The 57,671-nt window shown below is 65.5% G+C and carries 50 protein-coding genes and 1 pseudogene (2 of these 51 running past the window's edge); 40 read left to right on the top strand and 11 right to left on the bottom strand.

Features of this window, described 5'->3' with window-relative positions:
* Positions 1–73, bottom strand: the start of a protein-coding gene (locus LJ760_RS10750) for a GNAT family N-acetyltransferase (RefSeq protein ID WP_227922652.1). The gene continues 506 nt to the left of window position 1, outside the view; only the first 73 of its 579 coding nucleotides appear in the window; it begins with the start codon at positions 71–73; the stop codon falls past the left edge of the window.
* Between the two features lie 158 nt (positions 74–231).
* Between LJ760_RS10750 and LJ760_RS10745 the strand changes: the two genes are divergently transcribed.
* The 9 genes from LJ760_RS10745 (at position 232) to LJ760_RS10705 (ending at position 6,747) form a co-directional block, all read left to right on the top strand.
* Complete coding sequence (locus tag LJ760_RS10745; RefSeq protein ID WP_227922651.1) at positions 232–417, top strand: hypothetical protein; 186 nt, start codon at positions 232–234, stop codon at positions 415–417.
* Positions 418–688: 271 nt separating this feature from the next.
* Positions 689–943 carry an MSCRAMM family adhesin SdrC gene (locus tag LJ760_RS10740; RefSeq protein ID WP_227922650.1) on the top strand — a complete coding sequence of 85 codons (255 nt, stop codon included), beginning with the start codon at positions 689–691 and terminating at the stop codon, positions 941–943.
* A gap of 199 nt (positions 944–1,142) precedes the next feature.
* Positions 1,143–1,271, top strand: coding sequence for an LPXTG cell wall anchor domain-containing protein (locus LJ760_RS10735; protein WP_227922649.1), 129 nt, complete (start codon positions 1,143–1,145; stop codon positions 1,269–1,271).
* Positions 1,272–1,588: 317 nt separating this feature from the next.
* A complete protein-coding gene (gene erm, locus LJ760_RS10730; RefSeq protein WP_227922647.1) occupies positions 1,589–2,368 on the top strand; it encodes a 23S ribosomal RNA methyltransferase Erm in 780 nt (259 codons plus the stop codon).
* Between the two features lie 215 nt (positions 2,369–2,583).
* Positions 2,584–3,966 carry a choice-of-anchor A family protein gene (locus tag LJ760_RS10725; RefSeq protein WP_227922645.1) on the top strand — a complete coding sequence of 461 codons (1,383 nt, stop codon included), beginning with the start codon at positions 2,584–2,586 and terminating at the stop codon, positions 3,964–3,966.
* A 248-nt stretch (positions 3,967–4,214) separates the two neighbouring features.
* A complete protein-coding gene (locus LJ760_RS10720; protein WP_227922644.1) occupies positions 4,215–4,685 on the top strand; it encodes an FHA domain-containing protein in 471 nt (156 codons plus the stop codon).
* A gap of 37 nt (positions 4,686–4,722) precedes the next feature.
* Positions 4,723–5,472: a transcriptional regulator FtsR gene (gene ftsR / locus LJ760_RS10715; RefSeq protein ID WP_227922641.1), complete on the top strand. Its 750-nt coding sequence runs from the start codon at positions 4,723–4,725 to the stop codon at positions 5,470–5,472.
* Between the two features lies 1 nt (position 5,473).
* On the top strand, positions 5,474–5,968 hold the full coding sequence (locus LJ760_RS10710) for a bifunctional nuclease family protein (protein WP_227922639.1): 495 nt from the start codon (positions 5,474–5,476) through the stop codon (positions 5,966–5,968).
* A gap of 191 nt (positions 5,969–6,159) precedes the next feature.
* On the top strand, positions 6,160–6,747 hold the full coding sequence (locus LJ760_RS10705) for a MerR family transcriptional regulator (RefSeq protein WP_308036365.1): 588 nt from the start codon (positions 6,160–6,162) through the stop codon (positions 6,745–6,747).
* 109 nt (positions 6,748–6,856) lie between these two features.
* Here LJ760_RS10705 and LJ760_RS10700 read toward each other — a convergent pair whose 3' ends face one another.
* A complete protein-coding gene (locus LJ760_RS10700) occupies positions 6,857–7,699 on the bottom strand; it encodes a ParA family protein (protein ID WP_227922637.1) in 843 nt (280 codons plus the stop codon).
* Between the two features lie 264 nt (positions 7,700–7,963).
* Here LJ760_RS10700 and LJ760_RS10695 point away from each other — a divergent pair, with 264 nt between their 5' ends.
* Together LJ760_RS10695 and LJ760_RS10690 are read left to right on the top strand one after the other, a co-directional pair.
* Complete coding sequence (locus LJ760_RS10695) at positions 7,964–11,362, top strand: pyruvate carboxylase (RefSeq protein ID WP_227922634.1); 3,399 nt, start codon at positions 7,964–7,966, stop codon at positions 11,360–11,362.
* 58 nt (positions 11,363–11,420) lie between these two features.
* The gene (locus tag LJ760_RS10690) at positions 11,421–12,848 is read left to right on the top strand and encodes a mycothione reductase (protein ID WP_227922632.1); all 1,428 of its coding nucleotides are present in this window, start codon (positions 11,421–11,423) and stop codon (positions 12,846–12,848) included.
* A gap of 30 nt (positions 12,849–12,878) precedes the next feature.
* Here LJ760_RS10690 and LJ760_RS10685 read toward each other — a convergent pair whose 3' ends face one another.
* Positions 12,879–14,687 (bottom strand): AMP-dependent synthetase/ligase, encoded by a 1,809-nt coding sequence (locus LJ760_RS10685; protein ID WP_227922631.1) that lies wholly within the window; start codon positions 14,685–14,687, stop codon positions 12,879–12,881.
* Positions 14,688–14,923: 236 nt separating this feature from the next.
* Here LJ760_RS10685 and LJ760_RS10680 point away from each other — a divergent pair, with 236 nt between their 5' ends.
* Positions 14,924–15,904 (top strand): ROK family glucokinase, encoded by a 981-nt coding sequence (locus LJ760_RS10680; RefSeq protein ID WP_227922630.1) that lies wholly within the window; start codon positions 14,924–14,926, stop codon positions 15,902–15,904.
* Positions 15,905–15,935: 31 nt separating this feature from the next.
* Here the strand turns inward: LJ760_RS10680 and LJ760_RS10675 are convergent, their stop codons facing one another.
* Together LJ760_RS10675 and LJ760_RS10670 are read right to left on the bottom strand one after the other, a co-directional pair.
* The gene (locus LJ760_RS10675) at positions 15,936–16,469 is read right to left on the bottom strand and encodes a hypothetical protein (RefSeq protein ID WP_227922629.1); all 534 of its coding nucleotides are present in this window, start codon (positions 16,467–16,469) and stop codon (positions 15,936–15,938) included.
* Positions 16,466–17,230 (bottom strand): alpha/beta hydrolase, encoded by a 765-nt coding sequence (locus LJ760_RS10670; RefSeq protein ID WP_227922627.1) that lies wholly within the window; start codon positions 17,228–17,230, stop codon positions 16,466–16,468. The genes LJ760_RS10675 and LJ760_RS10670 overlap by 4 nt, the downstream gene beginning before the upstream one ends.
* 169 nt (positions 17,231–17,399) lie before the next feature.
* Between LJ760_RS10670 and LJ760_RS10665 the strand changes: the two are divergent.
* Both LJ760_RS10665 and LJ760_RS10660 read left to right on the top strand, forming a co-directional pair.
* Positions 17,400–18,080: pseudogene (locus LJ760_RS10665) on the top strand (lysophospholipid acyltransferase family protein); the annotation flags it as partial.
* Positions 18,081–18,638: 558 nt separating this feature from the next.
* The gene (locus LJ760_RS10660; RefSeq protein WP_227922810.1) at positions 18,639–20,000 is read left to right on the top strand and encodes a class II 3-deoxy-7-phosphoheptulonate synthase; all 1,362 of its coding nucleotides are present in this window, start codon (positions 18,639–18,641) and stop codon (positions 19,998–20,000) included.
* 22 nt (positions 20,001–20,022) lie between these two features.
* On the opposite strand, the gene LJ760_RS10655 is transcribed toward LJ760_RS10660, so the two are convergent.
* Complete coding sequence (locus LJ760_RS10655; RefSeq protein WP_227922625.1) at positions 20,023–22,164, bottom strand: Stk1 family PASTA domain-containing Ser/Thr kinase; 2,142 nt, start codon at positions 22,162–22,164, stop codon at positions 20,023–20,025.
* Between the two features lie 92 nt (positions 22,165–22,256).
* Positions 22,257–23,543: a LysM peptidoglycan-binding domain-containing protein gene (locus LJ760_RS10650; RefSeq protein ID WP_331460716.1), complete on the bottom strand. Its 1,287-nt coding sequence runs from the start codon at positions 23,541–23,543 to the stop codon at positions 22,257–22,259.
* A gap of 335 nt (positions 23,544–23,878) precedes the next feature.
* Here LJ760_RS10650 and LJ760_RS10645 point away from each other — a divergent pair, with 335 nt between their 5' ends.
* The gene (locus LJ760_RS10645; RefSeq protein ID WP_227922624.1) at positions 23,879–24,232 is read left to right on the top strand and encodes an Rv2175c family DNA-binding protein; all 354 of its coding nucleotides are present in this window, start codon (positions 23,879–23,881) and stop codon (positions 24,230–24,232) included.
* Between the two features lie 127 nt (positions 24,233–24,359).
* On the opposite strand, the gene LJ760_RS10640 is transcribed toward LJ760_RS10645, so the two are convergent.
* A complete protein-coding gene (locus LJ760_RS10640) occupies positions 24,360–25,460 on the bottom strand; it encodes a polyprenyl synthetase family protein (protein ID WP_227922622.1) in 1,101 nt (366 codons plus the stop codon).
* A 2-nt stretch (positions 25,461–25,462) separates the two neighbouring features.
* Positions 25,463–25,942, bottom strand: coding sequence for a hypothetical protein (locus LJ760_RS10635; RefSeq protein ID WP_227922619.1), 480 nt, complete (start codon positions 25,940–25,942; stop codon positions 25,463–25,465).
* 193 nt (positions 25,943–26,135) lie between these two features.
* On the opposite strand from LJ760_RS10635, the gene dinB reads away from it, so the two are divergent.
* The 25 genes from dinB to nrdR all read left to right on the top strand — a co-directional run bounded on the left by dinB (position 26,136) and on the right by nrdR (position 55,825).
* The gene (gene dinB / locus LJ760_RS10630) at positions 26,136–27,323 is read left to right on the top strand and encodes a DNA polymerase IV (protein WP_227922808.1); all 1,188 of its coding nucleotides are present in this window, start codon (positions 26,136–26,138) and stop codon (positions 27,321–27,323) included.
* Between the two features lie 214 nt (positions 27,324–27,537).
* Positions 27,538–27,912 carry a DUF3040 domain-containing protein gene (locus LJ760_RS10625; RefSeq protein WP_227922616.1) on the top strand — a complete coding sequence of 125 codons (375 nt, stop codon included), beginning with the start codon at positions 27,538–27,540 and terminating at the stop codon, positions 27,910–27,912.
* 342 nt (positions 27,913–28,254) lie between these two features.
* Entirely contained in the window at positions 28,255–28,686 is a 432-nt protein-coding gene (gene mraZ, locus LJ760_RS10620) for a division/cell wall cluster transcriptional repressor MraZ (RefSeq protein ID WP_227922615.1), read from the top strand.
* A 185-nt stretch (positions 28,687–28,871) separates the two neighbouring features.
* Positions 28,872–29,870, top strand: coding sequence for a 16S rRNA (cytosine(1402)-N(4))-methyltransferase RsmH (gene rsmH / locus LJ760_RS10615; RefSeq protein ID WP_227922613.1), 999 nt, complete (start codon positions 28,872–28,874; stop codon positions 29,868–29,870).
* A complete protein-coding gene (locus LJ760_RS10610; protein WP_227922611.1) occupies positions 29,870–30,592 on the top strand; it encodes a hypothetical protein in 723 nt (240 codons plus the stop codon). Before rsmH ends, LJ760_RS10610 begins: the two co-directional genes overlap by 1 nt.
* A gap of 47 nt (positions 30,593–30,639) precedes the next feature.
* On the top strand, positions 30,640–32,421 hold the full coding sequence (locus LJ760_RS10605) for a peptidoglycan D,D-transpeptidase FtsI family protein (RefSeq protein ID WP_227922609.1): 1,782 nt from the start codon (positions 30,640–30,642) through the stop codon (positions 32,419–32,421).
* The gene (locus LJ760_RS10600; RefSeq protein WP_227922607.1) at positions 32,411–34,069 is read left to right on the top strand and encodes a UDP-N-acetylmuramoyl-L-alanyl-D-glutamate--2,6-diaminopimelate ligase; all 1,659 of its coding nucleotides are present in this window, start codon (positions 32,411–32,413) and stop codon (positions 34,067–34,069) included. The genes LJ760_RS10605 and LJ760_RS10600 overlap by 11 nt, the downstream gene beginning before the upstream one ends.
* 6 nt (positions 34,070–34,075) lie before the next feature.
* Positions 34,076–35,581, top strand: a complete 1,506-nt coding sequence (locus tag LJ760_RS10595; protein WP_227922605.1) for a UDP-N-acetylmuramoyl-tripeptide--D-alanyl-D-alanine ligase — start codon at positions 34,076–34,078, stop codon at positions 35,579–35,581.
* Positions 35,578–36,681, top strand: a complete 1,104-nt coding sequence (gene mraY / locus LJ760_RS10590) for a phospho-N-acetylmuramoyl-pentapeptide-transferase (RefSeq protein ID WP_227922603.1) — start codon at positions 35,578–35,580, stop codon at positions 36,679–36,681. Before LJ760_RS10595 ends, mraY begins: the two co-directional genes overlap by 4 nt.
* Positions 36,663–38,231 carry a UDP-N-acetylmuramoyl-L-alanine--D-glutamate ligase gene (murD, locus tag LJ760_RS10585; protein ID WP_227922600.1) on the top strand — a complete coding sequence of 523 codons (1,569 nt, stop codon included), beginning with the start codon at positions 36,663–36,665 and terminating at the stop codon, positions 38,229–38,231. The genes mraY and murD overlap by 19 nt, the downstream gene beginning before the upstream one ends.
* A 1-nt stretch (position 38,232) precedes the next feature.
* Positions 38,233–39,555, top strand: coding sequence for a putative lipid II flippase FtsW (gene ftsW / locus LJ760_RS10580; protein WP_227922599.1), 1,323 nt, complete (start codon positions 38,233–38,235; stop codon positions 39,553–39,555).
* Complete coding sequence (gene murG / locus LJ760_RS10575; RefSeq protein ID WP_227922598.1) at positions 39,552–40,661, top strand: undecaprenyldiphospho-muramoylpentapeptide beta-N-acetylglucosaminyltransferase; 1,110 nt, start codon at positions 39,552–39,554, stop codon at positions 40,659–40,661. The genes ftsW and murG overlap by 4 nt, the downstream gene beginning before the upstream one ends.
* Complete coding sequence (gene murC / locus LJ760_RS10570; protein WP_227922597.1) at positions 40,658–42,091, top strand: UDP-N-acetylmuramate--L-alanine ligase; 1,434 nt, start codon at positions 40,658–40,660, stop codon at positions 42,089–42,091. Before murG ends, murC begins: the two co-directional genes overlap by 4 nt.
* A complete protein-coding gene (locus LJ760_RS10565) occupies positions 42,081–43,076 on the top strand; it encodes a cell division protein FtsQ/DivIB (protein ID WP_227922594.1) in 996 nt (331 codons plus the stop codon). Before murC ends, LJ760_RS10565 begins: the two co-directional genes overlap by 11 nt.
* A gap of 398 nt (positions 43,077–43,474) precedes the next feature.
* Positions 43,475–44,674 carry a cell division protein FtsZ gene (ftsZ, locus tag LJ760_RS10560; RefSeq protein WP_227922592.1) on the top strand — a complete coding sequence of 400 codons (1,200 nt, stop codon included), beginning with the start codon at positions 43,475–43,477 and terminating at the stop codon, positions 44,672–44,674.
* A gap of 41 nt (positions 44,675–44,715) precedes the next feature.
* The gene (pgeF, locus tag LJ760_RS10555) at positions 44,716–45,438 is read left to right on the top strand and encodes a peptidoglycan editing factor PgeF (protein WP_227922589.1); all 723 of its coding nucleotides are present in this window, start codon (positions 44,716–44,718) and stop codon (positions 45,436–45,438) included.
* A gap of 50 nt (positions 45,439–45,488) precedes the next feature.
* The gene (locus LJ760_RS10550) at positions 45,489–46,247 is read left to right on the top strand and encodes a YggS family pyridoxal phosphate-dependent enzyme (protein WP_227922588.1); all 759 of its coding nucleotides are present in this window, start codon (positions 45,489–45,491) and stop codon (positions 46,245–46,247) included.
* A gap of 106 nt (positions 46,248–46,353) precedes the next feature.
* The gene (locus LJ760_RS10545) at positions 46,354–46,884 is read left to right on the top strand and encodes a cell division protein SepF (protein WP_227922587.1); all 531 of its coding nucleotides are present in this window, start codon (positions 46,354–46,356) and stop codon (positions 46,882–46,884) included.
* A gap of 63 nt (positions 46,885–46,947) precedes the next feature.
* Positions 46,948–47,238, top strand: coding sequence for a YggT family protein (locus tag LJ760_RS10540; protein ID WP_227922585.1), 291 nt, complete (start codon positions 46,948–46,950; stop codon positions 47,236–47,238).
* 156 nt (positions 47,239–47,394) lie between these two features.
* Positions 47,395–48,057 carry a DivIVA domain-containing protein gene (locus tag LJ760_RS10535; RefSeq protein ID WP_227922584.1) on the top strand — a complete coding sequence of 221 codons (663 nt, stop codon included), beginning with the start codon at positions 47,395–47,397 and terminating at the stop codon, positions 48,055–48,057.
* Positions 48,058–48,309: 252 nt separating this feature from the next.
* Positions 48,310–48,903, top strand: coding sequence for a signal peptidase II (lspA, locus tag LJ760_RS10530; RefSeq protein WP_227922582.1), 594 nt, complete (start codon positions 48,310–48,312; stop codon positions 48,901–48,903).
* The gene (locus LJ760_RS10525; RefSeq protein WP_227922579.1) at positions 48,900–49,835 is read left to right on the top strand and encodes an RluA family pseudouridine synthase; all 936 of its coding nucleotides are present in this window, start codon (positions 48,900–48,902) and stop codon (positions 49,833–49,835) included. The genes lspA and LJ760_RS10525 overlap by 4 nt, the downstream gene beginning before the upstream one ends.
* 85 nt (positions 49,836–49,920) lie before the next feature.
* Positions 49,921–53,460 carry a DNA polymerase III subunit alpha gene (gene dnaE, locus LJ760_RS10520; protein ID WP_227922578.1) on the top strand — a complete coding sequence of 1,180 codons (3,540 nt, stop codon included), beginning with the start codon at positions 49,921–49,923 and terminating at the stop codon, positions 53,458–53,460.
* A gap of 84 nt (positions 53,461–53,544) precedes the next feature.
* Entirely contained in the window at positions 53,545–54,894 is a 1,350-nt protein-coding gene (gene hisD, locus LJ760_RS10515; protein ID WP_227922577.1) for a histidinol dehydrogenase, read from the top strand.
* A gap of 430 nt (positions 54,895–55,324) precedes the next feature.
* Positions 55,325–55,825 carry a transcriptional regulator NrdR gene (nrdR, locus tag LJ760_RS10510; protein ID WP_227922574.1) on the top strand — a complete coding sequence of 167 codons (501 nt, stop codon included), beginning with the start codon at positions 55,325–55,327 and terminating at the stop codon, positions 55,823–55,825.
* A gap of 171 nt (positions 55,826–55,996) precedes the next feature.
* Here nrdR and ppgK read toward each other — a convergent pair whose 3' ends face one another.
* Entirely contained in the window at positions 55,997–56,800 is an 804-nt protein-coding gene (ppgK, locus tag LJ760_RS10505; RefSeq protein ID WP_227922572.1) for a polyphosphate--glucose phosphotransferase, read from the bottom strand.
* A 37-nt stretch (positions 56,801–56,837) separates the two neighbouring features.
* Positions 56,838–57,671, bottom strand: the 3' portion of a protein-coding gene (gene map, locus LJ760_RS10500; RefSeq protein ID WP_227922569.1) for a type I methionyl aminopeptidase. 45 nt of this gene lie beyond the right edge of the window; the window shows 834 of its 879 coding nt (coding positions 46–879); its start codon lies off the right edge, out of view; the stop codon is at positions 56,838–56,840.

Here is a 57,671-nt window from a genome sequence, read left to right as displayed (position 1 = left end):
CGGGGTTCTTCGGCGCCAGGACTGCGGCAACGTCGTCGAACCGGTCCGCGGTTGCAGGGTGGACCTCGATCATTTTCGCAGGCTCCTCGGTCCAGGGAACTGGCTACACTTTCGGCCCCAATCCCTCGTACCGTAGCCTGCGCGCCGACCCAACGGAAGCAGGCCCGGGGCGGCCCGGCAACAGTGACGAAGCCTGCCGCGAGGCACGCCACCCGGGGGAAAGGCAAAACCATGCGCGAAGAGTCGAGGGAAGTGATTATCGCCGGCGGCGGGCCGACCGGCGTTATGCTCGCCCGCGAACTGCGGCTGCACACGGCCGCAGATATCCGCTCGGCGGATTCTTCGCCGGCATCCTGCGGATGGCCGGCGAATGACCGGGATGGAGTCCCCCTGGCACTCGGCAGCCGGTACTACTGAGGACTCTGGGGCTGGCGTGACACTATGTCGCTTCATTACGCTTGTGGAGAACAAGGCAGGGTGTAAGCCTCATCCGCATGCACACAAAACGCCTCCCACATGCCCTTGCCACCACATCGATCTGCAGCCTTGCGGCTGCTTTCGCCCTCGTCGGTTCCCTGGCCACAGCCCCGACGGCTGCAGCACTGGATCCGGCCGCCTCCGTGCGGGTCAACGCTGCCGCGCCAATGGAATCCGGTGTACTGCTGGCCGTTTCCGACCCTACGCCTACGTGCCAAATGACGCCGACCCCGACCGGGACGCCGACACCCACGGTCACTCCGACACCCACGGTCACTCCGACGGGTACCCCAACACCGACGGGAACCCCAACAGGTACCCCAACACCGACGGGAACTCCGACGAAGACACCATCCCCGACAACTACACCGACGCCGACGGGAACTCCGACGAAGACACCATCCCCGACGAAGACACCATCCCCGACGACTACACCGACGCCGACGGGAACCCCGTCCCCGAGTGACACTCCGTCCCCGAGCGACACGCCGTCCCCGAGCGACACGCCGTCCCCGAGCGAGACGCCGTCCCCGAGCGAGACGCCGTCGGAAACCCCGTCGGAATCCTCGTCTCCGACAGAGTCGGAGACTGCTTCCGGGATAACCATGGTCCAGGTAGTGTCCATCACCCCGCCGTGCATGGGGGCCGGAGGAACGTCCACTGGTGTGAGCCCCGACTTGGCCGGCACCGGTGCGACCGGCACGCCGCTCGCCCTGCTCGGAGCCGGAGGCCTTCTTGCTGCCGGTGCTGCCGGCGTGTACTTCACGCGCCGCCGCGGAGTCCAGGAATCGTAGGGACAGCCGCGCTCAAGAACCCCGTAGCCGAACGGCAGCCGACCCAATCCCGGGGCCGGCTGCCGTTTATCCATGCGCCGAACACGTCGCTCCCTCTGGAACCGTCGAGCCGGTCGCCGTATCCTCCTTCCTATGACTTCCACCTGTAGGACTTCCTCCCGCGCATTCGGCTGCGGGTTCTTCGTACGCGACCGCCGCCGCTGACGGCGAGCGGCGCCTCCACTCGCGGTACCGCGCGCCGTCGTTCCGGATGCCAGGCACCCTTCAGGGCGTCGTCTGCCTGAAGGGTGCTCCATGTCGCGGCGATTGGAGCGCTCGTGGGAGCGAGAAGCCAGTATGGCGGCCGGGAGGAGCTCGGCCAGAATTTCCTGATCCACCAACCCACCATCCGTTTGGTCCTTGGCCTGGTCCGTTCCTCGGGCGGCGGAAGCATTCTGGAACTCGGCGCGGGCGACGGCGCCCTGACCCGTCCGCTTGCAGCCCTCGGCCGCGACCTGCTGGCCATCGACTTGGATTCAGGCTGCGTACGACGACTGCAACGGCGCTTGCCCGGAGTCCGGGTGCTGCAGGCTGATGCCTTGACCGTGCCCTTTGACCGCCCGGTGATTGTGGGCAACATTCCCTTCCACCTGACTACCCCGATCCTGCGCCGCCTGCTGGCAACGGGTACCTGGACCCAAGCGGTGCTGCTGACCCAGTGGGAGGTTGCCCGCAAGCGGGCGGGAGTAGGTGGCGGAACCCTGCTGACGGCCCAGACCTCTCCCTGGTTCGAATTCGACCTTCGCGGCCGGGTGCCGGCAGCCGGGTTCCGCCCCCGGCCAGCCGTCGACGGCGGCGTCCTGCGGGTCCGGCGTCGCCCGGTCGCGCTGCTGGAGCCGCAGGACCGGGCAGCCTACGAGCGGTTTGTGCGCGGCATCTACAACGGGCCCGGAGCAGGGCTGGGGGAGATCCTTGGCCGGTATCTTGGGTCGGCACGGAGCGCACGGACCGCATTGTCCGCTGCGGGAGTCCCGGTGCAGGCGCTGCCCAGGGATGTAGCTGCCGCGCAGTGGCAGCGTTTGTGGGGGGCCGCCCGGAACACCCGTGTCCAAGGGTAGGGCACAGTCGCCGCGCGCTTTTCCGCACCCGGAGCGACCTCAATGGGTCCGCCGTCGTCGTCCACCGGCACCGTTTTAGCATCGGCAGCCGTGGCAGTGACGGTACTGGGATATGGACGTCCCGTGGCTTCCTTTACGGGTGTTCTCGATGCGCTTCGCACCAGTTGCGGAGTCTTCGGTTGTCCTGTCCAAACCGCCGTGCCAGTATCCCCGGCATGATCACGAGACGATTCGCAACAGTCGGAGCCGTATCAGTCTGCCTGCTATCGGGCGGGCTGATACTGGCCGGGTCGATAACGGCGTCCGCACAGATAGCCGGAATCAATCCGGTGACCATCGATGCCGCGAATCCCGCCAATTCAGGGTTTCTCGTGGTGGTCGAGGGCGATACGACGCTCAACGCCGACGAGTCGGAGGGATCCATAGCAACCGGAGGAAACCTCGCCTTCAACGCGTCCTACAACGTGGGCGTCGCGGGACCGCTGCAGACTCCCACTCCGCCCGGCGACCCGGCACCGGTGGCCCTTTTGGTGGGTGGGGGAATTGTCTGGCCGGAGGCTGGATACATAGTCAGTGTGCAGCAGGGAACAACTAAGGTGGCGAACACGGCGACCTATACGGCATACGACACCGATAGCAACGGCGCAGCCGTGAACTACCGGCTGGTTGAACCCGGGCAGCCCTACGAAGCGACGCCCCATATAGCAGGCACACTCCAGCAGACACCCGCTTCGGTAGCTGCCGTCGAGGGCATTATTGACCTCGGAACTGCCTTCGCTTCGTACCGCACCCTGACACAGGAGATGGGTGCCTGCTCGGACACCGTAGTGCTCCGGGATGCGGCGGGCACGCCGATCCAGCGGCCCGTCACGCAGGGCACCACGGCCTATATCACCCTCGATGAAGGCGTGACCAACGTTTTGAACATTAGTGCAGATGAGTTCGCTGACCTCGCCGGAATCACGTTCACGAACCTCCCCTCGGCGCAGACACCGTTACTGGTGAACGTCACAGGCCCTACATTCTTCGGAACCACGCCGAACCTGGCCGGTATCAGCCGGGCCCAGGCGCCGTACATGCTCTGGAACTTCCCCGATGCCACCAGCGTGGTGGCCACGGGAGGAGCTGCCATACAGGGAACCATCTACGCCCCCAACGCAAGCCTCGAGTGGGGGACAACGCAGAACATTGAAGGGAACATCATTGCCGCTTCCTTCACCCACGGCCAACTGGGCCCGCGGATAAGCCCACGGGAAGTCCATAGCGAAGCCTTCGCCACCACTTTGAACTGCGAAGCCGAGCCGACTCCAACCCCAACCCCAACCCCGACCCCCACCCCGACCCCGACCCCGACCCCCACCCCAACCCCCACCGAAACCCCGACCCCCACCCCCACCGACACCTCTACGCCGGCTCCCACGCCTCCCGGTCCGGACGCAGGCCCGACGTTCAATCCTCCTGCCGGTGCATTCGGCGGAACCAGCCGCGGCGAGTTGGCCGACACCGGAGCCGACAGCGCGCCACTGCGCTGGCTCGCCGGCGTTCTCCTCGCGGCCGGAACGGTCATTCTGCTTCTATCCCGGCGGCACCGCGCCTAGTATGCCGCCGTGTACGCGGGGCCGCCGGCATCCGCCGTAAGGGCGGTTCAGGGTGACGGGCCAAGGCTGTCCGCCCCGCACACCCTGTTGATCGGCCCGCCCATGTTGAACGTAGTACCCGTAAACCAGTGCCGCGCAGGCACAGTTACAGGTAGGCTGATACAGCAGGTAAGGCAGAAACAGTCATCGGAACCGGGTCAGCCAGATATTTTGGCTGATCAGTTTTCTTTTTGGGGAGGAAATTGCACATGGCGGGCGAGCAGTACAGCGCCGAACGAGCGGGCGACCGACGGGCGCCCAGCGCGGAAGACACCACATCCATCAGTCTTCCCCCGATGTCCGATGCCACATCGGTTGAGCCCAAGCTGACTCCGGACGAGCGAGCCGCCGTCGCGGCCCTCCCTGCGCGCTCAGCCCTGCTAATTGCCCACAGCGGTCCGAACGCCGGTGCACGCTTCCTGCTGGACCAGGACGTCACTACTGCCGGACGGCACCCCAACGCGGATGTTTTCCTCGATGATGTAACTGTTTCGCGCAAGCATGTTGAGTTCCGCCGCACCCCCGAAGGGTTCCGCGTGGTGGATTCCATGAGCCTGAACGGCACGTACGTCAACCATGACCGGGTCGACAGTGTGCTGCTGCGTACCGGGAGCGAAGTGCAGATCGGTAAGTTCCGACTCACTTTTTACGCTGCCCGCCCCGCAACTGCCGGAAACTAGGCTCAGGCCCCGGCGTAGGGCAGATAAGGTAGTAGACATGTCAGCATCACAGTCCGTCAGGCGCACCACCGGACCGGAACGGCTGCGTGGCAGGGTGCTGAATATCGGCGAGGTCCTGGGCGAGCTAAGCACGGACTTCCCTGCCATCAGTGCGTCCAAGATCCGTTTCCTCGAGGAAAAAGGCCTGGTGACGCCGCAGCGCACGGCTGCCGGTTACCGCAAGTACAGTACGGCCGACGTCGAGCGTCTTCGGTTTGTGCTGGCATTGCAGCGCGACCAGTACCTGCCGCTGAAGGTCATCAAGGATTATCTGGACGCGATCGACCGGGGAGAGCGGCCCGAGTCGCTTCCCGGCGGTATGTCCCTGGCGCCGCGCGTGGTTTCGGACCAGTTGGCCGGAGAGCTTGCTGCCCGTGCCCATGCCCGCACCTTGACCTTCGAGGAACTGGTGAAGGAATCCGGCGCGAGCACGGAATTGGTGCACAGCCTGGTCAGCTACGGACTGATCACCAGCGGTGATGAAAACTATGACGAGCATGCCCTGAAAGTGGCCAAGGCCTGTGTCCAGCTCGAGGCGCACGGCATCGAACCGCGGCACCTGCGTCCCTTCCGGGCGGCAGCGGACCGCGAGATCGGACTGGTTGAGCGTGTGGTTGCCCCGGTAGCCTCCCGCCGGGACGTCGCCTCGAAGGCCCGCGCCGCTGAGACCGCCCGTGAGATCAGCGACCTGTGCCTGAGCCTGCACAGCGCTTTGGTGCATGGGCAAATAGCGCGGATGGAGGGCTGAGATGCAGGAAGTCGAAGTTGTCGGCGTGCGGATTGAACTCCCGTCCAATCAGCCGTTGGTCCTGCTTAAGGAAGTCAACGGTGAACGGCACCTTCCTATCTGGATCGGTGCTCCGGAAGCCAGCGCCATCGCCTTTGTGCAGCAGGGGATCGTGCCGCCGCGGCCGATGACGCATGACCTGCTGGTGAACCTGATCCACGCGTTGAAGCGCGAAGTGACACTCGTCCGGCTGATCTCCGTGGAAGACACCGTGTTCCACGCGGAGATCCTTTTCGAGGACGGCACAGCCGTGAATTCGCGGGCGTCCGACGCGATTGCCGTTGCCCTGCGGATCCCGTGCCCTATTTACTGCGCGGACGAAGTCCTCAATGAGGCCGGTGTCCGGATTGCCGACGCGGACCCCGAGGACGAAGAAGAGCAGGACAACGCGGAGCAGGAGATGCGCCAGTTCCGCGAATTCCTGGCCGACGTCGAGCCTGAAGACTTCGAACGCTGACCGGTTTTCCGTCTCTGCCTCCGACACGCCTGCGGAAAAGTTCCCGGCATCTTTGACCTTGGTGCCAGTCGGTTCTAACGTCGAAGAATAGAGTTCCCATTGCACCGGGGGAGTTCTCGGGGCACACTGAAGAAGCCCTGACAGCTCCGGCCTGTGCCGACCCCCAGGGGAACCGTTACTAGGAGGCACAAGTGAGTCCGAAAGGCGATGCCGGCGAACACGCCGCAGCACCGGGGGGCATCCCTTCCCAGAGCGCCCAGGGCTTGCTGTTCACCGAGGACCTGCCTCTTCTCGACGAGGACGCAGGGTACCGTGGGCCTACCGCCTGCAAGGCTGCAGGGATAACTTACCGCCAGTTGGATTACTGGGCGCGCACCGGACTCGTGGAACCTGCGGTACGAGGTGCCTCCGGTTCCGGCACGCAGCGCCTCTACGGTTTCCGCGACATCCTGGTCCTGAAAGTCGTCAAGCGGCTGCTGGACACCGGTGTATCGCTCCAGCAGATCCGAACTGCCGTGGAGCACCTGCGGGAACGTGGAGTCGAGGACCTGGCACAGATCACCCTGATGAGCGACGGTGCCAGCGTTTACGAGTGCACCTCCGCCGACGAGGTTATCGACCTGGTCCAGGGCGGCCAGGGTGTCTTCGGCATAGCCGTGGGCCGGGTCTGGCGTGAAGTCGAGGGCAGCCTCGCACAGCTGCCCAGCGAGCACGTCAACGAGCAGGACTTTCCCGGCGACGAACTGAGCCAGCGCCGCATCGCCCGCAAAATCAGTTAGGGCGCACAGCTCAGCTAGGCACCACACAATTTAGACAGACATTAACGTTGAAGGGCATCCCCGCGGGGATGCCCTTCAACGTTTGTTCAGCTGCTCTAGCCTGCCCGGACTAGGCCACCGGGCGGCGCATCACGCGGTTGCGCACACTGCCGGAATCCATCAGGTTCTTCATCAATGCGTCGAAGGTTCCGGCGGCCTGTTTGGCTGATTCGCCCGGCCAGTGATGCACCGAATGGGCGGCACCCTGGATCTGCTGCCAGTTCGCCTGTTCCGCAATGGTGGGAGTCAGGAGCAGGTCACCGAACATCTGCTTCATTTCGGCAAGCCGGAAAACGTGCTCGTTGGAGCTGGGCCGCACCCGGTTGGCGATGATTCCGGCGGGGGCCAGATTGGGAGCGAATTCCTCGCGGAACAGTTCGAGCGCACGCATGGTCCGCTCGGTGCCGGCCACCGAAAACAGTCCCGGCTCCGCAACCAGCAGCACCCGGTTGCTGGCGGTCCAGGCCATGCGGGTGAGGCCGTTCAGCGACGGTGGGCAGTCGATGAGGACCAAGCCGTATCCGGACACGCGGGACAGCAGGGTGGTCAGGCGTCGAAGATCGCGCTTGCCCAGGTCCGGACGGTCGTAAATACCCGAGTAGGCCGAGCCCATGGCAACATCCAGGACGGGCTTCCGGCCTTCTGAATTCTTCGCAAGGCGCTGGGCGTTCGCTACCCAGCCGCTGGGGATCACGTGGTCCGAAAGCTGAGCCCGACGGGCTGTCCGGAGCATCTCGCCGATTCCCAGCTGGTTGCCTGCGCTAACACCCAAACCGGTGGTGGCATCGGCGTGCGGGTCCAGGTCCACGACGAGCGTAGGAATGCCGGCGGCCAGCGCTGCGGATGCCAGGCCGAGGGTGACGGAGGTCTTGCCGACGCCGCCCTTCAGGCTGCTGATGCTCACTACTTGCACTTGATGAACCAAAACCTAACGTGTCTAGGGATCACTGGACGCTGCTGACTCATTCTATGTGACGCATACCCGTTACCTTGGCAGCGGGCTTTTGCAGGGGTGGCGCTTAGACTGGTGCCACTGTGATGTCGAACACGGCAGCTCCGGAGTCCGCCCGTCGGCGGGACCCCGGTCCGGCTTGAGGCTTTCCTCTCGCGCCGTGGGTAAAATCCGTTAATGGCGGTATCTGTCCGGGTGCCCCACCGCAATTGATCCAGGAGACCCATGTTCTCGAAGATTTTGGTAGCGAACCGGGGCGAGATCGCCATTCGCGCCTTCCGCGCCGCCTATGAGCTCGGCGCCAAGACCGTGGCCGTGTTTCCCCATGAGGACCGGAATTCCATTCACCGCCAGAAGGCCGACGAGGCCTACCTGATCGGGGAAGAGGGACACCCGGTCCGGGCGTATCTGGACGTTGACGAGATTATCCGGGTAGCCAAGGAGTCCGGTTGTGACGCCATCTACCCCGGTTACGGATTCCTTTCCGAAAATGCGCACCTGGCGCGGGCTGCCGCCGACGCCGGCATCACCTTCGTAGGTCCCGCAGCGGACATCCTGGAACTGGCAGGCCACAAGGTCCATGCCCTGAACGCGGCTCGGAAGGCAGGCATCCCGGTTCTGCGCTCCACCGAGCCGAGCGACGACGTCGAGAAGCTGCTCAGCGAGGCGGAGGACATCGGGTTCCCCATCTTCGTCAAGGCAGTGGCCGGCGGCGGCGGCCGCGGCATGCGCCGGGTTGACACCGCGGACAAGCTGCCCGAAGCCCTGCAGGCGGCCATGCGGGAGGCTGAAACAGCCTTCGGCGACGCCACCGTATTCCTGGAGCAGGCTGTCCTGCGTCCCCGGCACATCGAAGTGCAGATCCTGGCCGATGCGGACGGCAACATCGTGCACCTGTTCGAACGGGACTGCTCGCTGCAGCGCCGCCACCAGAAGGTGGTGGAGATAGCGCCGGCGCCCAACCTGGATGAGAACATCCGCCAGGCCTTGTACCGGGACGCGGTGAAGTTCGCCAAGGCCCTGAACTACGTCAACGCGGGAACCGTGGAGTTCCTCGTGGACACCGTCGGTGAACGCGCCGGCCAGCACGTCTTTATTGAAATGAACCCCCGGGTCCAGGTGGAACACACCGTTACGGAGGAAATCACCGACGTCGACATCGTCCAGTCCCAGCTGCGGATCGCCGCCGGTGAGTCGCTGGCCGATCTGGGCCTGCAGCAGGATGAACTGCAGATCCGCGGCGCCGCCCTCCAGTGCCGGATTACCACCGAGGACCCGGCAAACGGGTTCCGGCCCGACGTCGGCCGGATCACCGCGTACCGTTCCGCCGGCGGCGCCGGGGTCCGGCTCGACGGCGGCACCGTCTACGCGGGCGCTGAAATCAGCCCGCACTTCGATTCGATGCTGGTGAAGCTGACCTGCCGGGGACGGACCTATCCCATAGCGGTCAACCGGGCCCGCCGGGCGCTGGCCGAGTTCAGGATCCGCGGCGTCGCCACCAACATTTCCTTCCTGCAGGCGGTCCTGGACGACCCGGACTTCGTCGCCGGCGACGTAGCCACGTCGTTTATCGAGGAACGCCCCGAACTGCTTAACGCCCGCGGCTCGGCGGATCGGGGTACGAAGCTGCTCAACTGGCTCGCCGATGTCACCGTCAATAAGCCCTACGGCGATCCAGTGGCACACATCGACCCGTCGGAGAAGCTGCCCGCCGATCTGCCGGAGGCCGCGCCGGGCTCCCGGCAGCGGCTGCTGGAACTCGGCCCCGAGGGTTTCGCGGCGGACCTGCGGCAGCGGACCGAGCTGGCCGTCACCGACACCACTTTCCGCGACGCCCACCAGTCGCTGCTGGCCACCCGCGTGCGGACCAGGGACCTGACCGCTGCGGCACCGGCGGTAGCGGCCCTGACCCCGGAACTGCTGTCCGTGGAGGCCTGGGGCGGTGCCACGTACGACGTCGCCCTGCGCTTCCTGGGCGAGGACCCGTGGGAGCGGCTCGCCGCCCTGAGGCACCAGCTGCCCAACATCTGCATCCAGATGCTGCTGCGCGGACGGAACACGGTGGGCTACACGCCGTATCCGACCGAAGTCACCGAAGCCTTCGTGGAGGAAGCGGCGGCAACCGGCGTCGACATTTTCCGCATCTTCGACGCGCTGAATGATGTGTCCCAGATGGAGCCTGCCATCCGGGCCGTCCGCAAGACGGGCACCGCCGTCGCCGAAGTAGCCCTCTGCTACACCGGCGACATGCTGAACCCCAAGGAGGACCTCTACACGCTGGACTACTACCTGGACCTGGCGCAGAAAATGGTGGACGCAGGCGCCCACATCCTGGCCATCAAGGACATGGCAGGCCTGCTGCGGCCGGCTGCAGCCGCCAAGCTGGTCGCCGCGCTGCGGGAGCGTTTCGACCTGCCCGTCCACCTGCACACGCATGACACCGCCGGAGGCCAGCTGGCGACCCTGCTGGCCGCTGCCGAGGTGGGGGTGGACGCGGTGGACGTTGCCAGCGCGCCGCTGGCGGGCACCACCAGCCAGCCGTCCATGTCCTCGTTGGTCGCCGCGCTGACCAACACCGAACGGGACACCGGCATCAGCCTGGACGCGGTGGGCGCGCTCGAACCGTATTGGGAGGCCGTGCGGCGTGTCTACGCGCCGTTCGAATCCGGGTTGGCGGGTCCCACGGGTCGCGTGTACCGGCACGAGATTCCGGGCGGCCAGCTTTCCAACCTGCGCCAGCAGGCGATTGCCCTGGGGCTGGGGGAGCGGTTCGAAGCCATCGAGGACATGTACACCGCCGCCGACCGGATCCTGGGCCGCCTGGTGAAGGTCACGCCGTCGTCGAAGGTGGTGGGTGACCTGGCCCTCCAGCTGGTCGGCTCCAACGTCTCCCCGGAGGACTTCGAGGAGAACCCGCAGAACTACGACATTCCGGATTCCGTGATCGGCTTCCTCAGCGGTGAACTCGGCGATCCGCCCGGAGGATGGCCGGAGCCCTTCCGGACCAAGGCGCTGCAGGGCCGTAAGGTCAAGGCCCGCGACGTCGAACTGACCGAGGTGGACAAGGCGGGGCTGCACTCCGATTCCGCCACCCGGCAGGAAACCCTGAACCGGCTGCTCTTTGCCGGCCCGGCAAAGGAATTTGCGACCGTCCGTGAAACCTACGGAGACGTTTCCGTACTGGAGACCCGGGACTACCTGTACGGGCTGCGGCGCGGGGAAGAGCACGTCATCGAACTGGAAAAGGGCGTGCGGCTGATCGCCGCGCTGGATGCGGTGTCCGAGCCGGATGAAAAGGGCATGCGTACGGTCATGACCACCCTGAACGGGCAGATGCGGCCGGTCTCGGTCCGGGACCGCAGCATCGAAAGCACCACGAAATCGGCGGAACGGGCAGATCCGGCCGAAGCCGGCCACGTAGCGGCACCGTTTGCCGGTGCAGTCACGGTCACGGCAAAGGAGGGTGCAGAGGTCGCCGCAGGGGAAACCGTCGCCACCATCGAAGCAATGAAGATGGAGGCCTCCATCACGGCCCCGGTTGCCGGAACCGTGGAACGGGTCGCGATCTCCCGGGTGGAGCAGGTCCAGGGCGGGGACCTGCTGCTGGTCATCGCCCCGAAATAAGCACCGGCTCCACCGGTGCGAAATGAACGTTGGAGCGTGACTGCATAGACTGAAGAGCGTGACTCACTTCGATCTGGCCATCATTGGTTCCGGCTCCGGCAACTCGATCATCACCCCGGACTGGGACGGTAAAAAGGTAGCGATTATTGACGGAGGCACGTTCGGAGGAACGTGCCTCAACGTCGGGTGCATCCCCACGAAGATGTTCGTGTACCCCGCCCAGCTCGCGGCCGCCGCAGTGGACGGTGCGCGGCTGGGCGTGGACACGGTGTCCGCCGGGGTCCGGTGGCGGGACATCCGGGACCGGATCTTCACCCGCATCGACGCGATTTCCGACGGCGGGCGCCGCTACCGGGACGAGGAGCTGGACAACGTCACGCTGTTCAGTGAATACGTCCGCTTCGTCTCGCCGCACGCACTCGTCACGGCGTCGGGGCAGGAGATCACTGCCGACGAAATCGTGGTGGCCGCGGGTTCCCGTCCGGTCCTGCCGGATGTGCCGGGGATGGACCTTCCGCAGGTGCATACCTCGGACACGGCGATGCGTATCGATGAGCTGCCGGCCCGGGTGCTGATCATCGGCGGCGGGTATATCGCCGCGGAGTTCGGCTTCGTCTTCTCCGCCTTCGGGTCGGACGTCACCCTGGCCGTGCGGTCGGGGGCGCTGCTTCGTTCCCTGGACGAAACCGTGTCCGAACGCTTCACCGCGGAAGCCTCCAAGCAATGGAACGTGCAGTTCGAAACCACCGTGGACTCACTGGTGGAGAACGCTGACGGTTCCGTGCACGCCGTCCTCTCCGGTCCCGCCGGAGAGTCGGCCCTGGATGTGGACCTGGTGCTGGTGGCGACCGGCCGAACCCCCAACACCGACCGGCTGGACGTCAGTGCCGCCGGTTTTGACCTCACCTCGGACGGCCGGCTGGCTGTGGACAGCTACGGCCGGGTGCTGGCGTCCGGTGCTCCGGTGCAGGGAATCTGGGCGCTGGGCGACATCAGCAGCCCCTACCAGCTCAAGCACGTGGCCAACCACGAGGCGCGCGTGGTGGCGCACAACCTGGTGCACCCCGGGGACCTTCGCGCCATGGACCACCGCTTCGTGCCGGCTGCCGTCTTCAGCAGCCCGCAGATTGCAAGCGTCGGGATGACCGAGGACCAGGCCATCGCTGATACGGAAGCCCGCGGCGTCGAACTCGCCTTGGCCGTGCAGGAATACGGGTCGACGGCGTACGGCTGGGCAATGGAGGATTCCACCGGGTTCGTGAAACTGCTGGCGGAGAAGGAAAGCGGCCGGCTGCTTGGTGCCCACATTGTGGGACATGAGGCGTCCATGCTGATCCAGCCCCTGGTGCAGGCGATGGAGTTCGGGTTGGACGCCGCCACGATGGCCCGCGGGCAGTACTGGATCCACCCGGCGCTGACAGAGGTGGTCGAAAATGCGCTGCTTTCGCTGAAGACAAAGGAAAAGCCGGGCAGGAACCGCCTCTAGGGGAGTCGGTTCCTGCCCGGCGCGGATAAATCAGACCCGCTGCCCGCTGTAGATATCGTCGATGACGTCCGAGAAGTCCCGGAGCACCTGGGCCCGCTTGATCTTCAGCGACGGTGTCAGGTGTCCGCTGGTCTCGGTGAAGTCGGTCGGGACCACGCGGAACTTCTTGATCGCCTCGGCGGAGGAGACCTTCTTGTTGGCGCGGTCCACCAGGGCCTGGAGTTCCTTCTGCAGCTCATCGGTCTTGGCCACTTCGGTCACCGTCATGGTGGCCGGCAGCTTGTGCCGCCCCAGCCAGCCGGGCAGTGCCTCTTCGTCGATGGTAATGAGGGCCGAAATGAACGGCTTGGCATCCCCGACCACCACGCACTGGGACACAATCGAATCGGCGCGGATGGAATCCTCCAGCTGAGAGGGAACCACGTTCTTGCCGCCGGCCGTGATGATGATTTCCTTCTTTCGGCCGGTGATCTTCAGGAAGCCGTCCGAGTCGAGTTCGCCGATGTCACCGGTGTGGAACCAGCCGTCGGTGAATGTGTCCTCCATCAGTTCCGGGCGGTTGTAGTAGCCCTTCATCACGCTGATGCCCTTGGCCAGGATCTCGCCGTCGTCGGCGATCTTCACGCTGTTCCCGGGAAGGGGCGCGCCCACGGTGCCCAGCTTGACGAGCTGCGGGGTGTTGGTGGTGAGCGGAGCCGTGGTTTCGGTCAAACCGTAGCCTTCCAGCACCAGCAGTCCGATGCCGTGGAAGAAGTGCCCCAGCCGTTCGCCCAGGGGAGCTCCGCCGGAAACCGCGTATTCCACCTTCCCGCCCATGGCCTCGCGGATCTTGCCGTACAGCAGGCGGTCGAAGAGGGCATGCTTCAGGGTCAGGCCCAGCGGCACCTTGCCCTCCTGCTTGGCCTTGGACCAGGCAACTGCCGTGGCGACGCCGGCGTGGAAGATCTTGCCCTTGCCGCCGTCTTCGGCCTTCAGCATGGAGGCGTTGAACACCTTCTCCAGCACGCGCGGAACCACCAGGATGAAGGTGGGCTTGAAGCTCTGCAGGTCGGGAAGGAGGTTCTTGACATCGGGGGTGTGCGCCACGGTGGCACCGGTAGCCACGCTGAGCACGGAAATGAAGCGGGCAAGGACATGCGCCAACGGCAGGAACATGATCGTCTGCGAGCCCTCGGTGGCCACCTCGGGCTCCGCCAGCTCCGAGTTGCGGGAAAGGTTGACGAAGTTGGCGTGCGTGAGTTCGCAGCCCTTCGGTTTGCCCGTGGTTCCGGACGTATAGATGATGGTTGCCAGGTCGGCCATCTGGGCGGTCGAGCGACGTGTCTCGAGATCTTCATCACTGACCGAAGCGCCGTCGGCGCGCAGCGTGTCGAGTCCGCCGCCGTCGATCTGCCACACATTGGCGACCATGGAAAGGTCTTCGTCCGCTGCGGCCGTGCGGACAATGTTCTCGTGCCGGGCGGCTTCAACCACAATGCCGACGGCGCCGGAATCGCTCAGGATCCAGGCAACCTGCGAAGGGGACGAGGTCTCATAGACGGGAACCGACACCGCTCCGGCGAACCAGAGGGCAAAGTCCACCAGGGTCCATTCGTACCTGGTCCGCGACATGATGGCCACGCGGTCGCCTGCCTTGATGCCACTGGCCATGAAGCCCTTGGCCAGCGCCCGGACGTCCTTGGTGAACTCCGTGGCACTGATCCGCTGCCATTCGCCCTGGCCGTTCCGGACGGCAAAGAGAGCGGGGTTGCTTGGCTTGGCTGCCTGATCGAGCAGCATGTTTGTGATGTTCGTCTGCGGCGGGGACTCCGCTAGGACGGGAACGCTGAATTCTCGCACGATAGCTCCTTTGATATCCGATACGCCCGTAGGCACTGTTCAGCCTATAACCTAGATCACATTTTCTTACCCGTCGGTAACCTTGCAGATTCATAACGAACGCGTCGCCGCTCTTGCCGTTTCCCTAGAATAGGTTTCTGATGCGTCCAGTTACCCCAGCACCCGTTCCCCGCCCCCTTTCCACCCCGCTCCAACGCAGGCTTGCTGCCACGGAACCCTTCCGGCCGCGCAGGCCCATGCGGCTGCCGAACCGAATGCGGCGGCGCGGGCTGGCCATCGGGATAGATATCGGCGGGACCAAAGTAGCGGCCGGGCTCGTGGATGGCGACGGACGGGTGCTGAAGCAGGCGCGCCGGTCGACGCCGGGGCAGGATCCCCGGGAAGTCGAAGCGGTAATCGTGGACCTGGTCCGGGAACTCTCGGCCGAGCACCACGTGTGGTCCGTCGGCATCGGTGCGGCCGGGTGGATGGACCTCGCCGGCAGCACCGTGTTGTTCAGCCCGCACCTGGCCTGGCGCAACGAGCCCCTCCGCGAGAACCTGGAGAGGCTGCTGCGCAGACGCGTCTTCCTGGTCAATGACGCCGACGGCGCCGCCTGGGCGGAATACCGGTTCGGAGCCGGTGCGGGGGAGAGCAGGATGGTCTGCGTTACCCTCGGAACCGGAATCGGCGGGGCAATGGTCCTCGACGGCCGCCTTGAGCGCGGCCGGTACGGCGTGGCGGGGGAGTTCGGGCACCAGATCATCATGCCCGGCGGGCACCGCTGCGAATGCGGCAACCGGGGGTGCTGGGAACAGTACGCCTCGGGTAACGCCCTGGGCCGGGAGGCCCGGGAACTGGCCGCAGCCAACTCCCCGGTAGCCCAGGAGCTGCTCCGGGCGGTGAACGGCAATGCGGATCAGGTGACCGGCGCCGTCGTCACCCGCCTTGCCCTCGAAGGCGACCCGGCCTCCATCGAACTCCTTGACGAAGTGGGGCAGTGGCTCGGATTGGGGCTGGCGAACCTGGCCGCTGCACTGGATCCGGGAATGTTCGTCATCGGCGGCGGGCTGAGCGATGCCGGTGACCTGCTGCTTGTTCCGGCGCGACGGTCCTTTGCCCGGAACCTTACCGGGCGGGGGTTCCGCCCCGCGGCCAAAATGGAGCGGGCGGCCCTGGGTCCCGCCGCGGGGATGATCGGAGCCGCGGACCTGTCGCGGATCGCCGCACGCCGCTGAGCCGGGGCGTCCCCGGAGGAGGAAGCCGGGCCTAAACGGCCGCGCCGTCGTCATCCTCATCGCGGTGCTGGGGTAGCCGGAAAAGCAGATAGGCCGCGGAGCCCGCAAACACGGCGATGGTGCCGAGGATGACCGGCAGCGGCGCGCTGCGCCAGAACATGGCGAACACCAGGAGCAGGAGCGGTCCGGCCAGCGTGCCCAGCCAGCTGAGCACCACCAGCGGTTCCCCGGTGCCAAGCGGCGGCGGTTCGGGCGGCACAAACCCGCCGTCGTCCTCATCCTCGTCCTCGGCCGTATAGTCCCGGGGCCCCGCCGATGCCAACGGCTGGTTCTCGAAGATGGCGCGGGTCCGTTCGGCCGGCGTCGGTGCCGCCGGATCGCGGGGCGGGGTGGCTTCTCCCGGTTCCCCGCCGCCGTGCGGGGCAGCGGCATCCGGGGCGCCGGCGGAACGGTCCGGTTCCGGACGTACCGGATCGCTGGCGTCCATATGTTCAAGGCGGGCCACCAGGTCCAGCCAGACTTCTTCGTCGGTGGACTCGTTATGTTCCGGCTCGCGTTCGCTCATGCCCGCACCCCGGAACTGACGCGGTGGATGAATTCAGCGGAGCGGTCAAAGATCAGCGGCGCATCGTGGTCCATGGTGGCAACGTGGTAGCTGTTCTCAAGCGGCACCACCTCGAGCTCTGCGTTAAGGAGCCGGCGGCGGAGCAGTTCCATGCTGGATTCCGGCACCACAGCGTCCACCCGTGAACGGAATGCCAGCACGGGCGCCGTAACGTCGGGCAGGGCGGCGGCAGTGTTCCGGAAGAGCCTGCCAAGCTGGTGCACCGAGCCGACCGGCGTCCGCGGGTACGCACCCTCATCCTGTCCTTTGAGCCGGATGTCGTTGCCAATGGCAGGAACGGATCTCAGGAAGTACTTCAGCACGCCGGAATAGCGTGCCCGGGGGTCGGCGAACGTCAGGCCGGGGTTAACGACGACGACGCCGGCCACCGGCTGCCGGGCCGCGAGCCGCAGCGCCAACGTGCCGCCCATGGAAAGGCCTGCCGATACAACACAGTCCGTCCGCTCCCGCAGGTCCCGATAAGCGCTCTCGTAGTCCTCGTACCAGCGCTGCCACGGCGTCTGTGCCAATTCCTGCCAGCTTGTGCCGTGGCCGGACAGCAGCGGAAGGCTCACGGCATAGCCGCGGTCCGCCAGGTGGCGTGCCCAAGCCGCAAGGCTCACCGGGGATCCGGTGAATCCGTGGCTGAGAAGCACGCCAACGCCCGCGTTGGGTCCGTGCCCCTCAGAGTGGAAGGCATCAGCGCCGGGGAGGGAAGTCATGTGTCTATGGTTGCATTAGAGGGGACTTTTTGGACCCTGCACGGGGGAAACTCCCGGGAACCCCGGTACGCGCCAAATTCACCAGCAGGGATAAGCGCGCATACAGTAGAGTCTGGGGAACCAAACGGGTCCCCCGTTATTGTCTTGTCCGGACAGGAGATCAAGCCGCGTGTTCTATTGGGTGATGAAGACTATATTCATCGGGCCGGTGGTAAATCTTCTCTTCAGGCCTTGGGTCAAGGGAATGGATAACATCCCCGAATCCGGGCCTGCCGTCCTGGTGAGCAATCACCTTTCGTTCTCCGATTCGATCTTCCTTCCGTTGGCCGTACCCCGGCCGGTGAGCTTTCTCGCGAAGAGCGATTACTTCAACGGCAAAGGCATCAAGGGCAAGCTCACTGCAACCTTCTTCCGGCTCGCGAACCAGCTGCCGATGGACCGCTCGGGCGGAGCGGCGTCCGCTTCCTCCCTCAAGGCAGGCGTCGATGTCCTGGAAAACGGCGGCCTGCTGGGTATTTACCCGGAAGGCACCCGCAGCCCGGACGGGCGGCTGTACCGCGGCAAGACCGGTGTAGCCAAGCTGGTGCTCTCTACCGGCGTTCCCGTCATCCCCGTTGCGATGATCGGAACCGACAAGGTCCAGCCCATCGGCCGGCGGATTCCCAATATCCGTCGGATCGGCATCATCGTAGGTGAACCGCTGGACTTCTCGCGGTACGCCGGGCTGGAGAATGACCGCTTTATCCAGCGCTCCGTGACCGACGAGATCATGTATGAACTCATGCGTCTTTCCGGCCAGGAATACGTGGATGTATATGCCAGCACCGTCAAGGAAAAGATGGCCGCTAAGAAGGGCGTCAAGGCCGCACAGGCACGCAGCGCGGCTGTCCGCCTTTCCACCGGATCCGATTCCGGTGCAGTGCCCCCGGCCGGCGGCTCGGAACTGCCTGCCGAAGCAGGCGACAAACTGCCCGGGGCCGTGACCGTCATCGGTTCGAGCGCGGCGAAGGGCATCCGCAAATCCCCGAAACCGGCTGCAGCCGAAGCGGACGACGCCGCGGGCGAAGCCGGAAACAAGCGGCGCCTGAAGTTCCGTGGCCGGAAGTCCGGCGCCAACGGAGCCCGCGCTGCCCGGACGGACGCTGCGGAAACCAGCGGTGCCGAATCCAGCGGTGCCGAATCCAGCGGTGCCGAGTCCAGCGGTGCCGAGTCCAGCGGTGCCCGATCCGATGACCGCGACGCAGACCCGCGCTCCCATACTGCCTAGCTACCCCTCGGAGGCTGGCTGGAGCGTGCCTGTGTTGCGCGCTCCGGCGGCGTTTGTGACGGCGTTGTTCGCTCCAGCCGGGCAACTAGTAGGATTTAAGCCGTGACTGACACCCCCGTACACCGCGAGTCCATTCCGACCATGCTCTCGGGCGCGGCGGCCACTTCCGCGACCCACCCCGAGTTGGACAACTGGCGTTCCCTGTCGATCTCCCAGCAGCCGACGTGGCGGGACGATCCGGGGTATGACGCGGCCATCGCCGAACTGTCGATGGTGCCGCCGCTGGTTTTCGCCGGCGAAGTGGATGTCCTCCGCAGCCGGCTGGCCGAGGCCGCCCAGGGCCGTGCCTTCCTCCTGCAGGGCGGCGACTGCGCCGAGACGTTCGAAGCGGCCACCGCGGACAAGATCAGCGCCCGCGTCCGGACGCTGCTGCAGATGGCAGTGGTCCTCACCTACGGTGCGTCCGTTCCGGTGATCAAGATGGGCCGGATGGCCGGTCAGTTTGCCAAGCCGCGCTCCTCCAACGAGGAAACCCGTGACGGCGTGACGTTGCCCGCGTACCGCGGCGACATGGTCAACGGCTACGACTTCACGCCCGAATCGCGTCGGCACAACCCGGCGCGGATGGTGCGCGCCTACCATACCTCCGCGTCCACGCTGAACCTGATCCGCGCCTTCACGCAGGGCGGTTTCGCCGATCTCCGGCTGGTGCACCACTGGAACAAGGGCTTTACCTCCAATCCGGCGCACTCCCGCTATGAATCCCTGGCCCGGGAAATCGACCGCGCCGTACGCTTCATGGAGGCCTGTGGCGCGGACTTCGAAGCCCTGAAGCGAGTCGAGTTCTTCGCCAGCCATGAGGCGCTGCTCCTGGACTACGAACGGGCCCTGACCCGGGTGGACTCCCGAACCGGCCAGCCGTACGACACCTCCGGTCACTTCCTGTGGATTGGAGAGCGCACCCGTGACCTGGATTCCGCGCATGTGGACTTCCTGTCCCGGGTGCGTAACCCCATCGGCGTGAAGCTCGGCCCGAAAACGAGCGCCGAAGACGCCTTGGCCCTGATCGACAAGCTGGATCCGAACCGGGAACCCGGGCGGCTGACGTTCATCACCCGGATGGGTGCCCGCAACATCCGCGAGAAGCTTCCCGCCCTGGTGGAGAAGGTGACCGCCTCGGGCGCCCAGGTTCTCTGGGTAACGGACCCCATGCACGGCAACACCGTCACCTCGCCCAATGGATACAAGACCCGCAACTTCGACGATGTGATGGACGAGGTGCGCGGCTTCTTCGAAGTGCACGATTCCCTGGGGACCTTCCCCGGCGGCCTGCACGTGGAGATGACGGGCGACGACGTCGCGGAGTGCCTGGGCGGTGCGGACCCCATTGACCAGGAAGCGTTCGTGGAGGGCTACGAATCCGTCTGCGACCCCCGGCTGAACCATATGCAGTCCCTGGAGATGGCCTTCCTGGTTGCAGGTGCCCTTTCCCGCAGGAGCTGACAGGCGTAGGGCCGCCCCGGGGCTACACCACCTTCAGGATGACGGTGGAGCCTTCGGGTGCGGTACCTGCGCCCGGTTCCTGGTCCCGGACCAGGCCTAGCAATCCGCCCAGGAGGTTCTCCACCTCAACGGTGAACCCGCGGCTTTCCAAGTCGGCCCGCGCGGTCTCGGCGCGCTGCCCCACATAGTTCGGAACCTCAACCATCCGCGGACCGAGGGAGATGGTCAGCGTGACGGTGGATCCCCGCTCCAGCAGCCCGGATGCCGGCGTCTGGGCAACGACTGCGCCCGCCGGGACGGAAGGGCTGTTCACTTTTTCCGGAGCGACGGCAGCCGTGAGGCCGGCGTCTTCAATGGCTTGCACCGCAGCGTCCTCGCCCAGCCCGGTGACTGCGGGGACCTCAACGGGCGCCGGTCCCTTTGAGACCGTGACGTCCACCGGAGCCCCCAGCCGCAGCAGGGTGTCCGGCAACGGCTGCTGGCTGATGATGCTGCCCGCTTCTATGCTTTCGCTGTACTCCTCTGTGACTGCGCCGAGCGTGAGCTCGTCCGCTTCAAGGTCTGTCCGGGCGGCGTCCAGCGTGCGCTGGAGAACGTTGGGCACGGAAAACAGCTGCGGTCCCTTGGAGACGAGCAGCGTCACCGGCTGGAAGCGGCGGATTTCCCGGGCGGCGCCGGGATCCGTGCCGACGGCGAGCCCTGCGGCTACCACTTCGTCGAACACCTCATCGGTGGTGTAGTTCAGGCCGGCGTCGACCAGCTGTGTGCCGGCTTCCTCGACGGAAGCGTTGCTCACGTCCGGTACGGAGACCAGGGCGCCGGGTCCGGCACCGAAGAACCAACCGGCAAAGGCAACCGCCGCGAGCAGTACAGTCAGCAGTACGGCCAGCAGGATGCCCCGACGGCGCGGCTTTCCGCTGCGAAGGGATACCTGCGGGCGGTGGGCTTCACGGTCGTTTAGCCGTTGCCGGTCGCGTTCATCCCGCTGGGCTCTGCGCCGACGCGCGTTCGGGCTGAGGCCGGCTTCGTCGTCTGTGGCATAGTCGTCGTCCGGGCCCTCGGCGTCGTATCCGTCCCCGTGGTCCGCACCGTCATCGCCTGCACCGCGGCTGCCGGCAGGAAATACCGTGGTGGCGTTGTCGTTTCGGTGGATGACCTCGGTGTGGTTCCCGCGGGGATCGCCGGGGCCTAAGGCGGCGGACGTGTCCATGACGCTCGTGGCGGCACCGGCGGCAGTAAGGACCTCCGTGGCGCCGGACAACGCTTCGGTGGGCGTGCCGGCGTCGGACGGTCGGCTGCCCGGGCCCGGAGCGCACCGGAAGTCAAGCTCCGCATCGCTGAGGGAGGTGCGGATGTGCCGCAGTTCGCCCAGCAGGGCGCGGCCGTTGACGGGGCGTTCCTCGGGGTCCTTTGCGGTGCACCAGCGGACAAGCTCGTCCAGGTCCTGGGCCAGTCCCGGGCACAGATCCGAAGGGGCGGGCACGGAGGAGTGGACATGCGCGAAGGCCACCTGGATGGGTGAATCTCCCGTGAAGGGCTGCCGGCCAGTGAGCATCTCATAGAGCATGATGCCGGCTGAATAGACGTCACTGCGTTCGTCGGCACCGCCCGCCGTAACCAGTTCGGGTGCGAGGTAGGCGACGGTGCCCACCAGTGTTCCGGTGTTGGTACTGGTGGACACGGCACGGGCCAGTCCGAAGTCAGCGATCTTGATCCTGCCGTTGTCCGCGAGGAGCACGTTCTCCGGTTTGACGTCGCGGTGGACCAGTCCGGCGTCGTGCGCAGCAGCCAGCCCTTCAACCACCGCATCCATCAGGGCCAGCGCCAGGCGCGGCGAGAGGGGTCCGCGCTCGTCGAGCAGCCCGCGCAACGTCCGTCCGGGCACATACTCCATCACGAGGTAAGCCAGGCTGTCGGTGATGCCCTGGTCCAGGACGCCCACCACGTGGGGGTGGGAAAGCCGTGCAGCCGATTTGGCTTCGCTTTCGAAACGCCTAAGGAAGCCGCGGTCCGCGGCCAGGTGCGGGTACAGCACCTTGAGGGCCACATCGCGGTCCAGGCGGCGGTCGGTGGCCAGGTAAACACTGGACATTCCGCCGCGCGCCACCAGGGACCTGACGAAGTAACGGTCGTCGACCAGCGTCTCAACGAGGGAGTCTTTCACGGGCTCATGCACCCTTCGATCCTAATGGCGGTACGCGGAAGGGTCCGGATCGACACCCGATCCGGACCCTTTCGATGCACTCCTGGACTGCCTTACTGGAAGGACGCCCGGCGGGCAAGCACGGAACTGACATAGTTGCGGGTATCCGCGAACATGCCGTGCGTGGTCACCGAGTACTGGCCCTGGTAGTAGGACGCGATTGCGGTTTCCAGGCTGTCGCTGCTGCGGATCAAAGCGCTGATGATCGCGACGCCGGCCGTGGCATTGTCATACGGATCCAGCAGGTTCAGCTGCCGTCCTACCAGCTGCGAAGCCCATTCCCCGGAGGAAGGAATAACCTGCATGGTGCCGATGGCGTTGGCCGGGGAGACAGCCCGCTGGTCGAAGCCGGATTCCTGGAGGGCAAATGCCTGTGCCAGGGCCGGGTCGACGCCCATCTGTGCTGCCGTATCGGCCACGATCTGCTGCATCTGCGCCCGGCTGGGAACGGGCATTGAGTTGAGGGTCTGCTTGTTGAGGTTGGCGTCGGCGACAGTGTGCTCGGGGTAGGTGTAGTGCAGGAAGGTATTGGGAACCAGATCCGTGGGTGCGGCTGCCACGGGTGCGGAGGCAGTGACGCTGACGGTGCTGCCGTCGACGGTGATCTTCTGGCCCGGGCGGATCACCGAGGTCTGCGACAGGCCGTTGGAGGCCATGATGCCGGAGAGGCTGACGCCGTGCTTGGCAGCGATTGCGCTGAGGGTATCCCCGGCGGCAACCGTGTACGAGCTGCCGGTGCCGGGGGCCGGCTGGGCGCCGGTAGGTGCCGTGGGAGCGGCCGGCGCTGCGGAGGGTGCCTGGCCGTCGATGCGGATCGACTGGCCCGGGTAGATGACGGAGGTGAGGGTCAGACCGTTCGCGGCGAGGATGCTGGAGAGGCTGACGCCGTGCTTTCCGGCAATGGCGCTCAAAGTATCGCCGGAGACCACCGTATAGGTGCCTTCGCCGGCAGCCGAAGCGGCAGCGGGAGCAGCGGGTGCGGATGCCCCGCCAAGGCGGAGATCGTCGCCTGCGAAGATCAACGAGGACGGCTGCAGGTTGTTGACGCGCAGCAGTTCCGTCACGGACAGTCCGTACTGTGCGGCAATTGAACTGACCGTGTCGCCGGAAACGATCCGGTGCGTGGCAGGAACAGCCGACTCTGCCGGCAGCGTCGCGGGAACCTGGGTGGCCAGCTGCGAGGCGGTAACGCCGGTGGCAGCCCCGGTGTTCAGGTTCTTGATGGCCTGCAGGGGGAGCTGGGGAAACAGGGTGTTCTGGGGTGCGGCGGGGGCAGCGGCAGCCGGCTCGGCAAGAGCCAGGGCGGACATCATCACTGCAGGAATGGCGGCGGTCGTCACGGCAACACTCAGTTTGCGCGGTATTCCTGTAGCAACGGGACGCGCCTCTGGCGTTCCCGTGGTGGACTGAGCGTTCATATGGTGATGTTTCCTCATCTGTGTTGGCCGCGGCCTTTACCGCAAATCCTTGGATTAAAAACAAGTAATGGAACGGGTGTTACCACTGTTCTTTATGTGACTAGTGGTGTGCTAGTTACGCATGTGATTACAGGTACTAATGTGAATTTACACTAACCAGAGTCCGGCACAATACCCGAGTAGTGCTTTTTGTGTTTCAGTTCAGCCGCCAAACGGCAAAGTGGCCCGGGCGACCCCGGACGTGGCACCCTTGAAGGGTGAATGAACTCGAGGAACTTGTTTCCGACTGGCTGACCCTGCCCGATGTGGCTGAACAACTCGATCTCCCTATTAACAAGGTGCATAGCCTGCTGGAGGAGCGCGCCCTGCTGGCTGTGCGCCTCGGCGACCGGAAGATCCGCAGCATCCCGGCTGCCTTTATCGCTGACGGCGCCGTGCTGGACAGCCTGAAGGGCACCATTTCGGTGCTCAATGACGCAGGCTTCCACGACGACGAGATGATCCGCTGGCTCTTCACGGCCGACGACACGCTGCCTGGCCGTCCCGTGGACGCGCTCCGCGAAGGGCGCAAGACGGAGATCCGCCGCCGTGCACAGGCCTTGGGCTGGTAGCAACGCCTCACGCAGCGCCTGAATCACGCAGCGCCTGAATCACGCAGCACCTTAATAAGGAGCTGCCAGTCTCCGGACTGGCAGCTCCTTATTGGTTTGGGATCCTTCTATTGTTCGTGCCGGCTCCCTAGGAGCTGCGCCGAACGGCTGAGTGGGCCAACGCGTCAAGGGCGGCCCGGGGTACGCCGTCAAGGGGGAGTGCGGCCAGTGCGGAAAACGCTGTTTCCGTATGCCTGGAGATGAGCTCCTCCGTCGCGGCCAGTGCCCCGGTGTCGAGGATGATTCCGCGGAGCAGGGCCACGCCTTCGTCGTCCAGCCCCGGATCCCCGAGCCGCGCCGTGATCTCTTTCCGGGCGCTCTCGCTTCCGCTGGACAGCGCGTAGGCAATCAGGACCGTGCGTTTACCCTCACGGAGGTCGTCTCCTGCCGGTTTTCCCGTGGTCCGGGGATCTCCGAACACACCCAGTACGTCGTCCCGCAGCTGGAATGCTTCGCCCAAGGGCAGGGAGAAGCGGGAATAGCCCGCCAGGATCTCTTCGCCGGCACCGGCCAGGGCGCCGCCGAGGGTGAGGGGATGCTCCGTGGTGTACTTCGCTGCCTTGTAGCGCAGGATATTCAACGCCCGGACGACGGCGTGCTCGGGGTCGTGGCCGGGGCCGACAACCTCTTCGAGGATGTCAAGGTACTGCCCGGCCATGACCTCTGTGCGCATGCGGTTGAAGATGCGCCGGGCTTCGGTGCCGTGCGCCGCGCGCGGACCCACGGCGGAAAACATTTCCTCGCTGAGGGACAGGCAAAGATCACCGGCAAGGATTCCGGCCGATGAACCGAAATGGAATCCGTCCAGGTGCCAGTTGGCGTCCGCGTGCGCCATGGAGAAGGTGCGGTGAACGCTCGGGCCGCCCCGGCGGGTGTCGGACCGGTCAATGATGTCGTCGTGGATCAATGCGGCACTCTGGAACAGTTCCAGTGCGACGCCGGCCCGGACGGCTTCGGGGTGCAGGGGAGTTCCTCCGGCGCCGCGCCATCCCCAGTAAGCAAGGAGGGCCCGCAGCCGCTTCCCTCCACGGGCAAGGTTGTGTACTGCGTCCAGGAGGGGAAGCGCCTCGAGGGAAACCTCGGCAAGCACCGAGTGCTGGACTGCCAGGAAATCCTCGAGTTCCGTGCCCAACAGGTCTCGGTATGCGGCCTGCTCCTGCTGTGCGGATTCGGCCGGGGTAGCGGACACCGTTATTTCACCGTTTCTGCGAGGACCGTGGCGCCGACAGTCACCGTCGCCGGGCCGCCCTCCTTGGTAATCGCGGTGATGTTGACCGTTTCGGGCTCACTGGTGCCGGTGCGGACGTAGTCGCGCGAGGATGGGGAACCGGTGGCCGCTTCGGCCGCAGTGAAACCCTGCGCAACCAGCTTGGCATCGTAGAAGGCGAGGATGTCGGCTGCGGGAGCATCCGAGGACTCCACTAATACGGCGGTGAGCGTGCCGTTGGCCCGGTCCACGCTGCTCGAAAGCAGCTCCGCGCCATCCATCACCGGAATGAGATCGGACGGGAACCCGTCCGCGAGGGCAACGGCAGACGCCGTAGGTGTCGGGGTGGGGGATGCAGCCTGCGTGTCGGACGGGGAATCTCCGTCCGCTGCGGTGCCGGTGGAGCATCCGGCTGCCGCCAGGATCAGGGCCGCGGCAGAGAGCATCGTGAGCGTCTTTTTCATCGGGTTCCGCTTCGGTGGGGGTCAGGGTCCTGCCACCCAGTCTAGGCGAACCGAAAACCGCTCCAGGGAAGGTGGTTAGGGCGCCGAAAAGAAGCGATGAAGCAGGAAAGGCAGGAATGGGGGCGCGGCTGGCTACGATGATGGAGTGAGCAATGGTCCCGACGCCGGCAGCGGCAACCGCGACTGCACCATAATGCACGTGGACATGGACGCTTTTTATGTTTCCGTGGAGCTGCTCAAACGGCCCGACCTGATTGGCAGGCCGGTCATCGTAGGCGGCCTCGGGGGCCGGTCCGTCGTCCTGTCCGCATCCTATGAGGCGAGGCGTTACGGTGTCCGTTCTGCCATGCCGATGGCCGTTGCCCGCCGGCAGTGCCCGCAGGCAGTGGTCCTGGAGCCGCACCAGGAGGTCTACCGGACCTTCTCCGCCCAGCTGATGCAGATCTTCGAATCCATTACTCCGCTGGTGGAACAGCTCAGCGTCGACGAGGCCTTCCTTGATATCGCAGGAGCCATGCGCAGGCTCGGGCCGCCCCGCGCGATCGGTGAGCATATCCGTGAGCGTGTTGCTGCCGAACTGGGCATGACCGCCAGTGTCGGCATTGCCGCCACCAAGTTCGTGGCTAAGATCGCTTCCACCCGATGCAAACCCAACGGACTGCTGCTGGTGCCCAAGGAGCAGACGGTGGACTTCCTCCACACTTTGGACGTTTCTGCGTTGTGGGGAGTAGGGGCCAAGACCCGCGAGGTGCTGGCCCGCGTCGGCATTGCCACGGTGGCGGATGTGGCCAATACTCCGCCGACTGTGCTCCGCCGGCTGCTCGGGGCCGTGGGGGACCACGTGTATGAATTGTCCTGGGGGCGGGATGGCCGGGCTGTAACACCCGTACGGCGCGAAAAGAGCATCGGCGCCGAGGAGACCTTCGCGTCCGACGTCAGCGACGACGACGTGCTGCACACGGAGCTGCTTCGGCTCGCACACCGCAGTGCTGTCCGCCTGCGGGCCGCCGGACTCCAGTGCAGGTCGGTTTCCCTGAAGCTGCGTTATGCGGACTTCACGACGCTGACCCGCACCCGCACCCTCCCCGAGCCGGTGGGCAGCGCCCAGATGATCTACGAGACGGCCAAAGGGCTGCTGACCGCCCTGGGGCCGCGGCCGCAAAGCGTCCGGCTGATAGGGCTGCGGGCCGAACAACTTGAATCCGCAGAAGGTGCTGCCATGCAGCTGACCCTGGACGGACGGGAGGACAGTTGGCGTTCGGCAGAGGACGCGCTGGATCGGATCAACCGGCGCTTCGGCGAACTGGGCGTTGTTCCTGCCCGGCTTATCGCTCCGTCTCCCCGGAAGCCTCCGGCGGAACCGGACCGGTTCGAGGACTGAACGCCCCGGGTCGCTCTGCCGGAGCCGGACCGGCTTTGCGTCGGGGCTGGTTTCCTACCCGGTGGAATACGTGGACCGGCCGCTTTCGTGCGGACCGGTTGCCACCTATCCTTGGACTAAGTGCAAAGCAGCAGCGAGCCTGCGCGGGAACATCCGTCGCCACACGTTCGTTGGTTGGTTTACAGGGGCAGGACCGGACGGCAAGGAGGCAGCAATGGCACTGTCGGAACACGAGCAGCGCTTGCTGGATCAACTGGAGCAGCAATTACACGCAGAAGATCCAAAATTCGCGAACTCAATGGCGACGTCCGCGGGCCGTGGGATCTCGAGCAGGCGGATAGTCCTCGGCGCATTGCTGGCTGTGGTGGGCTTGGGTGTGCTGCTTCTGGGAATTACGGAAGCGGGCATCCTCGTCGGTGTACTGGGGTTCCTCATCATGGGAGCAGGCGTGTACTACGCAACCACCCGGGGACGGAAGAATCCGCCGGCGGCAACGGACGGGCGCAAGGAGCGCGAGTCCAGTACGCAGCGTGGATTCATGAATAACCTGGAAAGCAAGTGGGACGAACGCAAACGCGACCAGCCGTAGGAACACCCGCTCGGTGCCGCAGGCCCTGGACCCCGTAAGACTCCAGAACCAAAGGGTGGCAGGCAGGTAGGAAGCGCAAAAAGGACCCGTTTCGGCGGGTCCTTTTTTGTGCCCTTTTTCCTGTCCGGGACGCGTTTCCCGAGCAGATGCCGGTCGCGTAAACCCCTCCACTGCACTCCGCCCGCAAGAATCCGCTCCAACCCGCGGATTTTGGATGCGACGCGCCCGGAATACAACGCGCCAAGGCGTTGACTGTGGAGGGAAGTGGAGTAAAGTGGGGGACATAAGAGGGTAGGGGCGGTACTCAAGGGGTTTACCCCCAATCGGACAGGGCGGTGCGGGATGTTCCTAGGAACACATTCGCCGCGTCTGGACGAGAAGGGGAGGCTGATCCTGCCGGCCAAGTTCCGCGAGGAACTGGCCGACGGCCTTGTCCTGACCAGGGGTCAGGAGCGCTGCATCTACGTCTTCAGCCAGAAGGAATTCGAACGGGTCCACGACCAAATGCGGGAAGCTCCACTTTCCTCCCGCCAGGCGCGTGACTACATTCGGGTCTTTCTCTCAGGAGCCTCTGACGAAGTTCCAGACAAGCAGGGCCGGGTAACCATCCCGCCGGCGCTGAGGTCGTATGCAGGGCTTGGACGCGAACTGGTCGTCATCGGCGCCGGTACGCGGGCCGAGATCTGGGATGCAACCGCTTGGCAGAACTATCTGGCAGAACAGGAAACCGCGTTCTCGGAAACAGACGAAGACGCGATTCCAGGGATTTTCTAGCAGTACCGCCCGCTAAACGGACAACCCGGGCCGGGTCTTGAATGAGATCTCCCGCCGCCCCACCGCAAGACCGTCTGGCTTCCCTTCCCCGGAGCCAGAAGGTTTGAAGCGGTGAGGCGCGGATGGGGGTCTGGTTTAAGAACCGGCCGCACAGCAAAAACACTACGAATGGAAGGAAGCCTCAGATGAGCGAAGAGCGCCCCACCGAGGAACGGCATGTTCCGGTGCTGCGCGACCGCTGCATCAACCTCCTGGCTCCTTCCATCGAAAGCGCCGTAGCCGACCACGGCCGTGCCGTTGTAGTGGATGCCACCCTGGGCATGGGCGGGCACACCGAAGCCATGCTGCAGCGGTTCCCCCAGCTGCACGTGATCGGTATTGACCGGGACCGGCAGGCACTGGCGCTGGCCGGCGAGAGGCTGGAACCCTTTGCGGACCGGATTGACCTGGTCCATGCGGTCTACGACGAAATAGCAGACGTCGTTACGGACCTTGGATTCGAGGGTATCGACGGTGCGCTGTTCGATCTGGGCGTTTCCTCGCTGCAGCTCGATGAACGGGACCGCGGCTTCGCCTACTCCTACGACGCACCCCTGGATATGCGGATGGACACCACCCGCGGGCGTACCGCTGCAGACATCGTCAACACCTACGGCGAGGCCGAGCTGGTAGGCATCATCCGGAAATGGGGCGAGGAGAAGTTCGCGGGCCGAATCGCCTCGGCCATTGTTGCTGCACGTGCTTCGAAGCCCTTCACCACCACCGGCGAGCTTGTCGAAGCGATCCGCGGGGTTGTCCCGGCGGCAGCTGCGCGAACCGGCGGGCATCCTGCCAAGCGAACGTTCCAAGCGCTGCGCATCGAAGTGAACGAGGAGCTCGATGTCCTCGAGCGGGCCATTCCGGCATCGTTGTCGGTGCTGAACATGGGTGGACGCGTGGTCGTGATGTCCTACCACTCGCTTGAAGACAAGATCGTCAAGGGCGTCTTCGCCGCGGGCGCGCGGTCCTCCGCCCCCAAGGGGTTCCCGGTTGAACTTGAACAACACAAGGCCCAGCTCAAGAGGCTGACCAAGGGCACCGAGGTGCCTACGGACGAGGAAATTGCAGAGAATCCCCGTGCAGCCTCCGCAAAACTCCGTGCAGTAGAACGAATCCGCAAACCCATGGATGGGGCCAGGAAATAATGAGCGAACGTCGGCCATCGGCCCGATTCAGCACCATGGCGTCAAGCGCCGTCGTCGGCAACACGGCGCGTGCGCTTGATTGGGATGCTGCGGCGCCTGCCACCACCGTCAGGCGGCGCACCCCGCTGTCGCTGGTGCCCGCCGCCTCGCGCCGCAAACGTGCCCCGTTCGCGGTTTTCTGCTTCGCTGCCCTCGTTCTCGGACTGGCCTCGGTGCTGTTGCTGAACATCTCGGTTTCCAGCGGCCAGTACGAGCTGGTGCAGCTGCAGAGCCAGAAGGCCGAGCTGGCCCAGCGCAACGAAGCGCTGACCCAGAAGATCGAAAACCATCAGGCACCGCAGGTCCTGGCTGCTTCCGCGGCAGACCTCGGCATGGTTTCTTCGCCCAGCTTCGGCACCATTGACCTTCAGACACTTGCAGTCACCGGCAGCCCGGAGGCAGCCAAGGAAGGCGAGCCCGCCGAGCTGCTGATCGGGGCGCCGAGTGTCCTGACCCAGCCGATCACCCCCGCACCCTCCGTGGTTCCGGCAGAACCGCAGGAATCGGTCCGGGCAGTTGAGGAGCGGGAGGAAGCAGCGGCAAGCGAAGCAGCGGCCGCCGCAGCAGCGGAAGAGGCCGCCCGGATTCCGGAAGCGGATCCGGCCCAGCCCTCGGACGTCGTCCCTGAAGGCGAATTGAACGGCGGAACCATCCCTGCCCCCGTGCAGCGAAGCGGAAACTGATCCAAGCGAAGCAGTCATCAAAACTTAGGCATGAACGAGGACACGTTGTGGCACAAAAATCCGGCCCGGACAACCACAGGGTGGCCATCGTTACCGGACGGCTGCGCGCCGGACTGATCCTTGCCCTGGTGTTGCTGACCGTTCTCGGACTTCGGCTTTTCCACGTCCAGGCACTGGACCCGGACGGCATGGCACAGAGCGCCGTGGATAACCGGCTCGTGACGGTGACCGTGCCGGCCCTGCGCGGCAGCATCCTCGACTCCAAGGGCAATTACCTGGCCCGAAGCGTGGAGCGGTTCGACATTGTGGTGGACCAGCGCCTTTCGCAGGACATCGGCGAGGAATTCAAGCGCCGCGACGCCGAGGGGAAACTCCAGGACGTTACCTTCGACCAGGCGTTTGAGGAACTTGGAGCCATCCTCGGGCAGGATCCGGAAACCCTGCGCTCAGCACTGCTCGGGGAGAAGGGCTTCAACTTCGTCGCCAAAACCGTCACCCCCGAAGTCAAGGAAAAGGTCCTCGCCGTAAAGTTCCCGGGAATCTATGCGGACCGGACCACGCTGCGGACCTACCCCTCCGGCTCGGTGGCCGGGTCCATTGTGGGCTTCCTCGGCACCGAAGGCGCGCAGGAAGGCCTCGAGCTGACCCAGGACGAGATCCTTGCCGGCGAAGCCGGCAGCAAGACCTACGAAATCGGCGGAGACGGCATCCGCATTCCTTACGCCACCAATGAGGACGAACCCGTCCACGACGGGGAATCGATAAAGCTGAGCATTGACCAGGACCTTCAGTGGTTTGCCCAGCAGACCATTGCGGCGCAGGTGAATGAATACGACGCCGAGTGGGGCAACATCGTGGTCATGGAGGCCGATACCGCCCGGGTGATCGCGCTGGCGGAATCCACCACTGTGGACCCCAACAACCCCGGTGCGACCCCGGCGGAGTCGCGGAAGGCGAGGTCCGTCACGGACTTCTTCGAGCCCGGTTCCACCACTAAGGTCATCACCATGGCCGCCGCCATCGAAGAAGGCATCACTACCCCCGAAACGCGGCTGGAGATCGAACCCACCTACACCGTCGACGGCCAGACCTTCAAGGACGCCGTCCCGCACGGGACCGTCCAGATGACCGTAGCGGGTGTGCTGGCCAAGTCCATGAACACCGGAACGGTGATGGTCGGACAGCAGCTGACGCCGCAGCAGCGGTACGACTGGCTGCGGAAGTTCGGGATCGGCCAACCGCTGAACGTTGGACTCAACGGGGAAACCGCAGGCCTGCTGCCGGAACCCGACGCCTGGGACGGACGCCAGCAGTACACCGTGCTGTTCGGACAGGGCCTGACGCAGACAGCGCTGCACACGGCAAGTGTCTTCCAGACGATTGCCAATGACGGCGTCCGCGTCCAGCCGAGCATCATCGACTCCGTCATCAAGGAAGACGGTACGGAGCAGCCCATCGAAAAGGAACCGGGTACGCGGGTTGTCTCCGAGGACACCGCGGAGCAGGTCCAGCACATGATGGAAACGGTCACCAAGGACGGCTCCGGCAAGACCGGCGAGTTGAAGCAGTACCGGGTCGGTTCCAAGACGGGAACGGCTGAAGCCCCCGGGCCGAACGGCGGCTATTCAGGCTCGACCCTCTCTTATGCTGGTATTGCACCCATGGATGATCCGAAGTACGTGGTTGTGGTGACCCTCCAGCGGCCCCAGGGCGACCTCTACTACATCATTCCTGGCCAGTCCTTCCAGAAGGTCATGGAACAGGCGCTGGTGAGCAACAACGTGCCGCCTTCCACGGGTGAACCCGAGACTTACCCCATTGAGTACTAATTCCTGGAGCATTGAAGTGCCAATAAGTGAAAATCCCCCCGCCGGATCCGGTCTCCGTCCCGGTGCCGTCGATCCGGTTACCGTGCGTGCCGCCGTGCAGGCGCTGCCTGCGCAGCTGCGGGACGTTGCACCGGCCGCAGGAACGGCGGAAGCAGCCTGGGGTACGGAGCTTTCGGGACTCACGATCAATTCCCGTGAGGTGCTCCCCGGTGACCTGTATGTGGGCATTGCCGGCGCCCGGCACCACGGCGCCCGCTTCGCAGGAGCAGCGGAAGCGGCTGGAGCGTCGGCTGTCCTGACCGACGTGGCAGGGCTGGCGCATCTTGCCGAGCTGCACATTCCGGTCTTCGTCGCCGGTGATGTCCGCCGGCTGGTCGGGCCGCTGGCCGCCGCCGTCTTCAACAGCGTTCCTTCGGACGGCCCCCGCCCCACCCTGTTCGGCATCACGGGCACCAACGGCAAAACCACCACTTCCTACTTCGTGAATTCGCTCCTGCAGGCGCTCGGGCGTACCACCGGGCTGATCGGCACGATCGAGATCCTCGCCGGCGGGGAAGCCATTCCCAGCGTCCTGACCACGCCCGAATCACCGCAGGTGCACGGGCTGCTGGCCTTGATGCGCGAGCGGGGCCTGGACGCCGCCACCATGGAGGTCTCTTCCCATGCGATCACCTACCGCCGCGTTGACGGTGTCCGCTTCGACGTCGCCGGGTTCACCAACCTCACCCAGGACCACCTGGACCTGCACGGCTCCATGGAGGAATACTTCGCTGCCAAGGCAGCACTGTTCCAGCCCGACCGCGCCCGCCGGGCCGTCGTCACGGTAGACGACGAATGGGGAGTGAAAATGGCAGCCCGGGCGGGGGTACCCGTCCTGACGCTTGCGACGGACGGCACCGGCCGCGATGCCGATTGGTTCGTCACGGACATCGAGCCCCGCGGGCTTGGACACTCCTTTACTATCCGTGGTCCGGAAGGGGAGCAGCTGCGGGCCTCCACGGCACTGCCCGGAACTTTCAACATCTCCAACGCCGCGCTGGCCATAGTGATGGTGCTGGCCTCCGGCGTTCCCGCAGAAACCGTGCAGGCAGCGCTGGACTCCTCTGATCCGTTTACCGTCGAGGTCCCCGGCCGGATGCAGCTGATCGGTGAAGAACCGGCAGCCATCGTTGATTTTGCCCACAACCCCGATGCCCTGACCCGCACCCTCGCCTCCGTTCGGCGTCCCGACGGCGACTCACGGGTGATCATCGTTTTTGGAGCCACCGGCGAGAGGGACCAGACCAAGCGCCCGCTGATGGGAGCCATCGCGGCCCGCCTTGCCGACGTCGTCGTCGTCACCGACGATGACCCGCACGGCGAAGACGCCGCCGCCATCCGCGCGGACGTCCTGCGCGGTGCCGAGGGCGCACGGACCGGGGAAGACCTGGCGTGTGTCATTGAGGAAGTCGCGCCCCGTGCAGCTGCCATCGACCGTGCCGTTGAACTGGCGCGTCCGCAGGACACCGTGCTGGTGGCCGGGCGCGGCCACGAAGTGTGGCAGGAAGTCATGGGGGAGAACCTTGCCCTGGATGACCGGGTGGAACTGCGCCGGGCTTTGACAAGATACGGATTCAGTGCCCTTTCGAGCGACGGGGTAGAGTCCTAAATCGTCATGATTGAACTTAATGCAGCCGAAATAGCGGCAATTACAGGCGGCGAGCTGATCGGCCCGGCCGCACAGACGCCGGGTCTTGTCGTGACTTCCGCCACCACGGATTCGCGCGACGCCGTACAGGGCTCGCTCTTCATCGCCAAGCCCGGCGAGAACTCGGACGGCCACCTGTTCGTGGGCGCCGCTTTTGCCCGCGGCGCCATGCTGGCGCTTCTCGAACGGCCGGTGGCCGACGACACCGGAGCGCTCTACCCGGGCGTGATGGTTCCCGACGTCGTCCTGGCCATGGGCACCCTTGCCGCGGAAATTGTCCGCCGGCTCCGGGCGCACGGCGAACTGACCGTCATCGGCATCACCGGATCAGCCGGTAAGACCACCACCAAGGACCTGCTGGCCGGTGTGCTGAGCGAGTCCGGTCCCACCGTCGCTCCGGTAGGTTCCTACAACGGCGAAGTCGGCCTTCCGCTGACCGTGTTCACTGCCGGCTACGGAACCCGCTACCTCGTGATGGAAATGGGTGCCACCCGCATCGGCAACATCCGTTACCTGGCGGAGATGGTGAAGCCGGATATCGGCGTCGTCCTCTTCGTGGGTTCCGCGCACGCCGGTGAGTTCGGCGGCGTGGACAACATTGCCGTCGCCAAGGGAGAGCTCGTCGAAGCGCTGCCCGCCGGCGGGACCGCCATCCTGAACGCCGACGACATCCGCGTTGCGGCGATGGCTGATCGCACCGACGCACCGGTCCTCTACTTCACCTCCTCGCCGGAGGAAGCGCACGGCGCCAAGAACGCCGTCCGTGCCCTGGATGCACGCACCGACGCCGAGGGCAGGCCCGTCTTTACGCTGCTGCTGCCCGACGGCAGCCGGCACGAAATCCGGTCCGGCCTCATCGGCGCCCACCACACGGCGAACCTGCTGGCGGCCGCTGCCGCAGCCTACGCAGCGGGCATTCCGGGCGAGCAGATTGCCGCAGGGCTCTCCGGCCGCGCGGCGGCCAGCCGCTGGCGCATGGAGCGCACCGACCGCGCCGACGGCGTCACGGTGATCAACGACGCGTACAACGCGAACCCGGAATCCATGCGCGCGGCCCTGCGCACCCTGGCCGAACTCGGCCGGGAACGGCGCACCTGGGCTGTCCTGGGCGAAATGCTGGAGCTGGGCGAGGATGCCGTCACCGAACACGACGCCATCGGCCGCTACGCCGTCCGGCTCAATATTTCCAAACTCATTGTCGTGGGCACCGGTGCCCGCGCCATGCACACCGGCGCGGTCATGGAGGGCTCCTGGGGGGAGGAATCCACCTTCGTGGAGACGGTGGAGGACGCCGAGCGCATCCTTGCCGAATCCCTCGCGCCCGGAGACCTTGTCCTGTTCAAATCCTCCAACGGGGCGGCCCTGCGCTTCCTCGGCGATCGGATAGCCTTGACCCCTGTACCACCGTCCGCAGCAACTGATCCGGCGACCGCGCCGGCGCGCACCGAAGGGACCGGAGGAGAGAACCTGTGATCTCCCTGCTTGTAGGGTCTTCGCTGGCTCTGGTCTTCGCCTTTGCCGGAACACCCCTGTTCATCCGTTTCCTGGTGCGGAAAGGGTACGGCCAGTTCGTCCGCGACGACGGCCCCACCTCCCACCACACCAAGCGCGGCACCCCCACCATGGGCGGCGCCGTCATCGTGGCGTCCGTGGTGGCTGCGTACTTCCTTACCCACCTCATCAGCGGCATGCTGGGCTTCGGCTCCTTCAGCCCGACGGCGTCCGGACTGCTGGTCCTGCTGCTCACCGTGGGCATGGGCATGGTCGGCTTCATTGACGACTACACCAAGATTTCCAAGCAGCGCAGCCTCGGCCTGAACGCCAAGGCAAAGATCATCCTGCAGGCAGTCGTCGGCATCACCTTTGCCGTGCTCGCCCTGCAGTTCCCCAATGAGCAGGGGAGGACGCCGGCGTCGACCGCGGTCTCCTTCATCCGGGACACAAACTTCGACCTTGCCTTCGCGGGAACGGTGATCGGCGCGATCCTGTTCGTGATCTGGTCCCTGGTCATCATCACCGGCACCACCAACGGCGTGAACCTCGCCGACGGCCTCGACGGCCTGGCTGCCGGTGCCTCCGTGCTGGTGTTCGGCGCCTACTTCCTGATCGGGATCTGGCAGTACAACCAGAGCTGCGGTACACCGGGCGCAGAAGGCGTCTGCTACGAAGTCCGCGACCCGATGGATCTTGCCCTGCTGGCCGGAGCCATGGCGGGTGCCCTCATCGGTTTCCTCTGGTGGAACACCTCGCCCGCGAAGATCTTCATGGGCGACACCGGCTCGCTGGCGATCGGCGGCGCCATTGCGGCCTTCGCCATCCTCTCGCGGACCGAACTGCTGCTGGTGATCCTTGCCGGCCTGTTCGTGATCATCACCCTCTCCGTCATCATCCAGGTGGGCTACTTCAAGCTCAGCGGCGGCAAGCGCGTGTTCAAGATGGCTCCGCTGCAGCACCACTTCGAGCTCAAGGGCTGGGCCGAGGTCACCGTGGTGGTCCGGTTCTGGATCATCGCCGGCCTCTGCGTGGCCGTAGCGCTCGGAATCTTCTACGCCGAATGGGTGGTGGGACAGTGAGTGCACCCCTTGCCGAACTGACCACATGGGACGCCGACTGGAGCGGACTGCGCGTAGTCGTCACCGGCATCGGCCTCTCCGGCTTCTCCGCAGCGGACACCCTGATCGAACTCGGCGCCCGGGTTGTCGTGGTGGATGCCAGGGACACCGAGGAGAACCGCGCCAAGGCGGACACCCTTCGGATTGTCGGCGCCGCGGACATCCTGCTCGGCGCCGACGCGGTGGCCGGGGTTCCCGAGGTCGACGGCGCTGCCCCTGACCTCGTGGTGACCTCACCGGGCTTCCGCCCCACCCACCCGGTGCTGGCCGCAGCCGCCGCAGCGGACATTCCCGTCTGGGGCGACGTCGAGCTGGCCTGGCGGGTGCGTATCCGCGAAGGCCGCAAGACCGCCCAGTGGCTGGCCATCACCGGCACCAACGGCAAGACCACCACGGTCTCGATGACCGAAAGCATGCTCCGGGCCGCCGGACTGCGCGCCATCGCGGCCGGCAACGTCGGAACTCCGATCCTGGATGCGATCCGGGATCCGGAAGGCTATGACGCCATTGCCGTGGAACTCTCCAGCTTCCAGCTGCACTGGACACACTCCATGTCCCCGCTGGCCAGCGTCTGCCTGAACATCGCCGAAGACCACGTGGACTGGCACGGCTCCTATGAGGCCTACCTCGCCGACAAGGCAAAGATCTACGAAAACACGCAGGTCGCCTGCATCTACAACGCCGAGCAGTACGAGACCGAGCACATGGTCGAGGAAGCCGACGTCGTGGAAGGCTGCCGCGCGGTCGGCTTCACCACCTCGGTGCCGGCGGTCAGCATGGTCGGAGTGGTCGAAGGACTGCTGGTGGACCGGGCCTTCATTGAACAGCGCAAGGACTCCGCGGCGGAGCTTGCCGCCATGGCCGACCTGGGGGAGTACGCTCCCCGGCACATGGTGGCCAATGCCCTGGCCGCGGCTGCGCTGGTGCGTGCCCTCGGCGTCGAACCCGCCGCGGTCCGGGACGGACTGCGGGCCTATGCACCGGGAGACCACCGGATCCAGCCGGTGGCCCGCCTTAACGACATCCTGTGGGTCAATGACTCCAAGGCGACCAATCCGCATGCCGCGGCGGCGTCGCTGGCCGCCTTCACCAGCGTTGTCTGGATTGCCGGCGGCCTGTCCAAGGGCGTTCACTACAACGACCTGGTTGCTGAGCACCGGGGCCGGCTCAAGGCAGTGGTGCTGATCGGAGCCGACACCGCGGACCTGCAGGCAGCCCTGGCACAACACGCACCCGATGTACCGGTCATCCACGCCCTTGTGGAGCAGACTGGGGAACGGCCGCTGACGGCGGCACCGGTCACCAGTGCTGAAGAGATCATGGTCAGGGCAGTCGCCGCGGCGGCTACCGTGGCCGAAGCAGGAGACACGGTGCTGATGGCGCCGGCAGCAGCTTCCATGGACCAGTTCACCTCCTATGCCCACCGCGGCGAGGCTTTCATTGAAGCCGTCGCAGGATATATGAGCGAACAGCAGGCACCGGGACAGGCACAGACTCCGAAGGAGCCCTAGATTGGTCACCACGCCCACCGGCAGCAAACGCAAACCGGTCCTGCGCCGGAACCCAGCGGCCACAGCCAATACCGGCACGGGCGCGGTGACACCGAAAACCGCTCCGGGGAAGACCCCGGCCGGCAAGGCAGCGCCCAAGCCGGCCAAACCGGCGTCGCGCCTTGAACGTTTCCTCGTCTTCCTCGAGGGCAGCGGACGCAGCGCCACCGGCTCCAGTTACTACACGATCCTCGGCGCCACCCTGGCTTTGACCGCCATCGGCCTGATGATGGTGCTTTCGGCATCCTCGGTGGAATCCATTGCCGCCGCTGCCGGCAGCGATGCAGGCGCGGCTACGACGTTCGATCTGTTCCTGAAGCAGTCCATGTTCGCTGCGGCGGGCGTTGTGGCCATGCTGGGGCTCTCGCGGCTCGGGCCGCCCCACTACCGCTTCCTCTCCTGGCTCCTTTACGGCGTTGCCGTCCTCCTGCTGGTGCTTGTGCTGGTGATCGGCAAGGAAGTCAACGGCAACAAGAACTGGATCGAGATCGGGCCCATCACGGGTCAGCCCTCCGAAGCCGCGAAGCTGGCCATGGCCATCTGGTTCGCGGCGGTCCTGTCCCGGAAGGGGCGGCTGATCAACGAATGGAAGCACGCCCTTATTCCGGTCGTGCCCGGCGGCGGGCTCCTGATCCTCCTGGTTATGCTCGGAAGCGACCTCGGCACCGTGATCGTGATGGGCATGATCATGGTTGCCGCCCTGTTCTTCGCCGGTGCCCCGCTGCGCTTCCTGGGCGTCCTTGCGGGCGGAGCAGCCGTGGGAGCGGTACTGATGTCCCTGGTGAGCAGCAACCGTTCCAGCCGGATCAGCGCCTGGCTCCAGCTGGACTGCAGCACCGGCCTTTGCGACCAGGCCAACGCCGGCATGTACGCGCTGGCCTCCGGCGGCTGGCTGGGAGTGGGCATCGGCCAGAGCCGACAGAAATGGAACTGGATCCCGGAAGCCCACAACGACTTCATCTTCGCCATTATCGGCGAGGAGTTCGGCTTGCTGGGAACGCTCGTCGTCGTTAGCCTCTTTGCCGTCCTCGCGGTCGCGACGGTCCGGGTCACCATGCGCCACACCGACCCGTTCATCCGCATTGTCTGCGGCGCCATCCTGGTCTGGATCATCGGCCAGGCCTCCGTGAACATTGCGATGGTGACCGGGTTGCTTCCCGTCATCGGCGTACCGCTGCCGTTCATTTCGTATGGCGGCTCCTCGCTGACCTTCACGCTCGCCGCCGTCGGCGTCCTGCTTTCCTTTGCCCGTAAAATCCCCGAAAGTGAACCAACAGCTCCATGACGCAGCCTTCCCTCTCCGTAGTCCTGGCCGGAGGCGGCACCGCCGGGCACATCAGCCCTCTCCTGGCCATTGCAGATGCCGTTACGGCACTGCGCCCCGACGCCCGCATCACAGTGGTGGGGACCGCGTCCGGAATGGAAACACGCCTGGTGCCCGCAGCTGGCTATGAGCTGGCCACCATTGACCGGGTCCCCATGCCCCGGCGGCCTTCCGCGGACCTGGTGAAACTGCCGGGCCGGCTAGTCCGTGCCGTGCGGCAGGCCGGCGAGATTCTGGACTCCGCACAGGCCGACGTCGTTGTGGGTGTGGGCGGCTACGTTTCCACGCCGGTGTACCTGGCGGCACGCCGCCGTTCGCTTCCCGTGATCGTGCACGAGGCCAACGCGCGTCCCGGGCTGGCCAACCGTGTGGGTGCCCGCTTCGCGGCCGTGACGGGCGTGGCCTTCGAATCCACCAGCCTGCCCCGGGCGACGTGGGTCGGCATGCCCATGCGCCGGGAAATCTCGGGGTTGGACCGCAACGCTGCGCGGAATGCCGCACGGTCCGCGCTGGGGCTGGAGCAGGACCGGCCCACGCTGGTGGTGACCGGAGGTTCTTCCGGAGCCGCAAGCATCAACCGGGCCGTGGAACAGGCCCTTCCGGCATTGGCTGCGGCCGGCATCCAGACACTGCACATCACCGGCCGTGGAAAGTCCCTGGTGGACGCCGACGGAAAACCGATCGCCGCCCGCGGCTACACGCAGGTGGAGTACGTCGACGGCATGGAGCAGGCCTACGCGGCTGCGGACCTGCTGCTGGCCCGCTCCGGGGCAGGAACCGTCTGCGAAATCAGCGCAGTGGGGCTGCCTGCCGTCCTGGTTCCGCTGCCGCACGGCAACGGCGAACAGGCACTCAACGCCGAAGCCCTCGTGGCTGCCGGCGGGGCGCTTACGGTTGCCGATGCCCTCTTCACAGCCGAGTGGATTTCCGACAGGCTGATACCTTTGCTGGCCGATCCGGCGGCGTTGGAAGCCATGGCAAAAGCATCGTCGGCGCTGGGCATCCGTGACGCGGACTCCCGGATGGCTGCATTCATCCTCGAAGCAAGCGATAGGTCAAAGGCATGAACCGGCTGAACCCGACAGACCTTGGGAAAGTACACTTCATCGGCCTGGGCGGTGCCGGTATGTCGGCCGTTGCCCGGGTACTCCTGGCCCAGGGCATTGAAGTCTCCGGCTCCGATTCCAAGGACTCGCAGGGACTGCGTGCCCTTGAAACGCTGGGGGCCGAGGTGTTTGTGGGGCACGACGCCGCACACGTTGCGGGCGCCGACACGGTAGTCGTGTCAACGGCCATCCGCGAGCAGAATCCGGAACTTGCGGCGGCGCGTTCCCGCGGGCTGCGGATCATCCACCGCTCAGTGGCGCTCTCCGCGGCCATGGGCGAGCAGGACCTCATTGCGGTGGCGGGTACCCACGGCAAAACCACCACCACGGCCATGGTGACCGTGATGCTGCGGGAGGCCGGACTGGATCCTTCCTTCGCCATCGGCGGCGACGTTGCCGCCCTTGGCGTCAATGCCGCCCACGGGGCGGGACCGGTCTTCGTGGCGGAAGCCGATGAATCGGACGGTTCCTTCCTCAACTACAATCCGCGGATCAGCGTGGTCACCAACGTCGAGGCCGACCACCTGGACCACTACGGCACGGAGGAAGCGGTCTTCGCCTCCTTCGACGCCTTCACGGCGCTGCTGCCGGCGGAGGGGCTGCTTGTGGCCTGTGCGGACGACGCCGGTGCCGTAGCCCTCGTTGAACGCTGCCCGGGCGTCCGGGTCGCCACCTACGGTTACGCGGCCGGCGCGGACGTGCGGGTCACGGACACCCGTCCGGCCGGTGCCGGCTCGGCCAGCACCCTGCAGTACAACGTGGACGGCCGCGACGGCGAGGTGCAGCTTGTCCTGCAGGTTCCGGGCGCGCACAACATCCTGAACGCGGCTGCCGCCTTTGCCGTCGCCCTGGAACTGGGCGTTGATCCCCGGGTGGCCGCAGCGGGGCTGGCTACGTTCTCCGGGGCCGCCCGGCGGTTCGAATCCCGCGGCAGCGCACGCGGCGTGCAGGTGTTCGACGATTACGCCCACCATCCCACCGAAGTCGACGCCGCACTGAAGGCTGCCCGCACAGTGGCCGGAGGGCACCGGGTGCACGTCTTGTTCCAGCCGCACCTGTTCAGCCGCACCCGCAACTTTGCGGCCGAGTTCGCGGCCGCCCTGGATCTGGCCGATACCGCCACCGTCCTGGACATCTATCCGGCACGGGAAGATCCGATTGAAGGCGTCACCAGTGAGCTGATCACCTCCCGGCTGCACGTCCCGGGCGGCTATGCCGACAGTCCGGAACGCGCGGTGGCCCAAGTTGCAGACAGCGCCGACGAGGGAGACATCATCCTGACCGTCGGCGCCGGTGACGTCACCGTGCTCGGATCCGAACTGGTTGCCCGCCTGGCCGCCGTTCCGGCCCGTTCAGCCGCCGGAGCGGGGAAAGCCGCCAATGGCCGGTAGGAAACGCTCCGGGAGCGACGACGAGACCATTACGGCCACACGTGCCCTGGATCCGGAAGACCAGGCGGTCGCAGACAGGTCTGCCGCCGGTTCCACCGTCGTCCGGCCTGCTGCCGGCGCGTCCAAGGCGAAGCCGGCGGGGAAGGGGAAACCCGCAGGGAAGCCTGCGGGCGCTCCGGCCGACAAGGCCCCGCGCCGCTTTGCCGGCAGCCGGCGCTCCGGAGACAAGTTCCCGGTGCCGGGTGCCTACAGCGCAGGCAGCGACGGAACGGTCCTGGCATTTCCGGAACCGCCCGGCAAGCGGCGGCGCAGGGCAGCATGGATCACGGTCGGCTCCGCGCTGTCCGTCACCGCACTGTTCTTTGCCCTGCTGTTCTTCTCACCGATGCTTGCCCTGAAGACCGTAGTGGTCGAGGGCACCATGCTGCTGCCCCGTGAACAGGCTGAAGCAGCGCTGGAACCGTTGAAGGGGCAGACCCTGCCCACCATTTCCGACGCCGACGTGGAAGGGCTGCTGAAAGACCGCCCGGAAATCGAAAAGGTCGAGGTCGCAGCACAGCCGCCGTCCACCCTGGTGGTTACGGTCACCGAACGCATTCCGGTGGCCGTACTGCAGGACGGCGACACGCATGTCCTCATCGACGAAGAGGGTCGCCGGCTGGCAGTAGCGGCTGACCGGGCAGCGGTCGCCCTTCCGCTTATCGCGGGCGGAAGCGAAGCCATTCACGCGAGTGTCTTCCCCAGTATTACGGCCGTACTGGCGGCGCTGCCGCCGGAGGTTCTTGGCCGGCTGGAGAACGCCTCCGCCCAGACGCTGGATTCGGTCGAACTGAAGCTTAAGAGCGGGCAGACAGTATTCTGGGGGAGTGCCGATGCCAACGAGGCAAAGGCGCGGGTGCTTGAGGCGCTCCTGAAGATGGAGCCGTCCGATCCGCCGGTGCAGGTTTACGACGTCAGTACCCCCGACCGTCCGGTGACACGTTGAGCGGCGCGGAGGACGGCTGAAAACCAGGTGCCGGACCTGAGCCTCCCTGAGGGGATCCCCAGGGGGCGGAGCAGGTAGCGTGCCGCGGGCGTGACGAAAGAATCCTCCGACACGCGGGGGCGGTATTTGCGGAAGCGGCGCTGGCCCCATAGCGTCTCAAGTAATGGATTACTTGACATAACTATAACCCTCAAGTTGAGGGTTAGGGTTGTGTAGGTTCAAGGTTTTCGGCCGGGCGTCCAGTGGAGATCTCCGGGATTCCGCTGGAAACCACGGGGGCGTCGGCGGCCGGGAACCGGTTTGTACGCAGGCCGGTTCAGCAAGACACATGCAGCTGCAGAATGAACGCAGCTGCGAAAACATAAAAGTTGCAGAGATTCGAACAAGGGACACAGGACGTGGCAGCACCGCAGAATTACTTGGCCGTCATCAAGGTCGTCGGCATCGGCGGCGGTGGCGTGAACGCCGTAAACCGGATGATCGATGTAGGCCTCCGCGGCGTGGAGTTCATCGCCATCAACACCGATGCACAGGCACTGCTGATGAGCGACGCCGACGTCAAGCTCGACGTCGGCCGCGAACTCACGCGTGGCCTGGGCGCCGGCGCTGATCCCGAGGTCGGCCGCAAGGCCGCCGAGGACCACGCCGAGGAGATCGAGGAAGTCCTTCGCGGAGCGGACATGGTCTTCGTGACCGCAGGCGAAGGTGGCGGAACCGGTACCGGCGGCGCTCCCGTCGTCGCCCGGATCGCCCGTTCGCTCGGCGCCCTGACCATCGGCGTGGTTACCCGTCCCTTCACCTTCGAAGGCCGGCGCCGCTCCAACCAGGCCGAATCCGGTATCGATACGCTGCGCGACGAAGTCGACACGCTGATCGTCATCCCGAATGACCGACTGCTGTCCATCAGTGACCGCAACGTCTCCATGCTGGATGCCTTCCGCTCCGCGGACCAGGTCCTGCTCTCCGGTGTTCAGGGCATTACCGACCTGATCACCACCCCGGGCCTGATCAACCTCGACTTCGCGGACGTGAAATCGGTTATGCAGGGTGCAGGCTCGGCGCTCATGGGTATCGGTTCGGCCCGCGGCGAGGACCGTGCAGTCAAGGCTGCCGAGCTGGCAATAGCTTCTCCTCTGCTCGAAGCTTCGATCGACGGCGCCCACGGCGTGCTGCTCTCCATTCAGGGCGGTTCCGACCTCGGCCTGTTCGAGATCAACGAGGCAGCGCGCCTGGTCCAGGAAGTTGCCCACCCCGAAGCCAACATCATCTTCGGCGCCGTCATTGACGACGCCCTGGGCGACGAAGCGCGGGTCACCGTTATTGCGGCAGGCTTCGACCAGGTGGATGTCACCTCGCAGCCGGCGCAGCACAACAAGCCGGCCGAGCCGGCCACGCCGCCTGCCTCGGCAGCGGCTGCAGGCGGCTTCGGGGCTGCCGCTCCGGCTTCCGCAGGCCTGTCGGCCTGGTCCCAGCGGTCGCACCAGCACAGTGATGTCCCGGCCGACGCCGGCTTCGACATCGATCTTCCGGCAGTCGTGGAATCGGATCTGTCCACCGGCCGTCCGGATGACCTGGACGTGCCGGACTTCCTGAAGTAGGAAGACCGGCAGGCAGAACAGCAAAGCAAGAACAGCTGAGCATGACAGCGGGGTTGTCCCGGATGTTTTGGTGGCACCGCCAGGTTGGCGACAACCTGTGGGCGGGATTCACCAACGCGTCCGCGGGCAACCTCGCTTTGCATGTGGGGGATGACCCGGATGCGGTCCTGAAGCGGCGTGCGGAACTCGAGTCCGCGATGGGCGTCCGTCCGGGCTCCCTGCGGTTTATGAACCAGGTCCATTCCGCACTGGTGGCAGAAGCAGCAGGCCCCGGCTCCGGTGCTCCCACGGCGGACGGCCTAATCAGCGCCGACGGCGCAGCCCCGCTGGCGGTCATGGTTGCCGACTGCGTGCCGGTCCTGCTGGCCGGTGCCGGCCCGGACGGGAGGCCGGTTACCGCCGCCGTGCATGCCGGCCGCCGCGGCCTGCTGGATAACATCCTGCCCGTCGCCGTCGACCGGATGCGTTCCGCCGGCGGAACCGGGCTCCGGGCCTGGATAGGACCCTGCGTGTGCGGGCAGTGCTACGAGGTTCCGGCTGCCATGCAGGGCGAATCGGTTGCCCTGCTGCCGGCTACTGACGCAGTAACCCGCAGCGGGACCCCCGCGCTCGATCTTCCCGCGGGAGCCCAGGCGCAGCTCCTAGCCCTGGGGGTATCAGTAGAACGGGTCGAGGGCTGCACCCTGGAGAACGACCAGCTGTTTTCCCACCGCCGGGACCCCGCCACCGGACGGTTCGCCGGCGTGATCTGGCAGCGTTCCTGAATCCACACCGGCGCATCGAAGGCCGGCGGGCCGGAGATAATGGAAAGACCATGACTTCAATATCCGAGAATCCCACCCGCGCCGATGAGCTGCGGGACAGGCTGCAGCGCGTCCGGAACCGCATCGCCGCAGCCGAGCGCCCCGCCGGTGCCGCAGAACCGCACCTGATTGTGGTTACCAAGTATTTCCCCGCCTCCGACGTCGGGATCCTCGCCGGGCTGGGAGTCCGGGACGTGGGCGAGAACAAGGACCAGGAAGCTGCCGCAAAGGCCGCTGACCTGGCGCACCTGGACCTGGACTGGCACTTCATCGGCCAGCTGCAGTCGAATAAGGCAAAGTCCGTGGTGCGTTACGCCGCCTCCGTCCACTCGGTGGACCGCCGTTCCCTGGTGACTGCACTGGGCAAGGCGATGGCAGCAGAGCAGCGGCGCCGTGAATCCGAAGGGCTGGCTCCACGCGGGGACCTGTCCTGCTTCCTCCAGGTGGATTTGCGGGACGATGCCGCACGGGCTGCGGATCCCGGCCGCGGGGGAGCGCTGCCCGAGGATCTGCCGCTTCTGGCCGAGACCGTTGCCGCTACTCCGGGGCTGCTCCTGTCCGGGCTGATGGCCGTTGCGCCGCTCGGCGCGGATGCCGGGGAGGCCTTCGCGCGCCTCCGGGAACTTTCGGGGCAGTTGCAGGCGCAGCATCCAGGGGCGCGAAGCATCTCCGCCGGCATGAGTTCCGACCTCGAGGCCGCCCTCGCACACGGGGCGACACACCTGAGAATCGGGTCCGATGTTCTGGGCCCGCGCCCGCCGGTACGGTAGCGTCAAAGTACGAACACCATACAGCCGCCGCGCAGCACCCTGCAGTACCGTGCAGTAACAGTACAGTAATGGGCAGCTAGGCGTTGAAGGATTAAGAGGAGCAACCATGGCTGGCGCAATGCGCAGGACAATGATCTACCTTGGGCTCGCCGACGGTGACGAGCACTACGAGTCCGAACAGCGGCACCTGCGGGAAGCCCCTGCCCGGGAGGAAGACTTTGCTCCCGTCCATGAGCCCGATGAGGAAGCGCCGGAAGCGGTTCCTGCCCCCGTCGTCCGTAATGCAGTGGAGGAGTACCGCGCACCCGTGACACCCATCAAGCGTGCCCCGTCGTCCCGTGAGGACGTATCCGGCCTGCGTCAGATCACCACCGTCCACCCCCGCTCCTACAACGACGCCAAGATCATCGGTGAGAGCTTCCGTGACGGCATCCCCGTCATCATGAACGTCACCGATATGGGAGAAGCGGACGCCAAGCGCCTCGTTGATTTCTCCGCCGGCCTCGTTTTCGGCCTGCGCGGTAGCATTGAGCGTGTCACCAACAAGGTCTTCCTGCTCTCACCGTCCTACGTTGAGGTTTTGGGCGACGACAAGAAGATCAGTGAATCACAGTCCACTTTCTTCAACCAGAGCTAGCCCAAGGCCCGCACCGACGGGCCGCGGGGGCTGCCGACCGACTTCGGAAATGAAACCCTGCGCGTGAATATCATTCTTCCCCTGGTGTACCTGGTGCTGGTGCTCTTCCAGCTCGCCCTCATCCTGCGGATCGTGTACGACGCCGTGCAGATGTTTGCCCGGCAGTGGCGGCCAAAGGGGCCGGCACTCGTGCTCGCTACCGGCGTATATGGTGTTACCGACCCGCCCGTCCGGCTGTTCAGGCGCATCATCCCGCCGCTGCGGCTTGGGGGAGTGGCCCTGGACCTTGCTTTCCTGGTCCTGTTTATCCTCGTATCGATCCTCACGCAGATTGTCGTCGGCGTCGCGCGCTAGCGTTCCGCGCCGCAGGGGTCCGGTTAGTTTTCGGAAACCAAACGATATAGTGTGAAACCGAATACAACCCTGCATTTTTGTATGTCCGTAATTCTCTACGTAGAACCGCCTGCTTGACTCGCAGGCGAATCTTATAATCCAGTATGAGGTGACCAGATGGCCCTGACGCCAGAAGATGTTGTCAACAAGCGGTTCCAGCCGACCAAGTTCCGGGAAGGCTATGACCAGGATGAAGTCGATGACTTCCTCGACGAGATCGTGGTGGAACTGCGCCGGCTGAACTCCGAAAACGAAGATCTCCGCAGCCAGCTGGCTGCAGCCGCAGCCGGTGGGTCCACCGCTTCGGCGAACTCGGTCCCGGCTCCGGTAGCCGCCGCACCGAAGATCGAAAAGGTTCCGGAAGAGCCCAAGCCCGAGCCGAAGGTTGAAGCTCCGGTCGTAGAAGAGCGTCCGGCACCCGTCGAGGCCAAGCCGGAGCCCGTTCCGGCTCCCGCCGCCAACAACACGGAGACCGCTGCCGGCATCCTGGCCATGGCCCAGAAGATGCACGACGACTATGTCGGTGCCGGTATCGAGCAGCGCGACAAGATCATCGCCGAAGCGCAGATCGAGGCCAGCGGCCTCGTCACCGACGCCCAGGAGAAGAGCCGCAAGATCCTCAGCACCCTGGAACAGCAGAAGGCTGTCCTGGAGCGCAAGGTCGAGCAGCTGCGCGGCTTCGAGCGGGACTACCGTTCACGCCTGAAGGCTTACATCGAAGGCCAGCTGCGCGATCTGGATGCACGCGGTTCCGTAGCTTCGGAAACCGCCGACGCGTAATTGCCTCGGGCACGGCGCTCCTGGAAGATCGGTTAAACTGATGTACAGGCAGCAGCCGGCATTCCAGAAGTCGAGTTATTGAAGAAGCTGAACAATGCAGAAGTTAAGCAGGGTATTAGCTGAATAAAACCTAAGGGCCGGCGGCCGGGTCACCCCGGCCGACGGCCCTTAGGTTTTATGCACGAACATTCGTTTCACCGCGCAGTTCAGCCGGCACCTGATTCCCGCCGGCATTCCGATCACGAAAGCACCATGACTCCTTCCTCACCGCAGACCCCGGACAGCACGGGAGCCGGACGCAGCCGTGCCCGCAGGGGCAAGCCCGCTGCCATCATGCTTGCCGTGGCGGTCATCGCCGTTATCGCCGACCAGCTCACGAAACTGTGGGTGGTCAGCACCATGGCCGAGGGCCAGATCACCGATGTCCTGCCCCCGATCCTGCGGTGGCACTTCATCCGCAATCCCGGTGCAGCGTTTTCGATCGGCACCGACTACACCTGGGTCTTCACGATCATCATGGTGCTCGTGTCCGGTTTCCTGGCCTACCTGATGTTCCGGGTCCGCTCCCTGGCCTGGGCCACGGCCCTGGGTTTGGTGCTCGGCGGCGCGCTGGGCAACCTGACCGACCGGCTCTTCCGGGAACCGTCCTTCGGCCAAGGCCATGTCGTGGACTTCATCGCCTTCCCGAACTTCGCGATTTTCAACATCGCCGATTCCTGCGTGGTCTCCGGCGTGATCCTGGTCTGCCTGCTCACGCTGCGGGGAATCGGCCTGGACGGCGTACGCACGCCGTCCGGCAAGACAGTTACGACAGACCAGCGCAATGACGACGAGGCAACACGATGAACGAGCTCCACACAGTATTCGCAGTCCCCGAGGAAGCCGACGGCAAGCGGGCCGACGCCGTAGTGGCAGGCCTGCTTGACGTCTCCCGTTCCGTCGCCGCCACCTGGTGCACGGACGGCTACTTCAGTTCCAACGGCAAGGTGCTGACGAAATCGGACAAGCTGCACGCCGGGCAGGAAATCACCGCGGACGTCCCGGAACAGCGGGACCCGCTGGCCGTCGTCGTCGAACCGGTTGACGACCTGCTGATCCTGGCCGATGACGAACACTTCGTCGTCATCGACAAGCCGGTAGGCGTGGCCGCGCATCCCTCGCCCGGCTGGGTGGGGCCAACGGTGGTCGGGGCGCTGGCCGCTGCCGGCTACCGGATCTCCACCTCCGGCGCCCCCGAGCGGCAGGGCATTGTCCACCGGCTCGACGTCGGCACCTCCGGGGTCATGGTGGTTGCCAAGACCGAGCACGCCTACACACTCCTGAAGCAGGCCTTCAAGGACCGCACCGTGGACAAGATGTACCACGCAGTGGTCCAGGGGCTGCCCGACCCGCTCAAGGGCACCATTGACGCTCCGATCGGCAGGCATCCCGGCTACGACTGGCGTTTCGCCGTCGTGGAGGGCGGCCGGCCGTCGGTGACGCATTACGAGGTGCTGGAAGCCTTTGGCAAGGCCTCGCTGGTGGAGGTGCACCTGGAGACCGGCCGCACCCACCAGATCCGCGTCCACTTCTCGGCCCTGCGCCATCCCTGCGCCGGCGACCTGACCTACGGTGCGGATGCAAAGCTGGCCGCTGAGCTTGGCCTGACCCGACAGTGGCTGCACGCCCGGAAACTGGGCTTCACCCACCCCGCCTCTGGGGAGTACGTGGAGTTCACCAGCGAGTACCCGCAGGACCTGCAGTACGCCGTCGACGCCCTGCGCAGCGGCGAGGTCTAGGCCCGTTCGAGAGCCGCGGCACACGTGCCCGCGGCCCGGCGCGGCGGCGTCCGACGCGCCGCGCGCCGGGGCCTAGAATGTACAGGTGGCTTCAGCAACTAGTACGTCGAAATCGTTTGTCCATCTTCACAACCACACCGAATATTCGATGCTCGACGGGGCTGCCCGGCTGACGGATCTGTTCAGCCACGCCGACGAGCTGGGCATGAACGCCCTGGCAACCACCGACCACGGTTTCGTGTTCGGCGCCTTCGACTTCTGGAATAAGGCCCGCAGTGCCGGCATCAAGCCGATCATCGGTGTGGAGGCCTACCTGACGCCCGGTACGGCGCGCAGGGACAAGACCCGCGTGAAGTGGGGCGACGGCGGCAGGAACGACGTTTCCGGTGCCGGTGCCTACACCCACATGACCATGTGGGCCGAGAACACCGAGGGCATGCACAACCTCTTCCGGATGTCCTCCCTGGCCTCGCTGGAAGGCTACCTCTACAAGCCCCGCATGGACCGGGACCTGCTGCAGACCTACGGCAAGGGGCTGATTGCCACCACCGGCTGCCCCTCCGGCGAAGTCCAGACCAAGCTGCGCCTGGGGCTGTACCGGGAAGCCGTCCAGGCGGCATCGGACTTCCGTGACATCTTTGGCAAGGAAAACTTCTTCTGCGAGCTGATGGACCACGGGCTGGACATTGAGCGCAACGTGCAGGCGGACCTGATCAAGCTGGCCCGCGAGCTGCAGCTGCCCCTCGTGGCCACCAATGACCTGCACTACACCCACGCCGAAGATGCCTCCGCGCATGCTGCGCTTCTGTGCGTCCAGTCCGGCTCCTCGCTGGCCGACCCCAAGCGCTTCAAGTTCGACGCCGACGAGTTCTACCTCAAGTCCCCGGACGAAATGCGGGCCATCTTCCGCGACCACCCGGACGCGTGCGACAACACCCTGCTCATCGCCGAGCGCTGCGACGTCGAATTCAATACCAAGGCGAACTACATGCCGCGCTTCCCGACGCCGGAGGGTGAGAACGAGGAGTCCTGGTTCGTCAAGGAAGTCGAAGCCGGACTGCATCGCCGCTACCCGAACGGGATCAGCGACGCCGTGCGCAAGCGCGCCGACTACGAAGTGGGCATCATCGCCCAGATGGGCTTCCCGGGCTACTTCCTCGTGGTGGCCGACTTCATCAACTGGGCCAAGGAAAACGGAATCCGTGTCGGCCCCGGCCGAGGCTCCGGTGCCGGCTCAATGGCCGCCTACGCGATGGGCATCACCGACCTGGACCCGCTGCAGCACGGCCTGATCTTCGAGCGCTTCCTGAACCCGGACCGCGTCTCCATGCCTGACTTCGACGTCGACTTCGATGATCGGCGCCGCTCCGAAGTGATCCACTACGTCACAGAGAAGTACGGCGACGAGCGCGTTGCCATGATCGTCACCTACGGCACCATCAAGGCCAAGCAGGCCCTGAAGGACTCCTCCCGCGTGATGGGCTACCCCTTCTCGGTCGGGGAGCGCCTGACCAAGGCCATGCCGCCGGACGTAATGGGCAAAGGCCTGTCCCTGGCCGACGTGCACAACAAGGAAGCCAAGCGCTACGGGGAGGCCGAGGAGCTGCGCGAACTGCTGCGCACCGATCCCGATTCCCAGCGTGTGTTCGAGACTGCGCTGGGACTTGAAGGCCTGAAGCGCCAGTGGGGCGTCCACGCCGCCGGTGTGATCATGTCTTCAGACCCGCTGATCGACATCATCCCGATCATGCGCCGCGAGCAGGACGGGCAGGTCATCACGCAGTTCGATTACCCCACCTGTGAAGGCCTGGGGCTGATCAAGATGGACTTCCTCGGCCTGAGGAACCTGACGATCGTCTCCGACGCGGTGGAGAACATCAAGAAGAACCGCGGCGAGGACCTGGTCCTGGAAGACCTGCCGCTGGACTTGAAGGAAGCCTACGACCTCCTTGCCAGCGGTGACACGCTGGGCGTGTTCCAGCTCGACGGCGGGCCCATGCGGTCGCTGCTCAAGAGTATGCGTCCGGATAACTTCGAAGACATCTCCGCTGTCATCGCCCTGTACCGGCCGGGTCCCATGGGTGCGAACTCGCACACGAACTACGCCCTGCGTAAGACCGGCCAGCAGGAAATCACCCCGATCCACCCGGAGCTCGAGGAACCGCTCGCGGAAATCCTGAACACCACCTACGGCCTGATTGTCTATCAGGAGCAGGTTATGGCCATCGCCCAGAAGGTGGCCGGCTTCTCGCTGGGCCAGGCAGATATCCTCCGCCGTGCCATGGGCAAGAAGAAGAAATCGGAGCTGGATAAGCAGTACGCCGGTTTCCACCAGGGCATGGTGGACCGCGGCTACTCCGAAGCGGCCATCAAGGCGCTCTGGGACATCCTGCTGCCATTCTCCGACTACGCCTTCAACAAGGCACACTCCGCGGCCTACGGCGTCGTCTCCTACTGGACCGCCTACCTGAAGGCCCAGTATCCGGCCGAGTACATGGCGGCCCTGCTCACTTCCGTGGGCGATGACAAGGACAAGCTCGCCCTGTACCTCAACGAATGCCGCAAGATGGGCATTACGGTGCTTCCGCCTGACGTGAACGAATCGTCGGTGAACTTCACCCCTGTCGGCAAGGACATCCGCTTCGGCATGGGCGCCATCCGCAACGTCGGTGCCAACGTGGTGCAGGCCATGGTCGCCGCCCGTGAGGAAAAGGGTGCCTACACCAACTTCAAGGACTTCCTGATGAAGGTGCCGGCGGTGGTCTGCAACAAGCGCACCATCGAGTCCCTGATCAAGGCGGGTGCCTTCGACTCGATGGGCCATGCCCGGCGTCCGCTGGCAATGATCCACGAAGAAGCGATCGACTCCGTTGTGGTGCTCAAACGCAACGAGGCCGTAGGCCAGTTCGACCTCTTCGCCGCCATCTCCGACCAGGAGCCCGAGGACTCGATCAGCATCGATATTCCGGACCTGCCGGAGTGGGAAAAGAAGGACAAGCTTTCCTTCGAACGCGACATGCTCGGCCTCTACGTCTCGGACCATCCGCTGCAGGGCCTGGAAGGCATCCTCAGCCAGCACGCGGACTCCACGATCACCAACATCGTGGGGGAGGAAGGCCCGCCCGACGGCGCCATAGTCACCATCGCGGGCATGATCACCTCGCTGCAACGGCGCATTGCCAAGAACAGCGGCAATGCGTACGCCCGCTGCGAGATCGAGGACCTTGCCGGGTCCATGGAAGTGATGTTCTTCGGGCAGGTGTACGGGCCGATTGCCGCGGTCCTGGCCGAGGACCTGATTGTGGTGGTCCGCGGCCGGCTGCAGCGGCGCGACGACGGCGCCGTCACGCTGAACGCGCAGGAACTCACCGTCCCCGACCTCAGCGAAGGCCATTCCGGACCCGTGGTGATTTCCATGGCCACCTACAAGGCCACGGAAACAGTGGTCTCCCAGCTCGGCGACGTGCTGCGGACGCACCCGGGTACCTCCGAGGTGCAGATCCGGCTCAACGGCTCCCGCACGGTGGAAGTGATGAAACTGGGCGTGGACATGCGGGTGAACCCCACTCCGTCGCTGTTCGGTGACCTGAAGGTGCTGCTCGGCCCTGCCTGCCTGGACGGCTAGGCCCGGCCGGGCGACCCGGCGTCATTGCTCCGTCCGGCGACATATTCGCCGCTGGCCGTGAACGGGGCTGGGTAGAATGGTGGTGTGAATTCATCCAGCCCCGCAGCAGCCTTTGATTCCTTCCGCACGATTGACCTGCGCGGGCAGCATCTCAGCCCCGCTGAGCTGAAGGCTGCCATGCCGCGGGCCGAAACCACGTTCGACGCCGCGTCGGACGCCGTCTCCGCCATCATTACCGATGTCCGCACGCGGGGCTTTACCGCATTGACGGACCTGGCCCAGCGGTTCGACGGCGTGGACCAGCAGGAGGTCCGGGTGCCGGCGGCCGCGCTCGACTCGGCGCTCGAGCAGTTGGACCCGGCCGTGCGTGCCGCCCTGGAAACAGCTATCGAGCGCACCCGGATCTTTGCCCGGGCCCAGCGCCCTGCCGATGCCGAGGTGGAAATCCGTCCCGGTGCGGTCCTGACGCACAAATGGATGCCCGTCTCCCGCGTAGGGCTCTATGTTCCGGGCGGGCTGGCGGTATATCCGTCTTCCGTGGTGATGAACGTGGTGCCTGCCCAGGAAGCGGGCGTCGCCTCGCTGGCGCTGGCCTCTCCGCCGCAGAAGGAGTTCGGCGGACTGCCGCACCCCACCATCCTTGCCGCCGCCAAGCTGCTCGGCATTGACGAGGTCTACGCTGTGGGCGGTGCCCAGGCTATTGCCGCGTTTGCCTACGGCGTTCCTGCGGACGACGCCAATGCCGCCGTCCTGCCCGTAGATGTGGTGACCGGTCCCGGCAACGTTTTCGTGGCGACTGCCAAGCGATTGGTCAAGGGCGTGGTCGGCATTGATTCCGAGGCGGGTCCCACCGAGATTATGGTCCTGGCGGACGAGACGGCCGATGCCCGGCTGGTCGCAGCGGATCTGGTCAGCCAGGCCGAGCATGATCCCAACGCCGGATCCGTCCTGGTCACTGCGTCGGAGCAGCTTGCCGGGAAGGTCCGGGAGGAACTGGGCCGACAGGTCGCAGACACCAAGCACAGCGAACGCGTGCGCACGGCCCTCTCCGGCGCCCAGTCCGGGGTAATCCTGGTTGACGGGTTGGAGCAGGGCATTGCCGTCTGCGACGCCTACGCCGCCGAGCACCTCGAAATCCAGACGGCCGACGCCGAGGCCGTGGCGGCACGGGTCCGGAGCGCCGGTGCCATTTTCGTGGGGGACTACAGTCCCGTCAGCCTGGGCGATTACTGCGCCGGTTCCAACCACGTGCTGCCCACCGGCGGCACGGCGGCTTTTTCCTCCGGGCTGAACGTCACCACCTTCATGCGTGCCATCCAGGTGGTCAACTACAACCGCGAAGCGCTGGAGGAAGTGAGCGCCGACATCGTGGCCCTCTCGCGGGCGGAAGACCTGCCGGCGCACGGCGACGCCGTCAGCATCCGCTTCGAATAGCGCACGGGTCAGGCCGGGGCGGCTTCGGAGCCTGGAACGCTTCGGCGCCCGGAACGGCGGCAACGAAATCCCTTGCTCGCAGAGCTCGCCGGGATATTAAAGCCGCCTAACCCTGCCGCCTACGTGTTTCTGGGCCGTGGTTTCCCCTCGGTTTGTCCGGACCCCTGCGGTTTGTGCTGATCCCTGCGTCGCGCGAGGCAGGAATCGCGACAAACTGCAGGGATTGCGACAAACTGTGGGTTTTTCCTCAACGGGAGTGGTTCCGGCCCGGGCCCCGGCAACCCGGACCCGTGCGCTTCGCAGCCCGGCACGTGGCGCTACCTACATGTAGTAATGCCGGCACTACATGTTGTGGTTACGCACTTGGCGATGCGGCAGGGCGGGCCCTATAGTGAGAGCACCATAAGGCCCCTTCGCGAAAGGACGGGACATGTACTGTCCGTTTTGCCGCAACGCTGATTCCCGCGTCGTGGACAGCCGCCTGGCCGACGACGGGTCGGCGATCCGCCGCCGCCGGCAGTGCCCGCAGTGCGGGCGCCGTTTCTCCACAGTGGAAACCACCAGCCTGAGCGTGATCAAGCGATCCGGGGTGGCAGAGCCCTTCAGCCGCAGCAAGGTGATCAACGGCGTGCGCAAAGCCTGCCAGGGCCGTCCCGTGAGCGAAGACGACCTCGCCATGCTGGCCCAGGAAGTGGAGGAATCCATCCGGGCCAGCGGGGTAGCGGAGATCGATGCCCACGAAGTGGGGCTGGCCATCCTCACTCCGCTGCAGAAGCTGGACCAGGTGGCGTACCTGCGCTTTGCCAGTGTCTACCAGTCCTTCGACTCCCTCGAGGATTTCGAGACCGCCATCGAGAAGCTGCGGACCGAGGCCCGGGAAAACTCGGGACGGGTCCCGTCCGGCGCCCAGCGCCCGCTCACCGCGCAGTAAATGGACACCGCGCAGTAAACGGACCCCGCGCAGTAAATGGACCCCGCAGTAAAAAAGGCCCTTGCGCAGTAAAAAGAGCTCGCGTCGTAGACGGGCACCGCACAATAACTGATTTCAGGCATAGCAAAAGCGGCGGAAGGAACCCCTTCCGCCGCTTTTCGGCTGTAACAGCTACTTGATGTACTTGAAGTGCATGGCTGCCTGCAGGGCGGCGCCGACAATACCCGCGTTGTTCTTGAGGTTGGCCGTGACCATCGGAGTCCGCAGCTCGAGCATCGGCAGGAAGTCTTCGCTGCGCTTGGAGATGCCGCCGCCGATCACGAACAGGTCGGGGGAGAAGAGGAACTCCACGTGCGAGAAGTAGCGCTGCAGCCGCTGGGCGTATTCTTCCCAGTCGATCCCGTCGCGTTCCCGGGCTGAGGCGGAGGCCTTGGTTTCGGCGTCGTGCCCGTCGATTTCCAAGTGGCCGAGCTCGGCGTTGGGAACCAGCATGCCCTTGTAGATCAGGGCCGAACCGATGCCGGTGCCCAGGGTGATCACCAGGACGGTGCCGTCTACTTCACGGCCTGCACCGTAGCGGGCTTCCGCGAGTCCCGCGGCGTCGGCGTCGTTCATGACCTGCACATCGCGGCCGAGTGCCTTGGTGAGCAGTGTGTCGACGTCGGTGTCGATCCAGCTCTTATCCACGTTGGCCGCAGAGCGGGCAATGCCGTGCTGGATGATGGCCGGGAAGGTCACGCCCACCGGGACCTCGGGGCCGGGGCCGCCGGGACGGGAGGACAGCTCCGCGACGATCTGGCCCACCACTCCGGCCACTGCCTCGGGCGTTGCAGGCTGCGGGGTGGGAATGCGGAAACGATCGCCAATCAGCTTGCCCTTGGACAGGTCGACGATGCCGCCCTTGATGCCCGTGCCCCCGATATCAATTCCAATGACGGCGTCGACGTGCTTGTCGGACTTATGCTTCTTGGCCATGATTCTCCAGTAGTAGTTCTGAGCTCGGGTCGGCAGATCAGGGAAGGGTCAGAACTTCGGCGCCGTCATCAGTGACGAGCAGGGTGTGCTCGAACTGCGCGGTGCGTTTGCGGTCCTTGGTGAGGACTGTCCAGTTGTCATCCCACATGTCCCACTCGATGGTGCCGAGAGTGAGCATAGGTTCAATCGTAAACACCATTCCCGGTTCAATCAGCCTGCTGTAGGCGGGCGCGGCGTCGTAATGCGGAATGATCAGGCCGGTGTGGAAGGCTTCCCCGACGCCGTGGCCGGTGAAGTCACGGACAACACCGTAGCCGAAACGCTTGGCGTAGGACTCGATGGTGCGGCCGATGACATTGATTTCCCGGCCCGGGGCGACGGCCTTGATGGCCCGGCGCAGCGATTCCTGGGTGCGCTCCACGAGCAGCCGGGACTCGTCGTCGACGTCTCCGACGAGGAAGGTCCAGTTGGTGTCGCCGTGGACGCCGTTGATGTAGGCGGTGATATCGATGTTGATGATGTCGCCGTCCTGCAGCACCGTGGTGTCCGGAATGCCGTGGCAGATGACTTCGTTCACGGAGGAGCACAGGGACTTCGGGAATCCGCGGTAGCCCAGCGTGGACGGGTAGGCGTTGGAGTCCAGCAGGAACTGGTGGCCGATCCGGTCCAGTTCATCGGTGGTGACGCCGGGAGCAATGTGCCGGCCGACCTCAACGATGGCCTGCGCGGCAATCCGGCTGGCGATCCGGATCTTCTCGATGGTTTCCGCGGACTTAACCTCGGACCCGGTGAACGGTGCGGGTGCTTCCCTGTCCACGTATTCGGGGCGGGGGATCGACGCCGGAACCCGGAGCCGGGGGCTCACGCTCCC

The organism is Arthrobacter sp. zg-Y895 (genome assembly GCF_020731025.1).
GTDB lineage: Bacteria > Actinomycetota > Actinomycetes > Actinomycetales > Micrococcaceae > Arthrobacter_B.
The sequence above is the reverse complement of the archived record's forward strand: the minus strand, read 5'-3'. Positions and strand labels throughout refer to the sequence as shown.

Coding starts and splice junctions, on each gene's coding strand:
- LJ760_RS10625 (WP_227922616.1), top strand. CDS start 27,538: ATGGCACTGTCGGAACACGAGCAGCGCTTGCTGGATCAACTGGAGCAG.
- LJ760_RS10725 (WP_227922645.1), top strand. CDS start 2,584: ATGATCACGAGACGATTCGCAACAGTCGGAGCCGTATCAGTCTGCCTG.
- LJ760_RS10680 (WP_227922630.1), top strand. CDS start 14,924: ATGCGGCTGCCGAACCGAATGCGGCGGCGCGGGCTGGCCATCGGGATA.
- LJ760_RS10710 (WP_227922639.1), top strand. CDS start 5,474: ATGCAGGAAGTCGAAGTTGTCGGCGTGCGGATTGAACTCCCGTCCAAT.
- pgeF (WP_227922589.1), top strand. CDS start 44,716: ATGACAGCGGGGTTGTCCCGGATGTTTTGGTGGCACCGCCAGGTTGGC.
- rsmH (WP_227922613.1), top strand. CDS start 28,872: ATGAGCGAAGAGCGCCCCACCGAGGAACGGCATGTTCCGGTGCTGCGC.
- LJ760_RS10525 (WP_227922579.1), top strand. CDS start 48,900: ATGAACGAGCTCCACACAGTATTCGCAGTCCCCGAGGAAGCCGACGGC.
- LJ760_RS10675 (WP_227922629.1), bottom strand. CDS start 16,469: ATGAGCGAACGCGAGCCGGAACATAACGAGTCCACCGACGAAGAAGTC.
- LJ760_RS10720 (WP_227922644.1), top strand. CDS start 4,215: ATGGCGGGCGAGCAGTACAGCGCCGAACGAGCGGGCGACCGACGGGCG.
- LJ760_RS10545 (WP_227922587.1), top strand. CDS start 46,354: ATGGCTGGCGCAATGCGCAGGACAATGATCTACCTTGGGCTCGCCGAC.
- LJ760_RS10660 (WP_227922810.1), top strand. CDS start 18,639: ATGCTCTCGGGCGCGGCGGCCACTTCCGCGACCCACCCCGAGTTGGAC.
- LJ760_RS10745 (WP_227922651.1), top strand. CDS start 232: ATGCGCGAAGAGTCGAGGGAAGTGATTATCGCCGGCGGCGGGCCGACC.
- LJ760_RS10565 (WP_227922594.1), top strand. CDS start 42,081: ATGGCCGGTAGGAAACGCTCCGGGAGCGACGACGAGACCATTACGGCC.
- LJ760_RS10670 (WP_227922627.1), bottom strand. CDS start 17,230: ATGACTTCCCTCCCCGGCGCTGATGCCTTCCACTCTGAGGGGCACGGA.
- ftsR (WP_227922641.1), top strand. CDS start 4,723: ATGTCAGCATCACAGTCCGTCAGGCGCACCACCGGACCGGAACGGCTG.
- LJ760_RS10595 (WP_227922605.1), top strand. CDS start 34,076: ATGATTGAACTTAATGCAGCCGAAATAGCGGCAATTACAGGCGGCGAG.
- ppgK (WP_227922572.1), bottom strand. CDS start 56,800: ATGGCCAAGAAGCATAAGTCCGACAAGCACGTCGACGCCGTCATTGGA.
- murG (WP_227922598.1), top strand. CDS start 39,552: ATGACGCAGCCTTCCCTCTCCGTAGTCCTGGCCGGAGGCGGCACCGCC.
- mraZ (WP_227922615.1), top strand. CDS start 28,255: ATGTTCCTAGGAACACATTCGCCGCGTCTGGACGAGAAGGGGAGGCTG.
- murD (WP_227922600.1), top strand. CDS start 36,663: ATGGGTGGTGGGACAGTGAGTGCACCCCTTGCCGAACTGACCACATGG.
- LJ760_RS10550 (WP_227922588.1), top strand. CDS start 45,489: ATGACTTCAATATCCGAGAATCCCACCCGCGCCGATGAGCTGCGGGAC.
- dinB (WP_227922808.1), top strand. CDS start 26,136: ATGCACGTGGACATGGACGCTTTTTATGTTTCCGTGGAGCTGCTCAAA.
- nrdR (WP_227922574.1), top strand. CDS start 55,325: ATGTACTGTCCGTTTTGCCGCAACGCTGATTCCCGCGTCGTGGACAGC.
- lspA (WP_227922582.1), top strand. CDS start 48,310: ATGACTCCTTCCTCACCGCAGACCCCGGACAGCACGGGAGCCGGACGC.
- LJ760_RS10695 (WP_227922634.1), top strand. CDS start 7,964: ATGTTCTCGAAGATTTTGGTAGCGAACCGGGGCGAGATCGCCATTCGC.
- LJ760_RS10610 (WP_227922611.1), top strand. CDS start 29,870: ATGAGCGAACGTCGGCCATCGGCCCGATTCAGCACCATGGCGTCAAGC.
- LJ760_RS10535 (WP_227922584.1), top strand. CDS start 47,395: ATGGCCCTGACGCCAGAAGATGTTGTCAACAAGCGGTTCCAGCCGACC.
- LJ760_RS10635 (WP_227922619.1), bottom strand. CDS start 25,942: ATGAAAAAGACGCTCACGATGCTCTCTGCCGCGGCCCTGATCCTGGCG.
- murC (WP_227922597.1), top strand. CDS start 40,658: ATGAACCGGCTGAACCCGACAGACCTTGGGAAAGTACACTTCATCGGC.